Source organism: Streptomyces sp. CoH27, assembly GCF_020181035.1.
Taxonomy (GTDB): domain Bacteria; phylum Actinomycetota; class Actinomycetes; order Streptomycetales; family Streptomycetaceae; genus Streptomyces; species Streptomyces camelliae.
On sequence record NZ_JAIQYY010000010.1, the window covers coordinates 291,149 to 345,516 of the forward strand.

General features: G+C 71.0%; 65 protein-coding genes (1 of these 65 cut by a window edge). 31 read left to right on the forward strand and 34 right to left on the reverse strand.

Annotated features, from left to right (window positions below; all coding sequences use genetic code 11):
• Nucleotides 1–122: 122 nt before the first annotated feature.
• From LE548_RS18865 to LE548_RS18905, 9 genes are all read right to left on the reverse strand, one after another.
• On the reverse strand, nt 123–2,168 hold the full coding sequence (locus LE548_RS18865) for an AAA family ATPase (protein WP_225098040.1): 2,046 nt from the start codon (nt 2,166–2,168) through the stop codon (nt 123–125).
• Nucleotides 2,169–2,218: 50 nt separating this feature from the next.
• A complete protein-coding gene (locus LE548_RS18870; protein ID WP_225098041.1) occupies nt 2,219–2,833 on the reverse strand; it encodes a TetR family transcriptional regulator in 615 nt (204 codons plus the stop codon).
• Between the two features lie 20 nt (nt 2,834–2,853).
• Entirely contained in the window at nt 2,854–3,846 is a 993-nt protein-coding gene (locus LE548_RS18875) for an ATP/GTP-binding protein (protein WP_225098042.1), read from the reverse strand.
• A 91-nt stretch (nt 3,847–3,937) separates the two neighbouring features.
• Nucleotides 3,938–4,666, reverse strand: coding sequence for an HAD family hydrolase (locus tag LE548_RS18880; protein WP_225098043.1), 729 nt, complete (start codon nt 4,664–4,666; stop codon nt 3,938–3,940).
• A 78-nt stretch (nt 4,667–4,744) separates the two neighbouring features.
• The gene (locus tag LE548_RS18885) at nt 4,745–5,443 is read right to left on the reverse strand and encodes an HAD family hydrolase (RefSeq protein WP_225098044.1); all 699 of its coding nucleotides are present in this window, start codon (nt 5,441–5,443) and stop codon (nt 4,745–4,747) included.
• 35 nt (nt 5,444–5,478) lie between these two features.
• Nucleotides 5,479–6,354 (reverse strand): winged helix-turn-helix domain-containing protein, encoded by an 876-nt coding sequence (locus tag LE548_RS18890; RefSeq protein ID WP_225098045.1) that lies wholly within the window; start codon nt 6,352–6,354, stop codon nt 5,479–5,481.
• Nucleotides 6,351–7,118: a GntR family transcriptional regulator gene (locus LE548_RS18895; RefSeq protein WP_374116130.1), complete on the reverse strand. Its 768-nt coding sequence runs from the start codon at nt 7,116–7,118 to the stop codon at nt 6,351–6,353. The genes LE548_RS18890 and LE548_RS18895 overlap by 4 nt, the downstream gene beginning before the upstream one ends.
• Entirely contained in the window at nt 7,097–8,344 is a 1,248-nt protein-coding gene (locus LE548_RS18900; RefSeq protein WP_225098047.1) for a GNAT family N-acetyltransferase, read from the reverse strand. The genes LE548_RS18895 and LE548_RS18900 overlap by 22 nt, the downstream gene beginning before the upstream one ends.
• A 43-nt stretch (nt 8,345–8,387) precedes the next feature.
• Complete coding sequence (locus LE548_RS18905) at nt 8,388–9,014, reverse strand: aerial mycelium formation protein (RefSeq protein ID WP_225098048.1); 627 nt, start codon at nt 9,012–9,014, stop codon at nt 8,388–8,390.
• Nucleotides 9,015–9,174: 160 nt separating this feature from the next.
• Between LE548_RS18905 and dtd the strand changes: the two genes are divergently transcribed.
• Nucleotides 9,175–9,600, forward strand: coding sequence for a D-aminoacyl-tRNA deacylase (gene dtd / locus LE548_RS18910; RefSeq protein ID WP_225098049.1), 426 nt, complete (start codon nt 9,175–9,177; stop codon nt 9,598–9,600).
• Nucleotides 9,601–9,623: 23 nt separating this feature from the next.
• On the opposite strand, the gene LE548_RS18915 is transcribed toward dtd, so the two are convergent.
• From LE548_RS18915 to LE548_RS18935, 5 genes are all read right to left on the reverse strand, one after another.
• Nucleotides 9,624–10,589, reverse strand: a complete 966-nt coding sequence (locus LE548_RS18915; protein ID WP_225098050.1) for a folate-binding protein YgfZ — start codon at nt 10,587–10,589, stop codon at nt 9,624–9,626.
• Between the two features lie 9 nt (nt 10,590–10,598).
• Nucleotides 10,599–11,048 carry a Fur family transcriptional regulator gene (locus LE548_RS18920; RefSeq protein ID WP_225098051.1) on the reverse strand — a complete coding sequence of 150 codons (450 nt, stop codon included), beginning with the start codon at nt 11,046–11,048 and terminating at the stop codon, nt 10,599–10,601.
• Nucleotides 11,049–11,064: 16 nt separating this feature from the next.
• The gene (locus LE548_RS18925) at nt 11,065–11,640 is read right to left on the reverse strand and encodes an FABP family protein (RefSeq protein ID WP_225098052.1); all 576 of its coding nucleotides are present in this window, start codon (nt 11,638–11,640) and stop codon (nt 11,065–11,067) included.
• Between the two features lie 222 nt (nt 11,641–11,862).
• Nucleotides 11,863–12,141, reverse strand: coding sequence for a DUF397 domain-containing protein (locus LE548_RS18930; RefSeq protein ID WP_225098053.1), 279 nt, complete (start codon nt 12,139–12,141; stop codon nt 11,863–11,865).
• Nucleotides 12,123–12,962, reverse strand: a complete 840-nt coding sequence (locus tag LE548_RS18935) for a helix-turn-helix transcriptional regulator (RefSeq protein ID WP_225098054.1) — start codon at nt 12,960–12,962, stop codon at nt 12,123–12,125. The genes LE548_RS18930 and LE548_RS18935 overlap by 19 nt, the downstream gene beginning before the upstream one ends.
• Nucleotides 12,963–13,134: 172 nt before the next feature.
• Here LE548_RS18935 and LE548_RS18940 point away from each other — a divergent pair, with 172 nt between their 5' ends.
• The 3 genes from LE548_RS18940 to LE548_RS18950 are packed head-to-tail and all read left to right on the forward strand — an operon-like array spanning nt 13,135 to nt 14,008.
• Nucleotides 13,135–13,392 (forward strand): hypothetical protein, encoded by a 258-nt coding sequence (locus tag LE548_RS18940; RefSeq protein WP_225098055.1) that lies wholly within the window; start codon nt 13,135–13,137, stop codon nt 13,390–13,392.
• Nucleotides 13,389–13,649, forward strand: a complete 261-nt coding sequence (locus LE548_RS18945) for a hypothetical protein (RefSeq protein ID WP_225098056.1) — start codon at nt 13,389–13,391, stop codon at nt 13,647–13,649. The genes LE548_RS18940 and LE548_RS18945 overlap by 4 nt, the downstream gene beginning before the upstream one ends.
• Complete coding sequence (locus tag LE548_RS18950; RefSeq protein ID WP_225098057.1) at nt 13,646–14,008, forward strand: DsrE family protein; 363 nt, start codon at nt 13,646–13,648, stop codon at nt 14,006–14,008. Before LE548_RS18945 ends, LE548_RS18950 begins: the two co-directional genes overlap by 4 nt.
• Nucleotides 14,009–14,012: 4 nt before the next feature.
• Here the strand turns inward: LE548_RS18950 and LE548_RS18955 are convergent, their stop codons facing one another.
• Nucleotides 14,013–14,285: a DUF3099 domain-containing protein gene (locus LE548_RS18955; RefSeq protein WP_225098058.1), complete on the reverse strand. Its 273-nt coding sequence runs from the start codon at nt 14,283–14,285 to the stop codon at nt 14,013–14,015.
• A gap of 127 nt (nt 14,286–14,412) precedes the next feature.
• Here LE548_RS18955 and LE548_RS18960 point away from each other — a divergent pair, with 127 nt between their 5' ends.
• From LE548_RS18960 to LE548_RS18970, 4 genes are all read left to right on the forward strand, one after another.
• Nucleotides 14,413–15,156, forward strand: coding sequence for a DUF2993 domain-containing protein (locus tag LE548_RS18960; RefSeq protein ID WP_225098059.1), 744 nt, complete (start codon nt 14,413–14,415; stop codon nt 15,154–15,156).
• Nucleotides 15,157–15,376: 220 nt separating this feature from the next.
• A complete protein-coding gene (locus tag LE548_RS46525; RefSeq protein WP_351055874.1) occupies nt 15,377–15,457 on the forward strand; it encodes an Ms5788A family Cys-rich leader peptide in 81 nt (26 codons plus the stop codon).
• Nucleotides 15,458–15,589: 132 nt separating this feature from the next.
• Entirely contained in the window at nt 15,590–16,435 is an 846-nt protein-coding gene (locus tag LE548_RS18965; protein ID WP_225098060.1) for a sulfurtransferase, read from the forward strand.
• 27 nt (nt 16,436–16,462) lie between these two features.
• Nucleotides 16,463–16,753 (forward strand): DUF1416 domain-containing protein, encoded by a 291-nt coding sequence (locus LE548_RS18970; RefSeq protein ID WP_225098061.1) that lies wholly within the window; start codon nt 16,463–16,465, stop codon nt 16,751–16,753.
• Nucleotides 16,754–16,937: 184 nt separating this feature from the next.
• Here LE548_RS18970 and LE548_RS18975 read toward each other — a convergent pair whose 3' ends face one another.
• Genes LE548_RS18975 through LE548_RS18985 form a run of 3 tightly spaced genes read right to left on the reverse strand, consistent with a single transcriptional unit; the run spans nt 16,938 to nt 19,316 of the window.
• The gene (locus LE548_RS18975) at nt 16,938–18,149 is read right to left on the reverse strand and encodes a hypothetical protein (RefSeq protein ID WP_225098062.1); all 1,212 of its coding nucleotides are present in this window, start codon (nt 18,147–18,149) and stop codon (nt 16,938–16,940) included.
• A gap of 1 nt (nt 18,150) precedes the next feature.
• A complete protein-coding gene (locus LE548_RS18980) occupies nt 18,151–18,405 on the reverse strand; it encodes a MoaD/ThiS family protein (protein ID WP_225098063.1) in 255 nt (84 codons plus the stop codon).
• Nucleotides 18,406–18,464: 59 nt separating this feature from the next.
• Nucleotides 18,465–19,316 (reverse strand): S9 family peptidase, encoded by an 852-nt coding sequence (locus tag LE548_RS18985; RefSeq protein ID WP_225098064.1) that lies wholly within the window; start codon nt 19,314–19,316, stop codon nt 18,465–18,467.
• Nucleotides 19,317–19,500: 184 nt separating this feature from the next.
• Here LE548_RS18985 and LE548_RS18990 point away from each other — a divergent pair, with 184 nt between their 5' ends.
• From LE548_RS18990 to LE548_RS46535, 8 genes are all read left to right on the forward strand, one after another.
• A complete protein-coding gene (locus tag LE548_RS18990) occupies nt 19,501–20,304 on the forward strand; it encodes a response regulator transcription factor (RefSeq protein WP_225098065.1) in 804 nt (267 codons plus the stop codon).
• A 117-nt stretch (nt 20,305–20,421) separates the two neighbouring features.
• Nucleotides 20,422–21,444 carry a LacI family DNA-binding transcriptional regulator gene (locus tag LE548_RS18995; RefSeq protein WP_225098066.1) on the forward strand — a complete coding sequence of 341 codons (1,023 nt, stop codon included), beginning with the start codon at nt 20,422–20,424 and terminating at the stop codon, nt 21,442–21,444.
• A 172-nt stretch (nt 21,445–21,616) separates the two neighbouring features.
• Nucleotides 21,617–22,627, forward strand: a complete 1,011-nt coding sequence (locus LE548_RS19000) for a S1C family serine protease (RefSeq protein WP_225098067.1) — start codon at nt 21,617–21,619, stop codon at nt 22,625–22,627.
• A gap of 44 nt (nt 22,628–22,671) precedes the next feature.
• Nucleotides 22,672–22,902, forward strand: a complete 231-nt coding sequence (locus LE548_RS19005; RefSeq protein ID WP_225098068.1) for a hypothetical protein — start codon at nt 22,672–22,674, stop codon at nt 22,900–22,902.
• Between the two features lie 73 nt (nt 22,903–22,975).
• Nucleotides 22,976–23,710: a response regulator transcription factor gene (locus LE548_RS19010; protein WP_225098069.1), complete on the forward strand. Its 735-nt coding sequence runs from the start codon at nt 22,976–22,978 to the stop codon at nt 23,708–23,710.
• Complete coding sequence (locus LE548_RS19015; RefSeq protein WP_225098070.1) at nt 23,707–25,167, forward strand: cell wall metabolism sensor histidine kinase WalK; 1,461 nt, start codon at nt 23,707–23,709, stop codon at nt 25,165–25,167. The genes LE548_RS19010 and LE548_RS19015 overlap by 4 nt, the downstream gene beginning before the upstream one ends.
• On the forward strand, nt 25,164–25,571 hold the full coding sequence (locus LE548_RS46530; protein ID WP_374116131.1) for a pectinesterase family protein: 408 nt from the start codon (nt 25,164–25,166) through the stop codon (nt 25,569–25,571). Before LE548_RS19015 ends, LE548_RS46530 begins: the two co-directional genes overlap by 4 nt.
• A 32-nt stretch (nt 25,572–25,603) precedes the next feature.
• Nucleotides 25,604–25,765, forward strand: a complete 162-nt coding sequence (locus LE548_RS46535) for a hypothetical protein (protein WP_374116132.1) — start codon at nt 25,604–25,606, stop codon at nt 25,763–25,765.
• A gap of 21 nt (nt 25,766–25,786) precedes the next feature.
• Here the strand turns inward: LE548_RS46535 and LE548_RS19025 are convergent, their stop codons facing one another.
• The 3 genes from LE548_RS19025 to LE548_RS19035 all read right to left on the reverse strand — a co-directional run bounded on the left by LE548_RS19025 (nt 25,787) and on the right by LE548_RS19035 (nt 26,851).
• A complete protein-coding gene (locus LE548_RS19025) occupies nt 25,787–26,041 on the reverse strand; it encodes a hypothetical protein (protein WP_308030248.1) in 255 nt (84 codons plus the stop codon).
• Nucleotides 26,042–26,130: 89 nt separating this feature from the next.
• Entirely contained in the window at nt 26,131–26,481 is a 351-nt protein-coding gene (locus tag LE548_RS19030) for a DUF6247 family protein (RefSeq protein WP_225098072.1), read from the reverse strand.
• A gap of 148 nt (nt 26,482–26,629) precedes the next feature.
• A complete protein-coding gene (locus LE548_RS19035; protein ID WP_225098073.1) occupies nt 26,630–26,851 on the reverse strand; it encodes a DUF397 domain-containing protein in 222 nt (73 codons plus the stop codon).
• Nucleotides 26,852–27,014: 163 nt separating this feature from the next.
• Here LE548_RS19035 and LE548_RS19040 point away from each other — a divergent pair, with 163 nt between their 5' ends.
• Together LE548_RS19040 and LE548_RS19045 are read left to right on the forward strand one after the other, a co-directional pair.
• On the forward strand, nt 27,015–27,239 hold the full coding sequence (locus LE548_RS19040) for a hypothetical protein (RefSeq protein ID WP_225098074.1): 225 nt from the start codon (nt 27,015–27,017) through the stop codon (nt 27,237–27,239).
• A 136-nt stretch (nt 27,240–27,375) separates the two neighbouring features.
• Nucleotides 27,376–27,990, forward strand: coding sequence for a Uma2 family endonuclease (locus tag LE548_RS19045; RefSeq protein ID WP_225098075.1), 615 nt, complete (start codon nt 27,376–27,378; stop codon nt 27,988–27,990).
• 14 nt (nt 27,991–28,004) lie between these two features.
• Here LE548_RS19045 and LE548_RS19050 read toward each other — a convergent pair whose 3' ends face one another.
• On the reverse strand, nt 28,005–29,789 hold the full coding sequence (locus tag LE548_RS19050) for an ABC transporter ATP-binding protein (protein ID WP_225098076.1): 1,785 nt from the start codon (nt 29,787–29,789) through the stop codon (nt 28,005–28,007).
• 600 nt (nt 29,790–30,389) lie between these two features.
• Here LE548_RS19050 and mshD point away from each other — a divergent pair.
• Nucleotides 30,390–31,316: a mycothiol synthase gene (gene mshD / locus LE548_RS19055; RefSeq protein ID WP_225098077.1), complete on the forward strand. Its 927-nt coding sequence runs from the start codon at nt 30,390–30,392 to the stop codon at nt 31,314–31,316.
• On the opposite strand, the gene LE548_RS19060 is transcribed toward mshD, so the two are convergent.
• The 5 genes from LE548_RS19060 to LE548_RS19080 form a co-directional block, all read right to left on the reverse strand.
• Nucleotides 31,294–32,070, reverse strand: coding sequence for an ABC transporter (locus tag LE548_RS19060; RefSeq protein WP_225098078.1), 777 nt, complete (start codon nt 32,068–32,070; stop codon nt 31,294–31,296). The genes mshD and LE548_RS19060 overlap by 23 nt on opposite strands.
• Nucleotides 32,067–33,608, reverse strand: coding sequence for an ABC transporter permease (locus LE548_RS19065; protein ID WP_225098079.1), 1,542 nt, complete (start codon nt 33,606–33,608; stop codon nt 32,067–32,069). Before LE548_RS19065 ends, LE548_RS19060 begins: the two co-directional genes overlap by 4 nt.
• A complete protein-coding gene (locus LE548_RS19070) occupies nt 33,605–34,474 on the reverse strand; it encodes an ABC transporter ATP-binding protein (protein ID WP_225098080.1) in 870 nt (289 codons plus the stop codon). Before LE548_RS19070 ends, LE548_RS19065 begins: the two co-directional genes overlap by 4 nt.
• Before the next feature lie 62 nt (nt 34,475–34,536).
• Nucleotides 34,537–35,382: a zf-HC2 domain-containing protein gene (locus LE548_RS19075; protein ID WP_225098081.1), complete on the reverse strand. Its 846-nt coding sequence runs from the start codon at nt 35,380–35,382 to the stop codon at nt 34,537–34,539.
• A 52-nt stretch (nt 35,383–35,434) separates the two neighbouring features.
• On the reverse strand, nt 35,435–35,977 hold the full coding sequence (locus tag LE548_RS19080; RefSeq protein ID WP_225098082.1) for an RNA polymerase sigma factor: 543 nt from the start codon (nt 35,975–35,977) through the stop codon (nt 35,435–35,437).
• 109 nt (nt 35,978–36,086) lie between these two features.
• On the opposite strand from LE548_RS19080, the gene LE548_RS19085 reads away from it, so the two are divergent.
• From LE548_RS19085 to LE548_RS19125, 9 genes are all read left to right on the forward strand, one after another.
• Nucleotides 36,087–36,554, forward strand: coding sequence for a GntR family transcriptional regulator (locus tag LE548_RS19085; RefSeq protein ID WP_225098083.1), 468 nt, complete (start codon nt 36,087–36,089; stop codon nt 36,552–36,554).
• Entirely contained in the window at nt 36,551–37,450 is a 900-nt protein-coding gene (locus tag LE548_RS19090; RefSeq protein ID WP_225098084.1) for an ABC transporter ATP-binding protein, read from the forward strand. Before LE548_RS19085 ends, LE548_RS19090 begins: the two co-directional genes overlap by 4 nt.
• Entirely contained in the window at nt 37,447–38,460 is a 1,014-nt protein-coding gene (locus LE548_RS19095; protein ID WP_225098085.1) for an ABC transporter permease, read from the forward strand. Before LE548_RS19090 ends, LE548_RS19095 begins: the two co-directional genes overlap by 4 nt.
• Complete coding sequence (locus tag LE548_RS19100; protein ID WP_225098086.1) at nt 38,457–39,200, forward strand: hypothetical protein; 744 nt, start codon at nt 38,457–38,459, stop codon at nt 39,198–39,200. The genes LE548_RS19095 and LE548_RS19100 overlap by 4 nt, the downstream gene beginning before the upstream one ends.
• A 201-nt stretch (nt 39,201–39,401) precedes the next feature.
• Nucleotides 39,402–41,633 (forward strand): RNA degradosome polyphosphate kinase, encoded by a 2,232-nt coding sequence (locus LE548_RS19105; RefSeq protein WP_374116134.1) that lies wholly within the window; start codon nt 39,402–39,404, stop codon nt 41,631–41,633.
• On the forward strand, nt 41,614–42,792 hold the full coding sequence (locus tag LE548_RS19110; RefSeq protein ID WP_225098088.1) for a CHAD domain-containing protein: 1,179 nt from the start codon (nt 41,614–41,616) through the stop codon (nt 42,790–42,792). The genes LE548_RS19105 and LE548_RS19110 overlap by 20 nt, the downstream gene beginning before the upstream one ends.
• A 19-nt stretch (nt 42,793–42,811) precedes the next feature.
• Nucleotides 42,812–43,225: an NUDIX hydrolase gene (locus tag LE548_RS19115; RefSeq protein ID WP_225098089.1), complete on the forward strand. Its 414-nt coding sequence runs from the start codon at nt 42,812–42,814 to the stop codon at nt 43,223–43,225.
• Between the two features lie 330 nt (nt 43,226–43,555).
• A complete protein-coding gene (locus LE548_RS19120) occupies nt 43,556–44,425 on the forward strand; it encodes a hypothetical protein (protein WP_225098090.1) in 870 nt (289 codons plus the stop codon).
• A 110-nt stretch (nt 44,426–44,535) separates the two neighbouring features.
• A complete protein-coding gene (locus LE548_RS19125) occupies nt 44,536–44,694 on the forward strand; it encodes a hypothetical protein (RefSeq protein ID WP_225098140.1) in 159 nt (52 codons plus the stop codon).
• A gap of 31 nt (nt 44,695–44,725) precedes the next feature.
• Here the strand turns inward: LE548_RS19125 and LE548_RS19130 are convergent, their stop codons facing one another.
• Nucleotides 44,726–45,031 carry a metal-sensitive transcriptional regulator gene (locus LE548_RS19130; protein ID WP_225098091.1) on the reverse strand — a complete coding sequence of 102 codons (306 nt, stop codon included), beginning with the start codon at nt 45,029–45,031 and terminating at the stop codon, nt 44,726–44,728.
• Nucleotides 45,032–45,234: 203 nt separating this feature from the next.
• Here LE548_RS19130 and LE548_RS19135 point away from each other — a divergent pair, with 203 nt between their 5' ends.
• The gene (locus LE548_RS19135; protein ID WP_225098092.1) at nt 45,235–45,855 is read left to right on the forward strand and encodes a DUF47 domain-containing protein; all 621 of its coding nucleotides are present in this window, start codon (nt 45,235–45,237) and stop codon (nt 45,853–45,855) included.
• A 7-nt stretch (nt 45,856–45,862) separates the two neighbouring features.
• The gene (locus tag LE548_RS19140; protein WP_225098093.1) at nt 45,863–46,861 is read left to right on the forward strand and encodes an inorganic phosphate transporter; all 999 of its coding nucleotides are present in this window, start codon (nt 45,863–45,865) and stop codon (nt 46,859–46,861) included.
• A gap of 312 nt (nt 46,862–47,173) precedes the next feature.
• Here the strand turns inward: LE548_RS19140 and pstB are convergent, their stop codons facing one another.
• The 4 genes from pstB to pstS form a co-directional block, all read right to left on the reverse strand.
• A complete protein-coding gene (gene pstB / locus LE548_RS19145; protein WP_225098094.1) occupies nt 47,174–47,950 on the reverse strand; it encodes a phosphate ABC transporter ATP-binding protein PstB in 777 nt (258 codons plus the stop codon).
• 39 nt (nt 47,951–47,989) lie between these two features.
• Entirely contained in the window at nt 47,990–49,051 is a 1,062-nt protein-coding gene (pstA, locus tag LE548_RS19150; RefSeq protein WP_225098095.1) for a phosphate ABC transporter permease PstA, read from the reverse strand.
• Nucleotides 49,048–50,058, reverse strand: coding sequence for a phosphate ABC transporter permease subunit PstC (gene pstC / locus LE548_RS19155; RefSeq protein WP_225098096.1), 1,011 nt, complete (start codon nt 50,056–50,058; stop codon nt 49,048–49,050). The genes pstA and pstC overlap by 4 nt, the downstream gene beginning before the upstream one ends.
• A 115-nt stretch (nt 50,059–50,173) precedes the next feature.
• The gene (gene pstS, locus LE548_RS19160; RefSeq protein WP_225098097.1) at nt 50,174–51,310 is read right to left on the reverse strand and encodes a phosphate ABC transporter substrate-binding protein PstS; all 1,137 of its coding nucleotides are present in this window, start codon (nt 51,308–51,310) and stop codon (nt 50,174–50,176) included.
• A gap of 377 nt (nt 51,311–51,687) precedes the next feature.
• Here pstS and LE548_RS19165 point away from each other — a divergent pair, with 377 nt between their 5' ends.
• Entirely contained in the window at nt 51,688–53,244 is a 1,557-nt protein-coding gene (locus LE548_RS19165) for an FAD-binding oxidoreductase (protein WP_225098098.1), read from the forward strand.
• 53 nt (nt 53,245–53,297) lie between these two features.
• On the opposite strand, the gene LE548_RS19170 is transcribed toward LE548_RS19165, so the two are convergent.
• A complete protein-coding gene (locus LE548_RS19170; protein WP_225098099.1) occupies nt 53,298–54,002 on the reverse strand; it encodes a phosphatase PAP2 family protein in 705 nt (234 codons plus the stop codon).
• A 246-nt stretch (nt 54,003–54,248) separates the two neighbouring features.
• A protein-coding gene (locus LE548_RS19175) for a bifunctional lytic transglycosylase/C40 family peptidase (RefSeq protein WP_225098139.1) crosses the window boundary here: on the reverse strand, nt 54,249–54,368 show its 3' portion. It continues 837 nt past the right edge of the window; the window shows 120 of its 957 coding nt (coding positions 838–957); its start codon lies off the right edge, out of view; the stop codon is at nt 54,249–54,251.

Consider the following 54,368-nt stretch of genomic DNA (forward strand, 5'->3'; position numbering starts at 1 on the left):
GGGTCCCCACAGCGGCCGTGTCCCGATATGCGGCTCCGCCGCGTGTGGGCGCGACCAGCCACGACGGTGCCGCAGACGGCCGACAGCGCATCGCGGCACTTCGAGCGGAGCGCTGAGCGCCGTCAGAACGGCAGCGGGCGGGAGTGGATCACGTCCAGCCGGGACACCGCCCGGGTCAGGACGACGTACAGCCGGTGCGCGCCCCGCTCCTCCGCCTCCGCGACCGCCGCCGGTTCCACGGCCACCACATGGTCGTACTCCAGGCCCTTGACCATGCTCGCCGGTACGACGGTCACCCGGGCGCGCAGTGTGTCCGGGCCGGACACGGCGATCCCGGCCGCGGTCAGGGCCGCCGCCACGCCCGCCGTGTCCGCGTCCGCCGCCACGACGCCCACCGAGCCCTCGCGGGCCAGCGCCTCGCGGACCGCCGTCACCGTCGTGCCCGGCACGTCCGTCGTCGGCCGGAGCCTCAACTCCCCGTCACCGCGCAGGGACCGGGCCGCCGGGACCGACACGTCCAGGCCCGCCAGCAGCCGGTTGGCCAGGGCCACGACGGCCGCCGGTACCCGGAAGCCGGTCGTCAGCGGCACCACCGTCGCGTCCGGTTTGCCGAGGTGGCGCAGCTGGGCCGGCCAGTCGCGGGCGGCCCACGGGGTGGTGCCCTGGGCGAGGTCGCCGAGGACGGTCAGCGAGCCGAAGGCGGCCCGGCGGGCGATCGCCCGGCACTCCATGGGCGACAGGTCCTGCGCCTCGTCCACCACGATGTGCCCGTAGCCCTCGGGGTGCTCGATCAGTCCCGACAACTCGTCCAGGAGCACCAGATCCGCCGCCGACCAGCGGGCCGACTTGTCCGAGCGCGGCGGGCGGGGCCACACCAGTGCCGCCTGCTCGTCCGGGTCCAGGAGGCCGTCCGCCGCCCGCGCCAACGCCCGTGTGTCCGTGAGGAGTTCGGCGAGTATCTCCTCCGGGCGGGCCTTCGGCCACACCGCGTCCAGGTGTGCGGTCAGCGGCCGGGCCCGTTCGATGCGGCGCACCCAGGCGGCCGGCAGCACCCCGGAGCGCCGCTCGGCGCGCTCCCGCAGCCGCCGTACCACCCGGGTGCGCACCCGCTCACGCCCGACGGCGTACGGCGGCTCCTCGGCGCGCACCTCCGCGACGATCCCGGCCAGCTCGGCGGCGGAGACCCGCCAGCGGTAGGAGCCGTCCGGTACGGCGAGGTCGGCGATCCCCTCGGTGCTCACGCGCGCGTACAGCGCCCGGCGCAGCACCTCGGCCATGCGGGCGTCGTGCTTGATCCTGGCGGCTTCCGGGGAGTCGGTGCCCTTGACCGGGTGGCGGGCGATCTCCCCGGGCAGGGTCGTCTGGCGGACGCCGCTTTCCCCCAGGGACGGCAGCACCTCGGCGATGTAGTGCAGGAAGGTGCGGTTGGGGCCGAGGATCAGCAGGCCGGCGCGCTGGAGCCGTTTGGGGTGGGTGTAGAGGAGGTAGGCGGCGCGGTGCAGGCCCACGGCGGTCTTGCCGGTGCCGGGGGCGCCCTGGACGCACACCGAGTCGGTGAGGGCGGCGCGGACCAGGTCGTCCTGTTCGGGCTGGATGGTGGCGGCGATGTCCCGCATGGGGCCGACCCGGGGCCGCTCGATCTCGCGGGCGACGATGTCGCTGGTCCGGAACTCGCCCCGGCCCAGGTACTCGTCCTCCAGCCCGGTGAGGTCGGCGGAGTCGCCGCTGCCGCCGGGCGCCCAGCCGAACCGGCGCCGTATCTCCACACCCTGGGGATCGCGGGCGCTCGCCTGGTAGAAGGCGCGGGAGACGGGGGCCCGCCAGTCGATCACGAGGGGCGGGGCGGCCGGGTCCTCGGTGATGCGGAGGCGGCCCACGTGGTAGTCCATGCCGCCGTGCCCGGGGTCGTCGTCGGCGAAGTCCAGGCGGCCGAAGAACAGCGGGCCGGGCGGGAGTTCGCGCAGCTGCTTGGCCTGGCTGCGCAGCCGGCGTCCGAGCACCTCGGCGTCGGCCCCGGAGGCGGAGACGTCCTCGCCGATGACGACCTGCTCGGCGGCGCCCTCGATCATCGCGGTGAGGGCGGCACGACAGCGGTCGTGGTGGGCGCGCTCGGCGTGGAGGGTGTCGGTGAGGGCGGGGTCGGTGAGGGCGGGGTCGAGTGACGTCATGACGCCAGCGTACCGCCATAGCGTTACCGAGTTACATTTTTAACCAAGTCTCATTCGCTGGCATCCAGGCGCGGAAGACACTTCGCCAGCCGCGCGAACGCCCGCTCGGCGGCCCGTACGGCGTCCGGCGCCACCTCCTCGACCGGCTCCCCCGCCGCGATCCGCCGGAAGTTCTCCAGCGCGAGGATCCGCTGCACGGCGATGATCTGCCCGGCGGCGAGCCGGGCCTCCAGGTCCCCGCCGAGCACCTCGGCGAGGGCCGCCTCCGACCGCTCCTGGTGCCGGTACGCCCGTGCGACCAGGGACGGGGTGCCGTAGAGCAGGGTGTGGAAGGCGAGGACGGCCGGGTGGTCGTTCAGGCCGGTGACCGGGTCGCGGCGCTCCAGCCCGGCGAGGAAGTGCCGGCGCAGCGCGTCCACCGGGTCGGCCGCACCGTCGACCACCCGCGCGGCCTCCGTCTCGTGGTCGGCGATCCGGTGCAGGACCAGGTCCTCCTTGGCCGGGAAGTACCGGAAGAGCGTCGGCTTGGAGATCCCGGCCGCGGCGGCGACCTCCGCCACGGACACCGCGTCGAAGCCCCGCTCCAGGAACAGCCGTACGGCGATGTCCGACACGTCCTGGTACATCCGCTGCTTCTTGCGCTCACGCAGGCCCATCTCACCCATGAGGCCGAGCCTATGCCGGGTCAGTCACCGCTCTGGGGAGCCGGGACCGGGGTTGCCGGGGCAGCCGGGGGCGCCGGAGTCGCCGAGGCGGATGTGGTCAGGGCACGGGCCTGGTCCCAGAGGGTGTCGAAGTACTCCCGTTTGCGGCTGATGGTGTCCCGCGCCCGCTGCCCGTCCTCCCAGCGCCAGCCGGTCAGCATCACCTCGTTCCCGAGGAGGTCGAGCACCTGCCTGCCGTTCTCGTCGGGCCACAGCACGGCCTTGTCGTACGCGCCCTCGGCCATGAAGCTGTCGTCGATCAGATACAGCTTCTCGCCCGGCGTGAAGTGCAGCACCTGGAACTCGACCGACAGGTTCCCCTGTCCGCGGTCGCGCATCCGCACCTTGGCCTGCTTCAGGTCCCGCTCGTAGCGGCGGACCTGGTCGTCCAGGCGTGCGCGGAACTCGGGCGAGTCACACGCCTGGCCGTCGACCACCTGCCCCGGCACGTCCATCTCCCGCAGGAAGTCCGGGACGAGGAACCGCACGGTCACCTCGCGCCCCGCGTGGGCGGGCAGGGCCTGGAGGGACTCCTTGAGGCTGGTGACGACGGTCTCCCCGGTGAAGCACATGACGCGGAACTCGATCCGCTCCTTGTCCCGCAGCGCGTTGTGGAACTCCGCCAGCACCTGGTTCTGGGTGATCGGCGCCCCGGCCGCCGCCCGCTGGGCCTCGCCGAGCAGGGCCACCTGCCCGCTCAGGACCCGGATGGTGTCCCGCAGCTCCGCCGTGGTCTCCCGCTGGGTCTCGTGGGCCGAGTTCAGCCGCTGCACCTCGCTGTAGAGCAGGAAGCCCACCAGGCTGAGCAGCGCCCCGCCGATGTAGACATTGCCCTGCAGGGCGTCGCCCAGCGGCTTCACGAACTGGGCCACCAGGTTCAGGCCGAACACGGCCAGCAGCACGACCTTCGACACCGTGCCCTCGGCCCGCGCCCAGCCGGCCGCCACCCTGCTCCTCAACGTGCTCTCCGCCACCAAATCCCCCTACTGGCAGGCGCGTTGGAATCGTGCCGTTCATGGTGCCCGGTGCCGGGTCCGCTCAGGAAGAGGGTCGCACCGGTCCGGTTCAGCGCGGGATCCGGGCGAGCAGGGGCGCGTACGACGCCAGCACGATCTTGGCCCCGGCATCGCGCATCAGCTGCCGCTTCCCGGCGTTGCGTCCGATGCCGAGGAACCGGACGCCCGCCTGCTCGGCCGCCATGAAGTCCGTCGGGGTGTCACCGATCATCACCGCCTCGTCCGGCGACAGGAGCAGGTCCTTCAGGGCGCGGTCGAGCACGTCGGGGTGCGGCTTCATCAGGTCGGGGTCGGCTTTGCGGCCGTGCACGACCGCGAAACTCTCCCACAGCCCTTTCGCGCGCAGGTAGTCCTCCGCCGCGGCCGCCGCGTTGTTCGTGACGACGGCCAGCCGGGTGCCTCGCCCGGTCAGCCACTTGATGAGCTCGGCCGCGCCAGGAGTGGGCAGCGCGGTCCGGGCGGCTCTCCGCTCGCCGTCGGTGACCTGCAGCTCCAGTCGCGCCACCAGGTCGCCCACGTCCCGCTGCCGCCGCTCGCGGTGGACGGCGCGCAGCACCACGTGCGGGTCCTTGTCTCTGAGCTCGGCCGGGGAGAGCACGTCCAGCAGGCCCGCGCCGGCCACGGTCTCCCGCAGGGTGTCGGCGAGCGACTGCGAGCTGTTGTACGGCGGGAACAGCCGGCACAGCGGCCCGTCGAAGTCGAACAGCACGCAGGCCGGGCCGGTCCCGTCGGTCAGGAGCTGCCACGCCTCCTCGGCGTCCTCGTACGTACCAGCCATGCCGTTCCACCCGCTCCTCGAACCGGTCACCCGCCGTACCCTGCCAGCCTGCCCCAGAACCGGCCGCGAACACCCGGCCTATGTCCTGAGGAGCATCAGGACATGTTCCAGCGACTGTACGACCAGTCCGGCGCCCGCGGCCCGCAGGAGCCGCTCGTTGTGCGCGTTGCGCGCGTAGCCGAGAAACGGCACACCGGCGTCGTTCGCGGCGGCGAGATCGGCGGGTGAGCCGCCGATCGTCAGGGCCGCCTCGGGGGCTGAACCCATCGCGGACAGGGCCCGGTTCAGGCAGTGCGGGTCGGGCTTGAGGAGGTGCAGGTCGGTCGTGCGGCCGTAGATATGAGGGGCGAAGCAGGACGTCAGGCCACGGTCGTTCAGATAGGCGCGGACCACCTTGGGCGAGTTGTCGGTGGTGATGGCCAGCCGGGATCCGACCGCGGTCCAGGTGCGTATCAGGGGGTCGGCGTAGGCGGTGGGCATCGCGGAACCGGCGGCGCGCAGTTCCTCCTGGGTGAGGCGTTCCTCCAGCTCGGCCACGAGGTCACTGCCGGGGTACCGGCGGTCCACGGCACGCAGCACCCCATGCGGGTCCAGTGAGTCGCGCTCGACGTCGCTGAGCAGATCGTGCAGCCCGCGCCCGGCCAGCCAGTCCACCAGCTCGGCTGCCACGCGTTCCGCCGTGCGCCGCGCGAACAGCCGGCAGATCGGTCCGTCGAAGGCCCACAACACACAGCGGGCCGGTGTGATCAGTTCCCGAAGCTTTTCGATCTCGCTCACATCAGAGGTCACATCAGAATGCGCATCAGAAGTCACTAGGAGAGTGTCAGGTCCGTCGTGATGGTTTCCCAGAGGGCGTCGAACCACTTCTGCGACTGCTCCACGAACGCCGCGTCCCGCTGTCCGGCCCGCTGCTCGAAGGAGAACAGCAGGGACTCCAAGCCGAGGGTGTCGTACATCTCCAGCGTGCCGCTGTCGGTGGGCTCCTCGCGCCGCGTGATCATGTAGTGCGCGAACAGCGCCTCCACCCCGTTGAGCAGGTACAGCTTGACCGGCGGGGTGAACGGCAGCTCCCGGAAGGTGACCTGGACGTCGATGTCGTGGGTGCCGCGCAGCGACTGGAGGTTGTACCGGAGCACCTGGCCCACGGCGTTGCGCATGGCCAGCCACCGCTGGTGCACGGTGTCGTCCTCCGCGCTCCCGGCGTCGACCGAGACCGGGAAGGCGAGGTTGATGTCCCGGCTGGGCAGCATGATCCGGGCGTCGATCCGGTCCGGCCGCAGCCGTCCCTCGTGGATCAGCCGCAGCGGCTCGCCGAGCGCCGGGATCAGGCTCTGAGCGGTCAGGCAGACGGCCTCGATGCGCACGTGCGGCGCCGCGAACGCCTCGATCAGCCGGGGCGCGAGCGCCACCATGGTCGGCTGCGGGACCTCACTGGCCGGCCGCAGGACCTCACTGGCCGGCCGCGGCTCGGCGGCCCGTGGCGGGCTCCCCTTGCCGACGTTGCTGAGCAGGCCCTCCTGCTGGAGGATGCGCAGCGCCTGGCGCACGGCACCCCGCACGACCCCGAACTCCTCGGCCAGCTCGGTCTGCGTCGGCAGCCGCTCGCCGGGGCGCAGGGCACCCGTGCGGATACGTTCGCGCAGAGTGTCGGCGACCCCCTGGGCCGTGTGTCTTCCGCTACCGGTCACGGCCGTCCGCCTCCCAGGGGCAGGTCCGAACTGATCGTCTCCCACAGCGCGTCGAACCACTTCTGCGACCGCTCCACGAACACCGCGTCCCGGACCCCGGCCCGCGCCTCGAAGGCGAACAGCATCGAGCGGGTGCCGTCGGCGTCGTACAGCTCCAGAAGCTCGTGCTCGATCTCCCGCTCGCGCCGCAGGAGCGTGTAGTACGCGAACAGCGCCTCGGAGCCGTTCAGCAGATACAGCTTGACCGGCGGGGTGAACGGCAGGGCGCGGAAGGAGACGTGCACGTCGATGCCGTGCGTGCTCCGCAGGGCCCACAGGTTCTGCGCCAGCACCATGCCCTGGGCGTTGCGCTGGGCCAGCCAGCGCCGGTGCAGCAGCCCGCCGTCCTCGGTGACCGGCGCCGGGAAGGCGAGGTCGATGTCATGGCTGGGCAGCAGCACCCTGACGTCGATCCTGGCCGGTTTGAGCCCTCCGGCGTGGATCAGGCGGAGCGGCTCGCCGATCGCGAGGATCAGCGAGACCGAGGTCAGACACAGGGCGTCGAGCGTCACGTGCGGTGCCTGGAACGCCTCCGTCAGGCGGGGGGCCAAACCGACGAGCGTGGGCTGCGGCAGGGCGGCCGGCCCCGGCACGAACGAACCTTCCGACGTCACACTCGAACGGTACAACTTGGCGCAACTCGGCACCATCTTCGAGCAGTTGGCCGGGTTGGTCGGCAGCAGCCACAACGGCACAGCCGGCCTCAGAAGAGGTCCGGGCACCACGGGAGTCTGGGCGAGCGGAACAGGGCGTCGGCCTTGCGGGCGGCGCCCTCTCGTTCTTCCTGCACCCGGCCCAGCGCCACGAGCCGCGTCAGCGACTCCCCGCCGAGCCATGCGGACCCCAACTCCCCGACACCGAGGGTGAGATCGGCGCTCGCGGACGTGCCCGTACAGGACGCGCCCTCCGCCGAGGCCTCCAGCCGGAACCGCCCCCCGCCGTATCCGTCCTTGTCGACGACCTCAAGAACCACCGCACCGGCCGTCTCGTACGTCCGCGCCTCCAGGGCCCGTACGACGTCCAGGATCCGCACCCACAGCCAGTCCGTGTGCTCGGTGACGCGGGCCGCGCGGGGGTCGGGCAGGAGGTGGGGCAGCAGGTCGTCCGGGGCGCGCCGGCCGCTGGTCACCCTGGCCACCCAGTCGATCGAGCACAGGTAGTGCCACAGGGCGCGCTCGGCCGCCGGGGTGGTGGCGAGCAGCCAGTTCACGGTGAGGGCGTCCTCCGGCTGGTTGCCCTGCCAGACGTGCTCGGCCTTGTACGACACCAGGCCCTCGACCTCGCCGGAGGCCGCGCGGTAGACGGCGTGGAAGGGCTCCTTCCAGTCCGGGCCGGGGCTCAGGACGCCGGTGGCCGTATCCCACCACACCGGAAGACGGCTGACCGCGCCGGGCTGCCCGGCCCGGAACCGCTCATGCAGCTCGGGGCCGAGCTTGCGTACCTCGGCGCCGTCGACCAGATCGATCCGGCCTCCGTCCGCAGGACCGGCCCAGCGCGCGTCGAGACCGGCCCGGGGCACCTCGACGGCCCACTGGACGGCCCAGCTCGCCGGGCCGAAGCCGTAGCGGCCGTAGATCGGGTACTCGGCGGCGATCAGCGTGGCGACGACGTCACCACGCTCCTTCGCCGCCGCGAGGTCCCGGCCCAGCATGCGGGTGAGCAGGCCCCGGCGCCGGTGGGTGGGGCTGACGGTGACGCCGGAGACGGCGTCAGCGGGGACGAACGCACCGCCGACCGCGGTGAGTTGCTGCGGGAAGGAGCGCAGCGTCCCCACACACCGGTCGCCGTCGAAGGCGCCGAGCCGCCGGGACGAGCCCTCGGCGTCCGTCCGGCGGCTGAGCTCCAGCTGGTCCTCGCCCGGGGTGGGCGGGCTCAGGAAGCCGGTGTTCACGGCCCGCAGCCAGTTCTCGCGCTCGTCCTCGCCCATGGTGCGTACGTCCAGGTCGCTCATCGCCTCACGATAAGCACACAGCCTTCCGGCCGTCGCCCCCTTTTCAGCTCAGCAGATCGTCCACCTGGGCCTCGCCGACCCGGTACCGGCGGGCGATCTCCGCGCTGCACTCGTCGGTGGTCCCCTGGAGCCGCTGCCGGCGCCGGGAGACCTCCTGCTCGTACCGCACCAACCGGCCCATCGCGCTGGCCAGTTCGAGATCGGTCCGGGCCACGAGATCGCTCAGCTCGACCTCGCCGAGCATCTCGGCGGCCAGCTGCCGGAACTCCTCGTTGTGCGGGGTGCCGAGCGTGACATGGCGGGCGGAGGAGCGGTACTGGGCCGGGGCGTCCTGCAGGATCTCCGGCAGCCGGTCCACCACGGAGCCGTCCGCCGGCGCCGGCACGGCGGCCCGGCCGCGCCGGGTGAGCTCCGCGCGCAGGATGTCGATCCGGCCCTGGAGCAGCCGCCGCACATAGCTGAGGTCGGCCTCGTCGCGCTGGGCGTCCCGGCGCAGGGTGCGCAGCTCGGGCAGACTGAGCCGGGCCAGATCGTGCTCACAGGGCTCCCCGGGCAGCGCGGGGCCCTGGGGGCCGTCGGCACGCTGGGCGGGCGGCCGGTACGCCGTCTCCGGCGGCTGTGCCTGGACCCCTTGGGTCCCCAGCCGCCCGCTGGTACTCGGTGTGCTCATGGTGCTCCTGACCGTCCCCTCGACCGGCGCCTGGAAGCATCGTGCCACCCCGAGCGACCGCTATGTGACCGAGTGCCCCCGAACGGCCGCACATGGGCGGTAAGGGATTGATAATGGGCCCGCTGTGAGCGGGCGCCGGGCACCCGGCATGATGGTCCGCATGCGAGCGGTGGTACAGCGGGTGGACGGCGCCAGTGTCGTCGTGGACGGCGAGACGGTGGGCGCGATCGAGGGCGAGGGGCTGTGCGTCCTCGTCGGGGTGACCCATGAGGACACCAAGGAGAAGGCGGCCCAGCTCGCCCGCAAGCTGTGGTCGATCCGGATGCTCCAGGACGAGAGGTCCTGCAGCGACATCGACGCCCCGCTGCTGGTCATCAGCCAGTTCACGCTCTACGGCGACGCCCGCAAGGGCCGCCGCCCCACCTGGAACGCGGCGGCCCCCGGCGATGTCGCCGAGCCCCTGGTGGACGAGGTGGTCTCCCAGCTGCGCGCCCTCGGCGCGACGGTGGCGACGGGCCGGTTCGGCGCACAGATGAGCGTGTCCCTGACGAACGACGGCCCGTTCACGGTGCTGCTGGAGATGTGATTCCTCCCCTTCCCGACGGCGTCCTAAGGCTCGACCACGACCTCCTGCGCGGCGGCGGTGTCCCCGGCGACCAGCCGCGCGTCGAGGGGCACATTCCGCTTGACCAGCGCCAGCGCCACCGGCCCCAGCTCATGGTGCCGGACGGACGTGGTCACGAACCCGATCCTGCGTCCGTCGGGCCCCTCGTCCGCGAGCCGGATCTCGGTCCCCGGCACCGGCAGATGGACCTCACTCCCGTCCAGGTGGAGGAACACCAGCCGACGCGGCGGCTTGCCCAGGTTCTGCACCCGGGCCACGGTCTCCTGCCCCCGGTAGCAGCCCTTCTGCAGATGCACGGCCGTACCGATCCAGCCCAGCTCGTGCGGAATGGTCCGGTGGTCGGTCTCGAAGCCGAGCCGGGGCCGGTGGTGCTCGACGCGCAGCGCCTCGTAGGCGAGGATCCCGGCGGCAGGCCCGTGCGACTCGGCGAAGGACTCCAGGTCGGCGCGGGGCAGGAACAGATCACGCCCGTACGGGGTCTCCCGTACGACGACCCCGTCCGGCACCTCCCCGATGGACCCGGCGGGAAGGTGGACGACGGCGAAGTCGTCCGTCCGGTCGGCGACCTCGACCCGGTAGAAGAACTTCATCGACTCCAGGTAGGCGACGAGCGCCTCCCGCGTCCCCGGCTCCACGTGCGCCCACACGGTCGTACCGTCATCGACCAGGTACAACGCGTGCTCGATGTGCCCGTGTGCGGAGAGGATCAGCGCCTCGGTGGCCTCGCCGACCGGCAGCTCGCTGACGTGCTGGGTGAGGAGCAGATGCAGCCAGCTCAGCCGGTCGTCGCCGGTGACGGTGATGACACCGCGATGGGACAGGTCGACGAATCCGGTGCCGTCGGCGAGGGCGCGCTGCTCCCGGAACAGATCGCCGTAGTGCGCGGCGACACCTTCGTCCACACCCTCGGCGGGAACGGCGCCGGGCAGGGACAGCAGAGGGCTCTTCATACGGCCACCCTACGACGCGGTGGTCGAACTCTCCGATGATCCTTTCAGCGAACAGTCCTTGCACCGGCCGAAGATCGCGAAGTGCTTCATGTCGGTGTCGAACCCGAACTGCGCCCGCAGCTTGGCGGTGAACTCCGCGGCCACGTCCACATCGGCCTCGATCACCCTCTCGCAGTCCCGGCACACCAGGTGCAGATGATGATGCCGGTCGGCGAGGTGGTAGGTGGGCGCACCGTGCCCCAGATGGGCGTGGCTGACCAGGCCCAGCTCCTCCAGGAGCTCCAGCGTCCGGTAGACCGTGGAAATGTTGACCCCCGACGCCGTCTTCTTCACTTCCGTGAGGATGGCGTCGGGGGTCGCGTGCACAAGGTTGTCCACGGCTTCGAGCACAAGCTGCCGCTGCGGCGTCAGCCGGTAGCCGCGCTGCCTGAGGTCACTCTTCCAGTCGGTGCTCACCACACCGACGAGTCTAGGACTACTTAAAGAACGCGATGCCGTCGTCGGGCATGTCCTGCGGGAGGGCCTTGGCCCAGCGCTCGACTTCCTCCGGGGTGACGACCTTCTTCAGGTGGGCCGACATGTAGGGGCGCAGCTCGACCTCGGGGGTCTGCTTCTCGCCGACCCACATCAGGTCGCTCTTGACGTAGCCGTAGAGCCGCTTGCCACCGCTGTACGGCCGGGCGGCGGCCGTGCGGGCGACGGCGTCCGTGACGAGATCGATCTGCGGCTTCTTGTCCGCCAGCTCGCCATACCAGATCTCGATGACACCGTCGTCGCGGGTCATCGTCACCTCGACCTTGCGGTCGGCGTCGATCCGCCAGAAGCCGTGCTCCGACTCCAGGGGGCGGACCTTGTTGCCGTCGTTGTCCAGCACCCAGGTGTGGGAGCGGTACTCCAGGAAGTCCCGGCCGTCGTGGCTGAAGGTGACCTCCTGCCCGAAGTTGCACTTCTCCGAGCCGGGGAAGTCGTGCACGCCCGCGCCGGCCCAGTTGCCGAGCAGGAAGGCGAGCGGGACGAGGCCCTTGTGCAGGTCGGACGGGATCTCGATCATGATCGGCAAGCTTTCCTAGACGAGGTTCAGCGCTGGCCCTGGTACAGCTTCTTCACGGCCAGACCGGCGAAGGCGAGCACGCCGACGCAGACCAGGACCAGCAGGGTTTCGAAGAAGATCTCCACGGGTGCTCCTTGAGCGAGGGTGGGCATACGACAGAGCCGGGCCCCAGCTTACGCGGCCGGGACCTGGCTCTCCGTATGAGGTGCGCTGTCCGGGCGCTCAGCCCTTGACGCCGTCGACGAAGGCCTTCCAGGCGGGGGCGCCGAAGAGGAGGGGGGTGCGGGTGGTGTCCTTGCTGTCGCGGACGGGGACGAGGCCCTTGGCGGGGAGGTTGTGGGCGACCTCCAGGCAGGCGCCGCCGTCCGAGTTGCTGTACGAGCTCTTGCGCCAGTCGGCTGCGGTCAGGAGATCGTCGGAGACCTCGACGCAGTTGCCGCCGTCCTGGTTGCTGTAGCTGCTCTTGCGCCACGTCACGTTGCTCAGGTCGATGGCTCGCATGGCGCTTCCTCCAGCATCCGCTTGATGAACTCCCGCGATTCGTCCGGAGTTAGGGACAAATCGCGTACTCGATCGTATCGAAGCTGGAGCCACTGGACAGCCGTACTTTCTTGGACCAGTTCGCCTGAGTAGCCCGTTTCCACCCAGGCAACGGTCCCAGCGGGGCCTTGCAGGAACATGGTGTCGGTGTCTGTCAGCCCATGCAGCCCCTTCGTCGAAGGCAGCACCTGGACGATGACATTGGGGCGCTCCCCCATCTCCAGAAGATGGCGCAATTGCGCCCGCCACGCCTCCGGATCACGGAGCGGGGTGCGCAATACCGCCTCGGAGAGGATCGCACGGAACTGCGGCCCGCCCTCCGCCAGCAGCAGTTCCCGGCGCCCCATACGGGCTGCCACCTGCTTCTCCAGCTCAGCACCCGTCAGCCCGCCCTGCTGGAGCAACTCGGTGGCGTACTCGGGAGTTTGCAGCAGGCCAGGCATGATGCCCGGCGAGTACTGCCACATGCTCACCGCCTCAGCCTCCAGCAGCATGTACCGCCGGTACCGCTCCCTGAACTGCGTCTGGTCGGCCATCGCCAACTCCCACAGCGTGAGCAACTTGTCGCCCGTGCCGTAGTACAGATCCAGCGCCTCTACGACCTCCGGCCCGCCCAGCGTCTGCCCCTTCTCCATCTTCCCGAAGAGCGACGCGTCCCAGCCCACCGCGTCGGCCAGCGCCCGCAAGCTCACGCCCTTCATCGCGCGCAGTAACCGCACCTCCTCGGCGAAACGAGCCCTCGGCTCCTGACTGCGACCCGTGATGGCCCTGCGCTGCGGCACCGCACCCTCCCCGACTGTCGAACTTGTGGAATTTAGACGGCCGATCCGGCACTAACGGCCATTCCGCTCGATTCCGCCTCCGTACTGGGCCATCCTCAATACCAGCCCAGGTGCACGCAGAGTAGTGCAACTGTCGCATTCCGTATAGATGTTGAGGAAAGGAGCAAAGCCCATGGGAACGGATCCGGCCACCCCGCTGTACGACCCCGTACGCCTGCGTGCCGACGTCCGGGCCGCCAACGAGCGCGCGCAGGCGCTGCCGCCGGACCCCGAGGACCTGAGCCGGCCGCCCCGCCCCGTCCCGGGATGCGCGGCGTGCCTGACGCTCGCCGAGCGGCGGGAGTCGGCGCGGGCGGCGTACGACCGGAGCGCGGAGACGGATGCCAACGTGTTGCTGCGGCAGCACCAGCGACAGGAGCACAGGGCATGAGCGGACTGCCGTACGAGGAATGCAAGCGGTGGCGGGACGAGGGGCGGACCTTACGGACAGCCGAGGCGACCGAGTACGACACCCCGCCCGCCTACGCCCTGCCGCCCTTCCACCCCGACCACCCGCCCCACCGCAAGCAGAACCGGCACCGGCGTACCCGCTCCGTCGACGGAGCTCTCGTCAGCGGCGCGCTCTCCCTCCTCTGCGTGGTCACCCTGGTCGTCACCGTCGTCGTCGCGGCTACGCTTCCCTCATGACCAAGAAGCTCGTGATCAAGGTGACGGCCGGGGCCGACGCGCCCGAGCGCTGTTCGCAGGCGTTCACCGTGGCGGCGGTGGCCGTGGCCAGCGGCGTCGAGGTCTCGCTGTGGCTGACCGGGGAGTCGTCCTGGTTCGCGCTGCCGGGGCGGGCGGCGGAGTTCGAGCTGCCGCACGCCGCTCCGCTGCCGGATCTGATCGAGTCGATCCTGGCCGCCGGGCGCATCACGCTGTGCACGCAGTGCGCGGCCCGCCGGGAGATCACCGAGAAGGACGTCATCGAGGGCGTACGGATCGCGGGCGCGCAGGTCTTCGTCCAGGAGGCGCTGGCGGACGGCGCGCAGGCCCTCGTCTACTGACGTCTCACTGTCTGTCGCTGCCCGGACGCTTCTTGCCGTCCAGCTCGTCCCACCACTCGTCCGACTGCGGGTCGCCGGACGGATCGTCCCACCAGCGGTCCTCCGGCCCCCGCCGGTTGGCGATCATCGCCGCGACCGGCGGGATCAGCATGGCCACGATGCACAGGGCGACGGCCGCGGGGATCGACCAGATGCGCACGACCGCCCAGGCCAGGACGAAGAGCCCGATGCAGGTCCCCATCATGGCGAAGTAGATGTGGCGCCGCCGCGCGTACATACGTCCAGGGTAGGCCGGGAGGGGCCGGGAGGCCCCTGTCACAACTGATCGACAATCGCCGCTCGGCCGTCCCCCGCAGGGTTACCGTGACGTAGCCGTACACCGCCGACCCCGGGGGAACCACCACATGCGCGCCCTGCGAATAATCCTGATCCTCGTCGTCATCCTGGGCGGGCTGTTCGTGATCGCGGACCGGGTCGCCGTGCACTTCGCCGAGGGGCAGGCCGCCGACAAGCTGAAGTCGAGGGAGAACCTGGCCTCGACGCCCGACGTCAGCATCAAGGGGTTCCCGTTCCTCACGCAGGTCGCGGGCGGGTCGCTGGACGATGTCGAGGTGGGGATCAAGGACTACGACGCCGCGACCGGGACCGCCGGCAAGACGATCCGGATCGACGATCTGAAGGCCGACATGAAGGGCGTCTCCTTCTCCGGCGACTACAGCTCCGCCACCGCCGACAGCGCCACCGGCACCGCGACCATCTCCTACGCCGAGCTGCTGAAGACCGCCAAGTCCGAGCCGACCGAGGTCGCCCCGGGGCTCCAGGCCCGGGTCGTGGGCCTGTCCGACGGCGGCAACGGCAAGATCAAGGTCGCGGTCCATGTGACGGGCTCGTTCCTGTCCATTCCGGTCGACCAGACGACGTCCGTGCTGAGCTCCGTGACCGTCGTGGACAACAAGGTCGAGGTCCACGCCGACTCCCTGCCCGACCTGGCCGCCATCTCCGTCGCCGAGAACCGCGTCCGCCAGATCACCGACTTCCAGCAGGCCATCAACCAGCTGCCCGGCGGCATCAAGCTGGACAAGGTGCAGGCCGCGCCGAACGGTGTGGAGATCCTGGTGAAGGGTTCGGACGTCAAGCTGGCGGGGTAGGGACACTCGCGGTGGATGCCCCCTCGTCCGCCCCCTCGTCCGCCCCGTCCGACTGGCGAGACGGTGACGTCCGTACCGTAGATGCCATCACCCACACGGGCGCCCGGAGGCCGCGCGAGCCTGCCCCGGGCGGGATACACGTCCCACCATTCGGACGATCGCGTCTCGTCATATGACACACCGGTGACACGCCCGGCCGTACGTCCCTACGATCGGGGCCATGAGGCGACAGGCGGATCTCACCAAGCGGCGGGCAGTGGACCTGTGCCGCGTTGCCGCCATGCTCTGTCGCCCCTTCTGAGTGGAAGCCGAGCGCTTCCGCATCCCTCAGCCGCCCTGCTGGTAAGGGCACCCGTGCGCCGCCCGCACCGTCGAGCGCGCACCCCCGCCACTTCTGCACGCCCCGCCGCGACTGCCCCGGAGGAGAAAGAGCATGAGCCGCAGCGACGTCCTCGTAGACGCCGACTGGGTCCAGGCGAACCTGGACAACCCGAACATCGCCCTCGTGGAGGTGGACGAGGACACGTCCGCCTACGAGAAGAACCACATCAAGAACGCGATCCGCATCGACTGGACCAAGGACCTCCAGGACCCGGTCCGCCGCGACTTCGTCGACCAGGCCGGCTTCGAGAAGCTGCTGTCGGAGAAGGGCATCGCCAACGACACGCTGGTGATCCTCTACGGCGGCAACAACAACTGGTTCGCGTCGTACGCCTACTGGTACTTCAAGCTGTACGGCCACGAGAACGTCAAGCTGCTCGACGGCGGCCGCAAGAAGTGGGAGCTGGACGCCCGCGAGCTGGTCCCCGGCGACGAGGTCCCCGAGCGCGCCAAGACGGAGTACAAGGCCAAGCCGCAGGACGCCTCGATCCGCGCCTTCCGTGACGACGTCGTCGCCGCGATCGGCAGCCACAACCTGGTCGACGTGCGCTCCCCCGACGAGTTCAGCGGCAAGCTGCTCGCCCCGGCCCACCTGCCGCAGGAGCAGTCGCAGCGCCCCGGCCACGTGCCCAGCGCCAAGAACATCCCGTGGTCCAAGAACGCCAACGACGACGGCACCTTCAAGTCGGACGAGGAGCTCAAGGAGCTCTACGCCGAGGAGAACGTCGACCTCGCCAAGGACACGATCGCCTACTGCCGCATCGGTGAGCGCTCGGCCCTGACCTGGTTCGTGCTGCACGAGCTGCTCGGCGTCCAGAACGTCAAGAACTACGACGGCTCCTGGACCGAGTACGGCTCCCTCGTCGGCGTGCCGATCGAGCTCGGCTCCGGCAAGTAAGACATCCCACTTCTCAGGAGAAACAGCATGTGCGGAGCGAAGGCCGGCGGCCCGGACGCCTCGACGATCAAGCCCGGTGAGACCACGATCCAGGGTCAGGTGACCCGCGACGGCGAGCCGGTGACGGGCTACGTCCGTCTGCTGGACTCGACCGGCGAGTTCACGGCCGAGGTCCCGACCTCGGCGACCGGCCAGTTCCGGTTCTACGCGGCCGAGGGCACGTGGACCGTGCGCGCGCTGGTGCCGGGCGGCTCCGCCGACCGCACGGTTGTCGTGGCGGAGAAGGGCGGGCTGGCTGAGGTCGCCATCGCGGTCTGAGCGAGCCGAGGGCTCAGTGACGGCTGAGTGACGAGCCGAAGGGCCGCACCCCCGGGGTTGGACGCCATGGGGGGTGCGGCCCTTCGGCTATGCGCCGTGGGCGGCTTGCGGCCCTTCGGCTATGCGCCGTGGGCGGCTTGTCGCCGTTGCCGCGTGCGGGTCGTTCGTGGCTTGTCCATGGCGCCTAGCCCAGCGCCCGCCCCAGTACCCACACCACCGGTGCCGCCGCCGACAGCGGCAGCGCCACGCCCGCTGTGAAGTGGACGAAGCGGGACGGGTAGTCGTAGCTCGCGACCCGGTGGCCGATCAGGGCGCAGGCTCCCGCTGCCGCGCCCAGCAACGCGCCCTTGCTGCCGAAGCCCGTCATGCCGCCCATCGCGATGCCCGCGCCGGCCGCGGCCAGCAGGGCGACGACGACCGAGGCCGGGGTCGGCAGGGGCAGGGCGCGGGCCAGGACGGCCACCGCGACCGCTGCCGCGCCGACCGTCACCGCGTGTCCGCTCGCGCCCAGATACCCCGTGGCCAGGACCGACAGGGACGCCGAGACGACCGTGGCCATCAGGCCGTACATCCGCTCGTCCGGCGAGGCGTGCGAGCGGAGCAGGAGGACCAGGGAGAGAAGGACCCAGACGCCGAGCGGGCCGAGGATCGCGGCGGGGGCGTTGTCGCGGCCCGCGGCCAGGACCGCGACGTCTGCCGTCAGGCCGCCCGCGAAGGCCAGCGCGATGCCCTGCCGGGCCGGCCACATGCCGTTCAGCCGGAACCAGCCCGCCGCCGTCACCGCCTGGAGCAGCACCAGCGGGACGACCAGCGCGTACGAGCCGATCGGCGCCGTCGCGGCCAGCAGCAGACCGAGCACCGCGGTCAGCAGCGCCGGCTGCATCCCGGGCTCGATGACCGGTGAACGGCCCTCCAGCCGCGCCCGCTGGGCATCGGTGATCCGGGCGTTCCCGGCGAGCGTCGCGGGGCCGTACTCCGGCGCGGCTTCGGCCACCGCCTCCGGTCCCGGCGCCGGTGTCGGCTCCGGCGCGGCTTCCGGTGCCTGCGCGGGCTGCGGGTACGGCTCGGCGGCGTACGGCTGGGCGGCGTACGGCTCAGCGGCGTACGGCTGGGCGTAGGGCTCCGCGTACTGCTGCTGATACGGCTGCTGCTGATAGGTCTGCTGCTGGTACTGCTGATGGGGCTGCTGCTGATGGGGCTGCTGCTGATAGGCCTGCTGCTGCGCCTCATACGTCTGCGGCGGCGTCTGCACCGGCGCGTGCGTCTGGGTTTCCCAGGTCTGGCCCTGCCACTGCTGGGTCAGCTGGGGGTCGTAGCCGGGCCACTGCTGTTGCTGTTGTTGCTGCTGGTACGGGTCCTGGCCGTCGTGGGGACCCTGATACGGCTGGTTGCTCATCTCACCCTCCTGCGAACGGCGGGAGCACCTCGACCGTGCCGCCCTCGGCCAGCCGTACCGTCTCATGTGCGCGGGTCCCGACGGGGTCACCGTCGATGAGGAAGGAGCATCGCTGGAGCACGCGCGTGAGCTCACCGGGGTGTCGCGCGCGCACGGCGGCCAGCGCGTCGGCCAGCGTGTCCGCGTCGTACGGCTCCTCGGCGACGCCGGACGCGGCCTTGGCGGCGGCCCAGTAGCGCACCGTGACCTTGGGCATCTCGTTCCTCAATCGACGGCAAGGGAAATACAAAGACGACAGATACAGATGGTGTCAGGCTAGCCCGCAGCGCCGACAGCCCAGTCCGCGATCCGGGTCAGCAGGGCGTCGTCCGCCGCGTGTTCGGCGTGGCCCATGCCGGGCTCGATCCAGAGTTCCGCGTGGTCACCGGCCGCCTCGGCGAGCATCCGGGGGTGGTCGAGGGGGAAATAGCCGTCCCGGTCGCCGTGCACGATGAGGAGGGGGGTCGGGGTGATCCTCGGGACCGATTCCACCGGGGACAAGGGCACCGGGTCCCAGTCGCGGTGGTGGATGCGGGTGCGCAGGCCGTAGCGGCCGACCAGGCGGCCCTCGGGGCGGGTGACCAGCCAGTGCAGTCGGCGCATGGGGGCCGTGCCCCGGTAGTACCAGCGGGCGGGGGCGCTGACCGCGACCACCGCGTCGGCCGTGCCCGGGTGCAGGGCCGCGTGCCGCAGGACGACCGAGCCACCCATGGAGAAGCCGACGGTCACCACGCGCGCGTGCCCGAGGCGGCGGGCCCAGTCGACGGCGGCGGCGAGGTCCAGCACCTCCTTGTCGCCGACCGTGGAGCGGCCGCCGGAGCGTCCGTGGCCCCGGAAGGAGAAGGTGACGACCGCGCCGTAACCACGCAGAACACCCGCCACCCTTCGTACGTGCGGCCGGTCCACGTCCCCGGTGAAGCCGTGGGCGATCACGAACACCGGGGAACGGGAGGCCGAACGGTGGATGTCCGGCAGGGTTTCGTATACGGCGGGGCCCGGATCGTATACGGAATCGACCGGAATTCCGTCGGCGGTGTGCAGAAACGTCCGGATAGGGCCCTGTCTGCCTGTCTCGGGATTCGGACGAACGGTGGAATGCGCCACTTGACCTGCCGAACGATTCCTCATGTGGGCTATTCTGCTGGGCAGAGGACTCGGGCAGCGTAGCCCCCGGGTCCTTTTGTGCTTTCGGAAGCGTTGTATACGAAACGGGAAACCCCAGGTGACCGTGGCTGTATGCGGGGCCTTCGGGATCGCAGAGCAGTGCCCGTCCGCACGACGTCCTCGCAGGGACCGAGGAGGAACCAGACGTATGAGTTCTCTGCTGCTGCTGACCAACGCCCTCCAGCCGTCGACGGAGGTGCTGCCCGCCCTCGGCCTGCTTCTGCACAACGTGCGGGTGGCCCCCGCCGAGGGGCCCGCCCTGGTCGACACCCCGGGCGCCGACGTCATCCTCGTCGACGGCCGCCGCGACCTTCCTCAGGTGCGCAGCCTGTGCCAGCTGCTGCGGTCCACCGGACCCGGCTGTCCGCTGCTCCTCGTCGTCACCGAGGGGGGTCTCGCCGCCGTCACCGCCGACTGGGGGATCGACGACGTGCTCCTCGACACCGCCGGCCCCGCGGAGGTGGAGGCACGGCTGCGGCTCGCCATGGGGCGCCAGCAGATCGTCAACGACGACTCCCCGATGGAGATCCGCAACGGCGATCTGTCGGTGGACGAGGCGACCTACTCCGCCAAGCTCAAGGGGCGGGTGCTCGACCTCACCTTCAAGGAGTTCGAGCTGCTGAAGTACCTCGCCCAGCACCCGGGCCGCGTCTTCACCCGCGCCCAGCTGCTTCAGGAGGTGTGGGGCTACGACTACTTCGGCGGCACCCGCACGGTCGACGTGCACGTACGACGGCTGCGCGCCAAGCTCGGCCCGGAGCACGAGTCGCTGATCGGCACCGTGCGGAACGTCGGTTATCGATTCGTTACGCCCGAGAAGGTGGACCGGGCCGCGGAGAAGGCCGCCGAGGAGGCCAAGGCCAAGGCGGGCCGGGCAAAGGCGGAGGATGCGGACACATCCACCGCCGTATCCGCCGTCCGGGACGACGCCGAGGTCCACGCGGACGCGTAGCTCGTGCCGGGCAGGTGTGACCAGCGCGCGGACGGGGCATTGCTTCCGCACATCGCTTCACCGTCCACGCGCTGATACGCCCTGCCCAGAGCGGGTCCATCCGCGTAGACTCCGCGCGTGGCCAAGGTGACTCGTGATGATGTGGCGCGGCTGGCGGGAACGTCCACCGCCGTGGTCAGCTATGTCATCAACAACGGACCCCGGCCGGTCGCCCCGGCCACGCGCGAGCGTGTCCTCGCGGCGATCAAGGAACTGGGGTACCGGCCCGACCGGGTCGCCCAGGCCATGGCCTCGCGCCGCACCGACCTCATAGGCCTGATCATCCCGGACGCCCGTCAGCCGTTCTTCGGCGAGATGGCGCACGCGGTCGAGCAGGCCGCCTCCGAGCGCGGCAAGATGGTCCTGGTCGGCAACACCGATTACATCGGCGAACGCGAGGTCCACTATCTGCGCGCCTTCCTGGGCATGCGCGTGTCCGGACTGATTCTGGTGAGTCACGCCCTGAACGACCTCGCCGCCGCCGAGATCGACGCCTGGGACGCCCGGGTGGTGCTGCTGCACGAGCGGCCCGAGGCCATCGACGACGTCGCCGTCGTCACCGACGACCTCGGCGGCGCCCAGCTCGCCGTACGCCACCTGCTGGAGCACGGCTACGAGTACGTCGCCTGTATGGGCGGTACGGCGCAGACACCGGCCGTCGGCGACCCTGTCTCCGACCACGTCGAGGGCTGGAAGCGGGCCATGGCCGAGGCGGGCCTGAGCACCGAGGGCCGGCTGTTCGAGGCGCCGTACAACCGCTACGACGCCTACCGGGTCGCCCTGGAGGTGCTGTCCGGGCCGGACCGGCCGCCCGCGATCTTCTGCTCCACCGACGACCAGGCGATCGGCCTGCTGCGGGCCGCGCGCGAGCTGCGCATCGACGTGCCCGGCGAGCTGGCGGTGGCGGGCTTCGACGACATCAAGGAGGCCGCGCTCGCCGACCCGGCGCTGACCACGGTCGCCTCCGACCGCTCGGCGATGGCCCGGGCGGCGGTCGATCTGGTCCTGGACGACGGGCTGAGGGTGGCAGGGTCCCGGCGGGAGCGGCTGAAGACGTTCCCGTCCCGGCTGGTGGTGCGGAAGTCCTGCGGCTGCGACTGACCCCGGCACCCGTCTTCGCCTCCGGCGCCCGTCTTCGCCTCCAGCGCCGTCTTCGCCTCCAGCGCCCGCCTTTGCCTCCGACGCCCGCCTTTATATGGGGCAAACGAGGTTCTGCCGGGCTTCTCAGCAAGCACTCAGGAAGCTCTCACGTTCGCGGGGGACTCTGTTTCACATGACCGAGAGCCTGGGCAACGACCCGCAGCAGGACCACTACTCCGCTCCTGTGAACCCCGAGTGGCCGCCCCCGCCGTCGTACCAGCCCCCGATGGGCACGGCGGCCGGCATGGCTCCGGAGCTCGCGCCGCGCAGGAAGCGCAACCGTGGGCCGGTCACCCTGCTCGCGGCGGTCGCGATCGTCGCGGCGGCCGTCGGCGGCGGCACGGCGTACGCCTTCCAGGAGCTGACCGGCAAGACCACGGTCGCCTCCAGCGGCACGACCACCAATGTGGTGCCGTCGAGCAAGCGGGGCGATGTCGCCGCGATCGCGGCCGCCGTCAGCCCGAGCGTCGTCGAGATCAACGCGACCCTGAGCAGCGGTTCCTCCACCGGCTCCGGCGTGATCATCACGTCGAGCGGCGAGATCGTCACCAACAACCACGTCATCTCCGGCGCGCAGTCGATCAAGGTGCGCACCAGCAACGGCAAGAGCTACACCGCCCAGGTCGTCGGCACCGACAGCTCCAAGGACCTGGCGCTGATCAAGCTCCAGGGAGCCTCGGGCCTGAAGACGGCCTCGCTCGGCAACTCGTCGGGCGTCCAGGTCGGTGACACGGTCGTCGCGATCGGCTCCCCCGAGGGCCTGACCGGCACCGTCACCAGCGGCATCGTCTCCGCCCTCAACCGGGACGTGACCGTCTCCACGGACGAGAACCAGGGCCAGAACCAGAACGGCGACGGCAACTGGCCGTTCCAGTTCGGCGGCCGGCAGTTCAACGGCGACACCGGTTCGTCCACGACGACGTACAAGGCCATCCAGACCGACGCGTCCCTCAACCCCGGCAACTCCGGCGGCGCGCTGATCGACGCGAGCGGCAACATCATCGGCATCAACTCCGCGATGTACTCGTCGAGTCAGCAGTCCTCGTCGTCCTCCGACGCGGGCAGCATCGGCCTCGGCTTCGCGATCCCGATCAACACCGTCAAGTCGGACCTGGCCAAGCTGCGGTCCGGCGCCACCGGCTAACCCCTCTCCAGTAAGGCGCTTCACCCGTCAGCAGGGAGTACGTCATGATCACGCACATCTCGCACCAGATCACGATGACCGGCCACGACCCCGCCGACATCACCATCGCGCTCTCGGTCGCCCGCGATCTGCACCTGCCGATCCCGAAGCCCCGCGCCCCCGAGGTCGCCACCCGGCCGGTCCCCCAGCCCCAGCTGATGGGCCTGCGCACCCCCGCGGTCCGCACCCACCGCCGCAAGGTCCCGCTGAACCGCCTGACCGCGGTGCGGGCCTGAGCGTGGCAGGCTGAGAGACAGCCGGGAAAGTCCCGGACACCCACACACCGCACCCCCCGAGGAATCGCGAGCGATGAGCCCCGCCGAAGGCGACCGTGACCCCCAGCGCATCCTGATCGTCGACGACGAGCCGGCGGTACGCGAGGCGCTCCAGCGCAGCCTCGCGTTCGACGGGTACGACACGGAGGTGGCCGTCGACGGCGCGGACGCGCTGGAGAAGGCCACCGCCTACAAGCCCGACCTGGTCGTCCTCGACATCCAGATGCCGCGCATGGACGGCCTGACCGCGGCCCGCCGCATCCGGGGCGCCGGCGACACGACACCGATCCTCATGCTCACCGCCCGGGACACGGTCGGCGACCGGGTGACCGGACTGGACGCGGGTGCCGACGACTACCTGGTCAAGCCCTTCGAACTGGACGAGCTCTTCGCCCGCATCCGCGCCCTGCTGCGCCGCAGCTCCTACGCGGCCGCCGCGCTGCCCGACGTCCAGGAGGACGAGGCGCTCACCTTCGCCGACCTGCGCATGGACCTCGCGACCCGTGAGGTCACCCGGGGCGGCCGGCAGGTGGAGCTGACCCGCACCGAGTTCACTCTCCTGGAGATGTTCATGGCGCACCCGCGCCAGGTCCTCACCCGGGAGCAGATCCTGAAGGCGGTGTGGGGCTTCGACTTCGAGCCCTCGTCCAACTCCCTCGACGTCTACGTCATGTACCTGCGCCGCAAGACCGAGGCGGGCGGCGAGCCGCGCCTGGTGCACACGGTCCGGGGCGTGGGGTACGTGCTGCGCCAGGGCGGCGCCGAGTGAGGAAGCTGCTCCGCCGGTACCGCTCCCTGCCCATCCGCGCCCGGCTGGCCATGCTGGTCGCGGCGGCGGTGGCGTTCGCGGTGGCTGCGGTGTCGGTGACGTGCTGGTTCATCGTGCAGGGGAAGCTGTACGACCAGCTGGACGGCGATCTGCAGAAGTCGCTGCGCGGCACCTCGCAGTTCGGCCAGCTGCAGTACACGCTCGACAACTGCAGCAACGCGCCGGCGACCAACACGCTCCTTCAGGACCGGTACTCCCAGGTGGTCACCGAGGACGGCAAGGTCTGTCTCATCGCGGGCGCCTCGGGCACGATCAAGGTCACCCAGGCCGACAAGTCCGAGATCAAGAACCTGGACACCCGCAAGATCTACTTCCGCAACGGGGTGGACGCACAGGGCAACGAGCTGCGCGTGCTCACCCGCCCGCTGCTGCCCACCTCGACGTCGAGCGGGGGACCCGGACCCAACGTCGGCGTCATGGTCGCCATCCCGCTCAGGAACACCGAGAAGACCCTCAACGACCTGGCCCTCATCCTCCTCCTCGTCTCCGGCATAGGAGTACTCGGCGCGGGCGCCGCCGGCCTGGCCGTGGCCCGTGCGGGCCTGCGCCCGGTGGACAAGCTGACCGAGGCCGTGGAGCACGTGGCCCGGACCGAGGACCTGACCATCCGGATCCCGGTGGAGGACGACAGCGAGGACGAGATCGCCCGCCTCTCCCGGTCCTTCAACTCGATGACGGCGTCCCTGGCCAGCTCCCGCGACCTCCAGCAGCAGCTGATCGCCGACGCCGGCCATGAGCTCCGTACGCCCCTGACGTCGTTGCGGACGAACATCGAGCTGCTCACCCGCAGCGAGGAGACCGGCCGCCCGCTCCCGCCGGCGGACCGCAAGGCGCTGCTGGCCTCGGTGAAGGCCCAGATGACCGAACTGGCCTCGCTGATCGGCGACTTGCAGGAACTGTCCCGCTCGGAGGGCCAGCGCGGGGAACGGCTCCAGGTGGTACCGATGCTGGACACCGTGGAGGCCGCCCTGCGCCGCGCCCGCCTGCGCGGGCCGGAGCTGACGATCACGGCGGACCTGGAGCCCTGGTACGTCCGCGCCGAGCCCTCCGCCCTGGAGCGGGCGGTGGTCAACATCCTCGACAACGCGGTGAAGTTCAGCCCCGGGGCCGGCACGGTCGAGGTGCGGCTGACCGGCGGGGTGCTGACCGTCCGTGATCACGGCCCCGGCATCCCCGAGGACGAACTCCCGCACGTCTTCGACCGCTTCTGGCGCTCACCGAGTGCGCGCGCGTTGCCGGGCTCGGGCCTGGGTCTGTCCATCGTGGCCCGTACGGTGAAGCAGGCGGGCGGCGAGGTCACCCTGACGCCCGCGGAGGGCGGCGGCACGGTGGCGACGGTACGGCTGCCGGGGGCGCCGACGCCACCGCCGGAGACGCCGCAGGCCGAGACTCCTTGAGGCCGTTCACTCCGGCGCTCCGGCACGGGGGTGACCGGCACCCGGCGGCGGGTCTTGCCGGTCACCAGAACATCGCGCAGCAGGCGGTGGCCCTGCGCTCCAGCTCCGACAAGGTGTTCCTCGACTCGGTCATCGTCACCGGCGACCAGGACACCCTGCTGGTGGACACGGCGTCGAAGGCCGCGCCGGACCGGGTCTACATGACCAACTCGTACGTCATCGGCAACGTCGACTTCATCTTCGGCCGGGCCACGGCAGTCATCGACCACTCCGTCATCACCCTGAAGAAGCGCTGGGACGGCAGCTCGGCCGGCTTCGTCACCGCGCCCAGCACGGCCGCCCCTGGCACGCGGGCGGCGACACCACCCTCGACCCGCGGACCACGGTCCGCAACAAGTCCCTGAGCAGCGCCATCAAGACCACCCCCTGGACCGACATGAGCGGCTTCTCCTGGAAGGACGACCGCTTCGCCGAGTACAAGAACACCGGCCCGGGGTCGGGGGCGGCAAGCTCCGACCGGCCTCAGCTGACCGAGGCCCAGGCGGCAGAGCAGGAGGTGAGCGACTGGCTGGGGGGCTGGGTGCCGGGCGCGTCCTGAAGGAGGCGCCCGGCGGGGTGGTTAGTCTTCCCCATCTGGTTCGGTTCCCAGCCAGATGAGCTCTTCTACGGTGATCTGGGGGTCTTCGGTGCGGTGTACGAAGGTGTACTTCAGCCAGCCATAGCCGTCATCGAAGAAGAGGACGTGGACGCCCTTCGGCTCAGTGGATCGGACGGGCAGCACCCACATTCCATCGGGAAGGTAGTCATCCGTCACGACGCCTCGAAAGTACGGATCCTTCGCCGTGACCAGTTCGGCACGTGCGGCGTAGACCATGTCCCGAGCATGCGCGGGCAGTGCTTCGAGGGCAGCGAGAGCATTGAGTCGCCAGTCCATCTGCCAAGGCGGCCCCATAAACCCGTCAGTCACTCGCCGGGCTCCAGTTTCTGCACCCGGTGGCGAATCTTCGACGCCTCTTCGAGGAGGGCCTTGGCCTCGTTGCTGTCGGTGCACTCGTACGCGGCCCGGTGCTCAAGATCGTGCACGTGTGCGTCCAGCTCGGGGTCCCGAGCCAGGGCGTACTCGCCCCACCAGAAGGCCACGAACGCGGGGACGGGGCCTACGTCGTACGCATCAGCGACCGCCCGCTTCCAGTGCTTGTCGAAGTCAGGGAGGAGCTTGGGCGTGTGCTGGGCGATGGCCCTGCGCAGCGCCTTCGGCGTCCGCTCGGGCATGGGGGGGACGACAGAACCGGGCTCCGCAGCGTGGGCACTCATGCTCGCTGTCCTCCTTCGACGCGTCGTGTCTACGACCATAACCGCCTGGCACCTTCCCCATGAGTCGTTCGCGCCCCGGCCGTCCGTCCGGCCGGGAGATCAACCTTGGGGGAGGCACGGCCCTCGCAGTCAGGCCTTCCGACCTGCATCACCCGAACGTGTGCACGCCCGTCCCACCCTTGATCCCTTCCACGAAGACAGCCCATGGGGCGGCCGAGAGGAGCAGCGGGCGCGAGGCGGGGGTCTTGCTGTCGCGGACGGGGACTATGCCCGCGTAGCCGTCGGCGACCTCGACGCAGTTGTTGTCTCCCCCGTCGCTGTAGCTCGACTTGCGCCAAGTGGCGTTGCTGAGGTCGGGGGTGTGGTTCATGATCTGTGCTCCTCCAGAGCGTCCCGGATGAACGCGAGCGAGTCCGACGGGGACAACGCCATGCCCCGGAGCCGATCGTAGGAACCTCTTCCCCAGCGTACGCGCGGTCAGTAACGATCGGGGCACGAACCGTAATCACCGCTCGTCGCGAGAGAGTCCCCGCATGACCGAACGCATCGTCGCGCTCGTCGAGTTGCCGCTTCTCGTCGCCGAAGTGGAGGCGGCCCAGCTGCGGTCAGGGGAACAGGTGCCGGCCGGGGCGAGGGCCGGCCTCGCGGACCGGGCGGCGGGGGAACATGCGGTGCGCTTCGCGCTGACGCGGGCCGTCGAGTCGCTGGAGGAGGTGCTTCGCGTCGCGGTCAGTCGCAGGGGTCGCCCGAACGGGTGAGTGAAGGTCATTTTCCCCGGTCATATGCACCGCCACGCCTACCGTGATCGCGTTGCTTGTGCCCAGAGCACACCCAGCCCACACTTGAAGAGGAGGTGCCACCTTGACCGCTCTCGCACAGGAGAGGCCGCAGGCCATGTCCCAGGCGCAGTCCGAAACATCGAACGCAATCGACCTGGATGAGGTCCTGTGGCAGGCATGGAAGGCCATGGATCTCCCCGAGGGCTACCACGCGGAGATCATCGAGGGAGCCATCGAGGTGTCGCCCACCGGTCGCTATGCCCACAGCCAAATCGTCTTTCTCCTCAAGGAGGCGCTGGGCGACTTCCTGAAGGGCGGTGACTTCGCCGCCCGAAGCGACACGAACATCATCCATGAGCGAAGCGCGTGGGTGCCGGACTTGTTTGTCGTCGCCAGAGACCCTGAGCGCTACGTGACCGACGATGGTCTAGGTCTGACGGCCGCGAGCGTACGGGTGGTCTTCGAAGTCACCTCGCCCGGCCACCGGAACCTGAAGCGCGACCGCGACCGCAAATGCCGCGAGTACGCCTGTGCCGGCATCCCCGTCTACGTACTCATCGACGACTACGACGAGCAGGGCACCGTCACCCTCTTCACCGGCCCCCGTCCCGACAAGGCCGACTGGGAGGACATCCACCGCGTCCCCTACGGCACCGAGGTCACCATCCCGGAAGGCCCCGCCAAGGGGTTCGTCATCGGTGAGGCCATCACCGGGCCCAAGCGGAGCTGACGACCAGGTGGTGGTCACCACCTGAGGATCATCGTGTCCTCCGGTGATGACGCCCCGGTCGCCGTCTCCGGCAGCGGGGCCGCCAGGCGGGCGTACGTGCCGTCGCGGGCGATGAGTTCCGTGTGCGTTCCCGTCTCCACCAGCCGCCCCCGTTCGACAACCAGGATGCGGTCGGCGTCGGGGGCGAGGGACAGGTCGTGGGTGATCATGATCGTCGTACGGCCGGACATCAGGCGGCGCAGGGGCTGCACCACCTGGCGGGCCGCCACCGCGTCCAGGCCGGCCGTCGGCTCGTCCAGGACCAGGACCGGGGAGGTGCGCAGCATCGCGCGGGCGATGGCAATGCGCTGGAGCTGGCCGCCGGAGAGGGCGGCGGTGCCGGGGGCGATGTGGGTGTCGTAGCCGTCGGGGAGCGCGGTGATGAAGTCGTGCGCGGCCGCGTTCCGGGCCGCCCGCTCGATCTCGTCCGCGCTCGCGCCGGGTCGGCCGCAGGCGATGTTCTCGCGGACCGTGCCGTTCAGGATCAGCGTCCGCTGGGGCAGCAGGGTGATCTGGTCGCGCAGGAAGCGCAGGGGTACGTCGGTGAGGGGCACGCCGTCCAGGGTGATCGCGCCGGCCGAGGGGTCGTAGAAGCGGGTGAGGAGAGCGGCGAGGGTGGACTTGCCGGCGCCGCTCGGGCCGGTGATCACGATCAACTCGCCTGACTGCGCGGTGAGTTCGATGTTCCGCAGGGAGGCTCGGCGGGCGCCCGGGTAGCGGAAGGAGACCCGGTGGAAGGCGAGCCTGCCGTGGACCGGCCAGGCCGGGACCGGGGTGGTGGGGTCGGTGACGGCCGGTTCCGCGTCGAGGATCTCGCCGATGCGGCGGGCGCCGGCGGTGGCCGCGGTGACCGTGAGGCCGAGCCGGCCGAGGTTGCGGACCGGCGGGTAGAGGTAACCCAGGAACGCGGCGAACGCGAGGAGTTGACCGAGGGTCATCCGGCCGGCGGAGATCTCCCACACGCCGAAGCCGATGACCGTGAGCACGCACAGCGTCTCGACGACCTCGACGCACTGCTCGTACATCTCGCTCAGCCGCGCCCCGCGCACGCTCGCGCGCAGCCAGGCGCGGGCCTCGCGGTCGAGCCGCCGCTCCTCGTCGCGCTGCCGGTTGTACGCCTGCGTCAGGACGACGTTGCCGAGCGACTCCTCCACCACCGACGTGATCGCGCCGTCCGCGACCCGGCCGTCCCGGGACGCCTCGGCGATACGGCCGGAGAAGCGGCGGGCGGCGAGCAGGAACAGGGGCGCGAGGACAAAGGTGGCCAGCGCCAGGTCCCAGCGCAGCCAGAAGGCGGCGGTGGCGTAGAAGACGGCCGAGAATCCGGCTGACACGGTTCCTACGACGCCGGAGACCACGAGCTGCTCGATGGACTCGACGTCTCCGGTGAGCCGTTCGACCAGGTCACCCTGCCGGTGCCGCTGGAAGAAGTGCGGGGGCAGGTCCTGGACGTGCCGGAAGACGGCCGCGCGCAGCCGCAGGACGAATCTCTCCGCCGTCCAGGTGGCCAGCGAGTTGCCCAGGTAGCCGACGAGCGCGGCGAGCACGGCCACGCCGAGCCAGGCACCGGCCGGCCCCCAGAAGGCGGCGAGCGAACCGGCCTTCAGGGCATGGTCGGTGAGCTGGGCGAACAGCAGGATCGCGGCGGTCTCGGCGAGCGCGGCCACGACCACGCACGCCACGATCGCCCCGAGCCACTTACGGTCGCCGCGAGTCAGCGGCCAGAACCGGCGGAAGGCCTCGCGGGACTCCCTCAGCATCGACTGCCCTTCCTTCCTTCTCCACAGCTGTGGACACAGGCCGAGGCGGGGCCACCGGTACGACCACGCAGTAACCGGTGACCCCGCCTCACGACAACCTGGCTCAGTGCTTGTCGCCGATCGGGCGACGCCTCGGCGCGGGCTTCTTCGGCGCCGGCTTCTTGTGCTCCGGGGCGGGCTTGCGATGCTTCTTGACCGGGGCGAGCCCGCGGAAAGACATGGAATTCCCCTTCCTGGTTCCTGTGATTCCTGTGGTTCCTATGATTTCCAGGGATTACTTGTGGCCGACCGGGCGCTTGGGCTCGGGCTTCTTCGGCGCCGGCTTGCGTCCCTGACCAGGCTTGCCCGGCTTGCAGTGCTGCTTCTTGACGGGGGCGATCTTCCGGAAGCTCATCTGCGTTTCCTTTCGCGTCGTTCGCTTTCGACATGGAAAACATTACGGGATTCACGAGCCGGAAAAAGCCGATTCCGATGAGACCTCAATGAAATACCCCTGTGAGCAATTCACAGGGATATTGTGGAACCGCGGCGGCATTCACACAGGTTTTATCGGGGGCCGGCGCACCGCTCCGGCGCCGCCCGACCCGTACCCTCGTACGCATGAGCAGCGACGACACCGTACGGGCCTTCCCCGCCCGATCCATCGAGACCTACTCCGCGCTCAGCCCCGAGCAGGCCGAGGCCGTGGGCGAACTGCTGGGCGAGGCGGCCCGGACCGACGGGCAGCAGCCGGTGTCCGAGCAGGGGCGGCTGCAGTTGCGCGGGGGTGCCCGGGAGGGCGTCTCGCATCTGCTGCTGACCGTCGACGGCGAACTCGTGGGCTACGCCCAGCTGGAGGACACCGACCCGGTGGAGGCGCCGGCCGCCGAGCTGGTCGTCCACCCCGCGCACCGTGGACACGGGCACGGCCGGGCGCTCGGCTCCGCCCTGCTCGGCGCCTCCGGCAAGCGGCTGCGGGTGTGGGCGCACGGCGGACATCCCGCCGCCCGGCATCTCGCCCAGGTGCTCGGCCTGACCCTGTTCCGCGAACTGCGCCAGATGCGGCGAGCGTTGAGCGACCTGGAGCTGCCCGACCCGAAGCTGCCGGAGGGCGTGACCGTGCGCGCCTTCGTGCCCGGCAAGGACGACTCGGCCTGGCTCGCGGTCAACGCAGCCGCCTTCGCCCACCACCCCGAGCAGGGTTCGCTGGCCCAGCGGGACCTCGACGACCGCAAGGCCGAGCCGTGGTTCGACCCGGCCGGGTTCTTCCTCGCCGAGCGGGACGGGGAGCTGGTCGGCTTCCACTGGACGAAGGTGCACGCCGAGGAGGGGCTGGGCGAGGTGTACGTCCTCGGGGTGCGCCCCGGCGAGCAGGGCGGCGGCCTCGGCAAGGCCCTCACCACGATCGGCCTGCGCCACCTCGCCGCCCAGGGTCTGCCGACGGCGATGCTCTACGTCGACGCCGACAACCTGGCGGCGGTGTCGGTGTACGAGCGGCTGGGGTTCACCACGTACGAGACGGACCTCATGTACCGCACGGAGACCTGAGCGCCGGCCGTCCCGCCCGCCGGGGCGCCGGCTCGCCCAGCGACCCCGCCCATACGACCGCCGCGCCCGCCAGCACCCACGCCCACCGCTCGTGTCCGCCGGCCCACCTCGGATCGGCGGACGTCACGAAGAACGCCCAGCGGGCGGGCAGCGACAGCGGCGCGAGTACGGCGACACCGAGCAGGGCGCCGGCGACGCCCCACCCGGGCTCCGGGTCGTCGCTGCGCCGTACGGCGACCGCGGCCCCGGCGAGCGCGAGCACACAAGCGGTACCGGCCTCCAGCGTGACGCCCCCGACCGGGGGCCGGACCGCCCCGGGCACGAGCAACAGCACGACCGCCCACCACACGCCCACGACGGGCCCCACGAGCCCGGACCGCAGCAGGCTGCGCACCGCCCGCCGAGCCGGGACCAGGGCGGTGGTGTGCCGCGCGGGATCGTCCAGGAGAAAGCCGAACCCCAGGGCAAGCGCAAGCCCGGCGGCCCGCACCATCCAGAGCGCCTCCACCGGCCCGGGACCGGATCCGAGCACCCGGACGAGCGCGAGCGGCAACACCCCCACCGCACCGGCGGCCCCGAGCGTCCACCAGGGCAGGGTGCGCCAGACGGGGACGACCAGCGCCACGACGACCCGCACCCGACGACGATGGTCGTACGGGTCGTACGGGTCGTACGGGTCGTACGGGTGGTGCGGGTGGTGCGGGTGGTGCGGGTCAGAACCCTGATCCGGCCGGAGGCCGGATGCCCGGCTCACTCCCCACACCGGTCCGCCCCCACGGAACCAGGCACACCCAGCAGCTCAGCCACCCGAGCCGTCGTGACTCCCGGAGTCGTCAGCTCGGCCCAGTGGGCCTTCACCCGTGCGACGACGCCGTAGAACGGCCGGTGCAGGAGCGCGCGCACGACCTTGGTCTGGCCGGCCGTCATGGTCAGGGGCTCGGTGCGGGAGAGGACGACCGCGGAACCGGTGAGGCTGTCGTCGAGGCGGACGTGTCGCAGCGCGCCCTCGGGGTCCGGCCGGCGGCCGAGGGACAGCCACATCACCGTGACCATCCGGCCGTCGCACAGTTCACCCGCCGCCTTCTCATCACCGGCGACCAGCACCCCGGCCACGGCGGTGGAGAACTCCGGCACCCGGTTGCCACCCCAGGACGTGCCGACGGTCACCTGACCGGGCCGTGTGGAGGGAGCGAGCGCCGCGTCGTCGTCGAGGCCGTACCGCACCTCCACCCGCTGCCGTACGAGCAGTTCCCGGCCCTGCGCCCCGCCGCCCGCGAGGGCCCGCACCTGGTCCACGACCCGCGCCCAGTCCCCGACGCGGGGCATCCACTCGGGGAAGGCGCAGTACTGGGTCGGCCCGCGCCGGACGCACGTCTGGTCCTTCTCCGGGGTGAGCGAAGCGCGGGCACGGGCCGCCGTCGTCGCCGCCGTCACCCCGCCGGTCTGTACGACCCCGCCCAGCACGGCCAGCGTCAGCGCACCGGCGAACGCGACCTGTACGGTCCGGCTCCGGCCGCCCGCGACCAGCACCGCGAGCAGAACCACCGTCAGGGCCAGCCCGGCGAGGTAGAGCGCGTGCCAGGCGGCGGGGCGGCCCAGCAGGCCGGAGGGGACCGGGTGGACACCGGACGTGGTGACCACGGGCATCAGCCACGCCGCCCCGGTCTCCCGCCCGGCGAACGGGAACGCGCCCGCGACGAACAGCAGCAGGAACACCACGACCAGCAGCGGCGCCGCGACGGCCGAGGACGCCAGCCGGGCGAGCAGCACCCCGACCGCCCCGAACAGCAGCACCGTCAACGGCCCGGTCAGCAGCTCGGCCGGCGAACCCCGGCCCACCGCACCGGACTTGACCGCCTCCCAGGTGAACTGGACCGTCACGGCCACGGCGGTGAACAGCGCGAGCGGCATCACGGACAGCGCGTGCGCGACCGTACGGCGCCAGGGGCTCAGCGCCAGCACGGCGAAGTGACGTTCGGTGTCCCGGCGCCGGGAGCGCAGCGCGGCCTGGTTGACGCACAGCAGCACCGCGAGACCGACGAGCAGCGGGCCGCTCTGGGTGGCGCGGTCGGCGTCCTGAAGGACGGGGTAGTCGTCGGAGGGCCGGAGCGTTCGCCACCCGATCCAGGTGGCGTAGAGGGAGAGGGCGAGGAGCATCGGGACGCGCAGCAGCAGCCGGCGAGCCTCGAAGCCGGCGAGCGTGAACACGGCCGCCCAGGATCTCCCGGCCCCGGTGCCGGCGGGTGCGGCAGCAGGGGCCGGCTGCTCGGTGTGCGTGAGGGCCGCGGTCACGCCGTCACCTCCGTACGGTCTTCGCGATCGGCGTCCAGGATGAGCAGATAGCCGTCCTCCAGGGTGGGTTCGAGCAGCTCGGCACCCTCGGGCGGATCGCCCACGTTGCGGAAGCCGCCGGTGCCGGTGCGCCAGCCGGCCTTCGCTCCGGGGTCGCGCGCGGTACTGCTCCACACCCGGCCGGCGGCCCGCGCGGCCAGCTCGGCGGGGGTGCCGTCGAAGCGGATACGGCCGCCGGACATGACCAGCACGCGGTGACAGAGCATCGCCACGTCCTCGGTCTGGTGGGTGGACAGCAGCACCGTGCGGCCCTCCCCGGCCTGGGCGATCAACTCCCGGAAACGCATGCGCTGTTCGGGATCGAGGCCGACGGTCGGCTCGTCCAGCACCACGAAGCCGGGGTCGCCGACGAGGGCTGCGGCGAGCGCGACCCGCTGCCGCATACCGCCGGACAGCTTCTTGATCCGCTTGCCGCGCACCTCGGCCAGGCCGACCTCGTCCAGTACCCGCCGTACCTCCCGGTGCCGGGCGGCGCGGTCGGTCAGCTCCTTGAGGATCGCCACGTAGTCCACGAACTCGAAGGGGGTGAAGTCGGGATGGAAACCGGGCGTCTGCGGCAGATAGCCCAGCGCCCGCCGCACCTCCTGGCGGCCGCGCGCGGTGCCCGGGTCGTGGCCGAGCACGGTGAACGCGCCGGCGTCGGCGGGCACGGCGGTGGCGAGCACCCGCAACAGGGTCGTCTTCCCGGCGCCGTTGGGCCCGAGCAGCCCGGTCACGCCCCGGCTCAGCCGCACCGACACGTCGTCGAGGGCACGGGTGGCCCCGTAGCGCAGGGCGAGCCCGGAGGCGGAGACGGTGACGGTCATACGGCACTCCTGTGAGTCGGCCTGTGAGTCGGCTTGCGAGTCGGTCTGTGGGGCGGAGGAGGTCATACGGCACCTCCGTGGGACCGGTGGGAGCGGTGGGACCGGTCGAAGCGGTCGCGCACGGCGAAGAGCAGCCCTGCGGCGAGCGCCGCGACCCCCGCCGCCACGCCCTGCCCGGCCGCGGTGAACGGGACGAGCACCCGGTCGCCGCCGCCCTGCTGCGCGCGGGCCAGCAGCAGCAGTACGACCCAGGCCCCGCCGACCACGGAGGGCGCCAGGACCGGTCCGAACCGGGGCGTCAGCGCGAGCCCGGTCGCGGTGAGCGCGAGAGCGGGCAGCAGCCAGCCGAGCGCGCCGAGGCCGTACCCGGGCAGCGCGAGCGTGGCGAGGCCGGACAGCCCGAGCGCTGCGGCGAGCACGGCGACCGTACGGATCATCAGCAGCCGGAAGCCGTGCACGGGTGCGACGACCGCCATCTCGTACGTCGGGTCGAGCGCGGGCCCGTACGACAGGGCGACGCCGGCGAGCGGCAGCAGCGGGGCCAGGGCCAGGAAGACCATGTCCGAGTGGGCGCCGTGGGCCGTCAGCACCGACATCACCAGCAGCAGCGTCACCGCCGTCAGCCAGGAGCGGCGCAGTACGGGCGTGGCCGCCAGCAGCCGCGCGGTGTGGTCCGCCACCCCGAGCCGCACCAGCAGCCGTTCGAAGGGGCCCGGCCGCGGCGCGTCCAGCTCGGCGTCCAGCCGCTCCCAGGCCGCGTCCAGCGCACCGGCGTCCCAGACCTCCGCGAGCCGCGCCCGGCATTCGGCGCACCCGGTCAGATGGGCATCGGCGGACCACACCAACGGCGGCACCAACTCCCCCCGCGCATAGGCCCGCAACTCGTCCTCACCGACATGCCAGCTCATACCGCCGCCTCCCGCCTGCCAGAGCCCCGCAGGACACCCCTCAAGACCCCGCTCACGCCAGTGCCTCCCGCAGTTGCTTTCGGGCTCGCAGGGCCCGGGTCTTGACCGTGCCCGGCGGGATGCCGAGCAGGACGGCCGCCTCGCGGGTGGTCAGGCCGTCGATGACCGTCGCCTGGAGCACTGCCCGCAGTTCCGGCGAGAGGCGGACCAGCGCGCCGGCGAGGTCCCCGTGTTCCACGCCCGCGAGGACGCGTTCCTCGGCGGACGCCTCGTCCCGGTGCCGCAGCCGGGCCAGTGCCTGCCGCAGCCGCCCGCGCGCCCCGTCGCCGCGCAGCGCGTCGACCAGCCGGCGCGCGCCGATCCGCCACAGCCACCCGGCGACATCGCCGTCCTCGCGGTAGCGGGCCTTGCCCCGCCAGATCGCGAGGAACGTCTCCTGCACGACGTCGTCGACGACCCCGGCGTCGGCACACCGGCCGCGCAGGCGCGCGGTCAGCCACGGCGCGTACCGCCGGTACAGCTCCTCGAAGGCGCGCCGGTCCCCGTCCGCCGCGATGGCCCGCAGCAGCTCCCCGTCGCTTCTCTTCTCGCTCACGTCTCCTCATCGGACCGGACCCCCCGATCGGTTCACGGAACCCCGCTTGACTTCCGGACCGGGCTTACACCACCCTTTCACTACTCAATTAGTGAAAGGGTGGTGGGGCGTGGTCGAGTACCGCATCGACCGGCACAGCGGGGTCGCCACCTACGTCCAGATCGTCCAGCAGACCAAACAGGCCCTGCGCATGGGCCTGCTGGAACCGGGCGACCGGCTGCCCACGGCCCGCGAGGTCGTGGAGGCCACCGCGATCAACCCGAACACCGTCCTGAAGGCGTACCGGGAGCTGGAACGCGAGGGACTGGTGGAGGCCCGGCGCGGACTCGGCACCTTCGTACGGCGTTCACTCGGCACCGCGACGGCCGACACCGCGCTCCGCGCCGAGCTGGAGGCCTGGGCCGGCAAGGCCCGCGAGGCGGGGCTGGACCGCGACGACGTGGCCGCGCTCTTCACCGCCGTACTCGACCAGCACTTCACCGCAGGCGCAGACACAGACGCAGACGCATCCGCAGACACAGACGACACGCACATCGACACGCACCTCGACACGCACTTGCAGGGAGACCCGTCATGACCGACACGGCGCTGAGGGCCGACGCACTGGGGAAACGGTTCGGCCTGCGGGGCGGCCGGGGCTGGGCGCTGCGGGAGTGCGGCTTCCGGCTGCCCACCGGGCGGGTGTGCGCCGTCGTCGGCCCCAACGGCGCCGGCAAGTCGACGCTGCTCGCGCTCGCCGCCGGACTGCTCCCGCCCACCGAGGGCCGGCTCACCGTGCTCGGCACCACCCCGGCCGAGGCCCGCCCCCGGGTCGGCTTCGTCGCCCAGGACAAGCCGCTCTACCCGCAGCTCACGGTCGCCGAGACCCTCGTCATGGGCGCCGACCTCAACCCCGGACGCTGGGACGCGGCCGTCGCCGACAACGTCGTGAAGGGCGGCGACCTCGACCCGAAGGCCCGGATCCGTTCCCTCTCCGGCGGGCAGCGCACTCGGGTCGCGCTCGCCCTCGCCCTCGGCAAGCGGCCCGAACTGCTGCTCCTGGACGAGCCGATGGCCGACCTCGACCCGCTGGCCCGGCACGAGCTGATGGGCACGCTGATGGCGGACGCGGCCCAGTACGGCACCACGATCGTGATGTCCTCGCACGTGGTCGCCGAGCTGGAGGACTCCTGCGACCATCTGCTGCTGGTCGGCGACGGCCGGATCCGGCTGGCCGGGGACATCGACGACCTGCGCGCCGCCCACCGCCGGGTCACGGGAGCGGCCGACGCCGGTCTCGGCGCGCACACCGTGGTCGAATCCCGCACCACCGGCCGTCAGCTCACCGCGCTGATCCGCCCGGCCGGCCCGCTCACCGGCGACTGGCGCGCCTCGGTGCCCTCCCTGGAGGAGCTGGTCCTCGCCCACCTGCGCAATCCAAAGGCCCCCGCCCTCACCACCGCCGAAGCCGTCGCCGAGGAGCGTGCCGCGTGACCGCCACCACCGCACCGGTCGCCCAGGCACAGGCCGCCGGAAAGCCGCGCCTGATCCGCTGGGTGCTGCGCCTGCACCGGCCCGCGCTGTACGGCTGGGCGGGCCTGGCCGTCGTCCTCGCCGCCGTGCTGATCGCGCTGGCCGGACCGCTCGCCGACGCGGCCGCCGAGGGGTGGCGGCAGTACGACGCCTGCGACTTCCGCGGCCCGTGCCACTACGACCAGGACGCGATCCTGCGCTACAAGGACTGGTACGACTACGCCACCACCGCCCTGGACGCGCTGCCCTTCCTGGTGGCCGCCTGGGCCGGTGCCGCGCTCACCGGCCGCGAGCTGGAGACCGGCACCGCCCGGCTGGCCTGGACCCAGAGCACCTCCCCGGCCCGCTGGCTCGCGGTCCGCCTCGCCGTCCCGGCGCTCGTCGTCGCCGCCGCCACGAGCCCGCTGTTCTGGCTGCACCACCGCGCCTGGGCCGCGGGCCAGGGCCGTATCGACACGGTCAAGACCTGGTACGACGTCTTCACCTTCCACGCCAACGGCCCCACCACCACCGCGCTGGCCCTCGCCGGGCTCGCGGCCGGTGCGCTGGCGGGCCTGCTGTTCCAGCGCGCTCTGCCGGCGCTGGTCCTGGGCGTGGTGTTCCTCTCGGGCGTCTGGGGCCTGGCCCAGCAGCTGATGCCGCACCTGTGGCCGACGGTCACCTCGACCGCCTCCCTCAAGCAGGGCTACCCCGGCTCGGGCATCACCGTCGAGCAGGGCCTGGTGACCCGGACCGGCGCCCATCTGCCGGACCCCTACTGCTCCTCCGACGCGAGCTGCCACGCGGTCCTCGCGAAAGCCACCGGCTACTACAGCACCTACCACCCCGCCTCCCACTACTGGCCGCTCCAGCTCACCACCAGCGCGCTGATCCTGGCCGTCACCGGGCTGCTCGTCCTCGCCTGCTTCCTGGTGCTGCGCCGGCTGACGGGACCCGCCACGACCGCCCTGACCGGGAAGGCCGCCGTATGAGCACCGCCACCGTTCCCAGACTGCACCCCGGCGTACTGCGGCTGCACCGCCCCGCGCTGCTCGTCTGGACCGCGTTCGTCGTCCTCTGCGTGGGCGCGCTGCTCCGGGTCCACTTCTCGGCGGTGCCGCGGGACCGGGTGTGTGAGCGCGCAGGCCGGTGCACGTACGCCGCCTTCGCCGACGCCAACAACGTCGTGAACTTCCTCGGCGAGGTCCTCTCCTACGCCCCCTGTGCCGTGGCCGCCTGGGCGGGAGCGGCGCTGATCGGGCGCGAGCTGGAGTCCGGTACGGCGAAACTGGCCTGGACGCAGTCCGCGTCCCCGGCACGCTGGCTGACGGCGACGCTGCTGACGGCCGCCGTACCGCTGCTCGCCGGTGCCGCCGCCCTCGCCGTGGCCTTCGGCCGGGTCTGGAGCGCCGGCCAGGACGTCCTCGTCACCGACTGGACCTGGGACCGCGTGTTCATCCCGCGCGGCCCACTGCTGCCGGCGCTGACGCTGTTCGCGCTGGCCGTGGGGGCGTTCGGCGCGCTGGCCGTGCGCCGTGTGCTGCCCGCGCTGGCCGTGGCGCTGGGGGTGACGCTGGTGGTACGGGTGTATCTGCGCGAGGTGTGGAAACCGCTGCGGAATGCCTTGCCGGGGTTCTGGGAGCTGCATCTGGCGGCGACCGGGATGGTGCTGGTGCTGAGCGCCCTTGCCGTTGCCGGTGCCTATGCGGTCCTGGGGCGGCATGTGCCGTAGCACTTGAGCCGCCCCCCGCTATCCCGCACGTCATGTCTCCGTAACCATTGATTCAGCCGGGCTTGCGACGCTCGGCCAATGAAGCCCGCCGTGCCAGAGCCTTCGCCGCCCCCCGAGGGGACCGCGCCGAACGGGGCCGTGTCGCTCCCGCCCGCACGTTCCGACGCGCCCGTGTCGCCCGTGACGCGGAAGAATGGGTTTATGAGCCAGTCAGACACCCAGGCAGAGGTACAGCACAAGCAGCCCCCCGTGGGCTCCATCGCCGCGCACCGGCCGCGTACGGTCGCCGCGGTCACGTCCGACCTGGCGCCCGACCTCGACGCGGACCTGGACGCGTACGAGGAGACACCGGGTGACGGCACCCCCCTGCCCGCGGGCCGCTTCCTCGACCGGGAGCGCAGCTGGCTGGCCTTCAACGAGCGCGTCCTGGAGCTGGCCGAGGACCCGAACACGCCGCTGCTGGAGCGCGCGAACTTCCTCGCGATCTTCGCCAGCAACCTGGACGAGTTCTTCATGGTCCGGGTGGCCGGTCTGAAGCGCCGTATCGCCACCGGTGTGGCGACCCGGTCCGCCTCCGGGCTGCAACCGCGCGAGGTGCTGGAGATGATCTGGGCCCGCTCGCGCGAGCTCATGGCCCGGCACGCCGCCTGCTACCACGAGGACGTCGCCCCCGCGCTGGCGGAGGAGGGCATACATCTCGTCCGCTGGAACGAGCTGACCGAGAAGGAACAGGCCAGCCTGTTCACCCTCTTCCGGCACCGGATCTTCCCGGTACTGACCCCGCTCGCCGTCGACCCCGCGCACCCGTTCCCGTACATCTCGGGTCTCTCGCTCAACCTCGCGGTCGTCGTACGCAACCCGGTCAGCGGCCACAAGCACTTCGCGCGCGTGAAGGTGCCGCCGCTGCTGTCCCGCTTCCTGGAGAGCAGCCCCGGCCGGTACGTCCCGGTCGAGGACGTCATCGGCGCGCACCTCGAAGAGCTGTTCCCGGGCATGGAGGTGCTGGAGCACCACGCCTTCCGGCTCACCCGCAACGAGGACCTGGAAGTCGAGGAGGACGACGCCGAGAACCTGCTCCAGGCCCTGGAGAAGGAGCTCATGCGGCGCCGCTTCGGGCCGCCGGTGCGCCTGGAGGTCGAGGAGTCCATCGACCGTGAGGTGCTCGACCTGCTGGTGCGCGAGCTGAAGATCTCCGAGGCGGAGGTCTATCCGCTCCCCGGCCCCCTGGACCTCACCGGCCTGTTCCGCATCCACGGCCTGGACCGGCCGGAGCTGAAGTACCCGAAGTACGTCGCGGGCACCCACCGTGACCTCGCCGAGGTCGAGTCCGCGTCGGCGCCGGACATCTTCGCCGCCCTGCGCCAGCGGGACGTGCTCCTGCACCACCCGTACGACTCCTTCTCCACGTCCGTGCAGGCCTTCATCGAGCAGGCCGCCGACGACCCGGACGTCCTCGCGATCAAGCAGACCCTGTACCGGACCTCCGGCGACTCCCCGATCGTCAACGCGCTCATCGACGCCGCCGAGGCCGGCAAGCAGGTCCTCGTCCTGGTCGAGATCAAGGCCCGCTTCGACGAGCACGCCAACATCAAGTGGGCGAAGAAGCTGGAGGAGGCCGGCTGCCACGTCGTCTACGGCCTGGTCGGCCTGAAGACGCACTGCAAGCTGTCCCTGGTGGTCCGCCAGGAGGGCGACACCCTGCGCCGCTACAGCCACGTCGGCACCGGCAACTACCACCCGAAGACCGCCCGCCTGTACGAGGACCTGGGCCTGCTCACGGCCGACCCGCAGGTCGGCGCGGACCTGTCCGACCTGTTCAACCGGCTGTCCGGCTACTCCCGCCGTGAGACCTACCGGCGCCTGCTGGTCGCCCCCAAGTCGCTGCGGGACGGCCTGGTCGCGCGGATCGACAAGGAGGCCCAGCACCACCGCGCGGGCCGCCAGGCGTTCATCCGCATCAAGGTCAACTCGATGGTCGACGAGGCCGTCATCGACGCCCTCTACCGGGCCTCGCAGGCGGGCGTGCCGGTCGACATCTGGGTGCGCGGCATCTGCGCGATCCGCCCCGGCGTCCCGGGTCTGTCGGAGAACATCCGGGTCCGTTCCATACTCGGCCGGTTCCTCGAACACTCGCGGGTGTTCGCCTTCGGCAACGGCGGTGAGCCCGAGGTGTGGATCGGCAGCGCCGACATGATGCACCGCAACCTCGACCGGCGGATAGAGGCCCTGGTCCGCGTCGTCGACCCGGCCCACCGGGCGGCCCTGAACCGGCTGCTCGACACCGGCATGTCCGACACGACGGCCTCCTGGCACCTCGGCCCCGACGGCGAGTGGACCCGGCACGCGACCGACGGGGACGGACAGCCCCTGCGCAACGTCCAGGAGATGCTCATAGACGCCCGGAGGCGCCGGCGTGGCACAGCAACACCTTGACCCGACGGACCCCACGGCCGACGGCGTGGCGACGGGGGACGCCCTCGCGGGGTATCTCCGCGCCCAGGCCACGGAGTTCCTCCGCGCCCTGCGCCTGCACCGGGAGACCGGGAGCAGTAGTGGGGGTCCCCCCGCGCGAGCGCATTCGAGCGTGGGGGAGAACGGCGCGGAGGAGTCCGTCGACGCCGCACGGCTGCTGCGCCGCTCGGCCCGCCGCATCAGCGGCAGCCTGCACACCTTCCGTCCCCTCCTCGACGCCGACTGGTCCGAGGAGATGCGGCCCGAACTGGCCTGGCTGTCCGGCACGCTGGGCCTGGAACACGCCTGCGAGGCCCGCCTGGAACGGCTGCTGCTGGCACTGCACCGCCTGTCGGGGGCGGCGGTGCTCCCGGCCCAGACGGTGGACGTCATGGCTGCGGGCGCTGCGGCAGCCGCCGTAGCTGCGGGCAGTCGTGCCACTGGGGCGGCACGGGTGGGCGATGGGGGTCCTGGCAACGCCCGTGGCCCTGCCGGCGTGACGCCCACCCCAGAGCGCGGCAACCTCACAGTAGGCGCAGCCAAAGCAGGCGCCCTGCTCGACCGTCAGCTCACCCTGGCCCGGACCCGAGCGCACTCCACGGCGCTCCAAGCCCTGGGCTCCTCCCGCTTCCACGCGGTCGCCGACAAGGTCGCCCTGCTGGCCAGCGACGTCCCCCTCACCCGCACCGCCCCGAGCACCGACCTGCGCCCCCTGGCAGCCGCCGCGGAGGAGCGGCTGACAGCCGCCGTCGGCGCGCTCCCCCTGGTCACCGCGGGCCACCCGTACAACGCGGAGGCCCTGGTCCACGGCCTGTCCCCGGACCCGGCCCCGCACCCCCAGGACGGCCCCTGGCACCAGGTCCGGCTGCTGCTGCGCCTGCACCGGTACGCCCAGGAGGTGCTGAACGGCGGCAACGCCCCGGTGGACGTACGGCTGCTGGCGGCGGGGCAGGCGCTGAACCGGCACCGGGACGCCTCGGAGGCGGCGGCCGCGGCGGCGCAGGCGGCCCGCACCCCGCGCATCGCCCCGGCGACGGCGTACGCGCTCGGCGTGCTCCACGCCGACCAGCGGCACGAGGTGGAGGCGGCCAGGTTCGCGTTCCAGCAGGCCTGGCAGAAGCAGACCGTCAGCGCACCCTGAGTTCTCCCAAGGAGGCGGTGTGAGCGACACGTTGGTGGTGCGGGCGGCCGGCTGTGTGCTGTGGCGGCACTCGCCGGTCGTCGGCGACCTGGAGATCTGCCTGGTCCACCGGCCGAAGTACGACGACTGGTCCCACCCCAAGGGCAAGCTCAAACGGGGTGAGGACCCGCTCGCCGGGGCGCTGCGCGAGGTCGCGGAGGAGACGGGGTACACGGCCGAGCCCGGCGCCGAGCTGCCGACCGTGCGTTATCTGGCCAACGGCCGCCCGAAGCAGGTGCGTTACTGGGCGGCACAGGCGGTTTCCGGCCACTTCACACCGAGCAACGAGGTGGACCGGATCCTGTGGCTCTCCCCCGACGCCGCCCGCGGCCGCCTCACCCAGCCCCGCGACCGTGACCTGGTGGCAGACGCCCTTCACGGACTGGCCGTGTGAGCCTCCGCGTCCGTACGGGCCTGACTGCGCGCGCGGCGGGCCGGGCCTCTCCAGCCGCAACTGCACCGGGCCACACAGAACCGGCCCTGCTCCGCCGTCGTCGTGAAGTGGTCCTGCCCCTGCCGGAATCGCTCCGGCCCCTCCTGCTGCGCCACGCTGACAACGTTACCCACCTCGCGCCCGAACCGATCCCGCAGTGCGCGGCCGGTCTCCCGCGCGCCGGCCGGTGACGACCGCGCGGCCGCCGTGACGCGTGACGGCGCCCCCTACCCGTCGTTAACCGGAACGACAGGGGGCCCGTGACGGACGTACCGGCTGGGGGTACAGGCGATGGATCGGCGGGAACGGCGGGACCGGCGGCAGCACGGGCACGCGGGCAGAACGGCCGTCGCGGTCGGCATCCTGCTCGGCCTCGGAGCGGCGGGTGCCACGGGCTGTTCGAACAGCCGGGCCGCCGCCGACGACGTCAAGGGGGCGGGCGATCCGGTCGCCGTGCTGCGGCGGGCCGCCGACACCCTGGACGGCGCGGGCAGTTCCAAGGCCACCACGTCCATGGAGATGGCCACCGGCGGCACCCGGGTCACCATCCGCGGCAAGGGCGTCTACGACTACCGGCACCGGCTCGGCCGGCTCACCGTCGTCCTGCCCGAGGACCCCGCCGGCACCGCCGAGCACCAGCCGATCACCGAACTCCTCGCCCCCGGCGCCCTGTTCATGAAGAACCGGGGCGCGGGCGTGCCCGCCGACAAGTGGGTGCGGGTGGACACCGCGACGGTGTCCGACGGCAACCTGGTCACCGGCGGCGCGACCGATCCGTACACGGCGGCCGAGGTGCTGCGCGGGACCCGTACGGCCGCCTACGTCGGCCGGACCGAGGTCGGCGGCACCCCCGTACGGCACTACCGGGGCACGGCGGACCTGGCCGACGCGGCCCGCGGTGCCTCCGCCGCGAACCGGGCGCCTCTGGAGGCGGCGGCGAAAGGGTTCGCCACGACCGAGGTCCCGTTCGATGTCTATCTCGACGACCAGGGCCGGATCCGCAAGCTCAGACAGCGCTTCAGCTTCGTCAACGGCCGGCAGAAGACCCCGGTCGCGGTCGCCTCGACCACCCTTCTGTACGGCTTCGGCGCCCCGACCGACGTGCGGCTGCCGCGTCCGCAGGACATTTACGCGGGCCGGATCGCGGAGGACGAGCACTAGGCCGTGGCTCATGCCGGGCCACCCCGTAAGTAGCCCGTCCGTGCCATGCGCGGTGTGTAGAGCGCTGCCTACTCTAGGAAGTCGGTGACGGCAGGAAAGAGGTGAGGCGGGTGGCTCCGGTCGGCGGCACGGCGGTTCAGGACCACGAGGCCCTCGCCGAGATCGAGCTGTGCGGAGAGCTGATCATCGCGGCCTCGGCCGCCGAGGACCGGCTCAGCCTGGAGAGCATCGACGAGGTGCTGCGGGTCGCCGAGGAACGCGAGGGCTAGTGCCGCGGCAGGCACTAGGTCCCGTCGGCGCCTAGGAGCGCAGGAGGCGGCCGATCGCCTTCGTCGCCTCGTCCACCTTGGTGTCGATTTCGTCACCGCCCTTGAGGGCCGCGTCGGCCACACAGTGCCGCAGATGCTCCTCCAGCAGCTGGAGCGCGAAGGACTGCAGCGCCTTGGTGGAGGCGGAGACCTGGGTGAGTATGTCGATGCAGTACGTGTCCTCGTCGACCATCCGCTGCAGCCCGCGGATCTGCCCCTCGATGCGGCGCAGCCGCTTGAGGTGCTCGTCCTTCTGCTGGTGATAGCCGTGCGTGGCGCCGGCCTCGGTCGTCGTCATCACAGGCCTCCATCCAGGGACGAGCCGGAACATACCCCTACTGGGTATATGGTAACGAATTTTGCTGGGTATGGGGCCCTTGGTACGCCCCCGTGCTGATCACTCTGCCTGATGGGCGACACTGGGATACGGCCCGATAGCCGTGGCCGGATGATGCGCCTAGCATCAGCCTGACCGAAACCGATGCACCCTGAGGACCCCTTGTGCGCTTTCGTCTGACCCCCCGGGAGACGAGCTTCTACGACATGTTCGCCGCATCCGCGGACAACATCGTCACCGGCTCGAAACTCCTGATGGAACTGCTCGGGGCGGACGCACCTGCCCGGGCCGAGATCGCAGAGCGTATGCGGGCCGCGGAACACGCGGGTGACGACGCCACGCACGCGATCTTCCACCAGCTGAACTCCTCGTTCATCACGCCGTTCGACCGCGAGGACATCTACGCCCTCGCCGGGTCCCTCGACGACATCATGGACTTCATGGAGGAAGCCGTCGACCTGGTGGTCCTCTACAACATCGAGGAACTGCCGAAGGGCGTCGAGCAGCAGATCGAGGTACTGGCGCGGGCGGCGGAGCTCACGGCGGAGGCCATGCCGAACCTCCGCACGATGGACAACCTGACCGAGTACTGGATCGAGGTGAACCGTCTGGAGAACCAGGCGGACCAGATCCACCGCAAGCTGCTGGCCCAGCTCTTCAACGGCAAGTACGACGCGATCGAGGTGCTCAAGCTCAAGCAGATCGTGGACGTCCTGGAAGAGGCGGCGGACGCGTTCGAGCACGTGGCGAACACGGTGGAGACCATCGCCGTCAAGGAGTCCTGAGGCGTCGATGGCCACCTTCGCCCTCATCGTGACCATCCTGGTCGCGCTCTTCTTCACGTACACGAACGGCTTCCACGACTCGGCGAACGCGATCGCCACGTCGGTGTCGACCCGCGCGCTGACGCCGCGGGCGGCGCTGGCGATGGCCGCGGTGATGAACCTGGCGGGCGCCTTCCTGGGCTCGGGCGTCGCCAAGACGGTCAGCGAAGGCCTGATCGAGACCCCGTCCGGCGCGACGGGGATGGGCATCCTCTTCGCGGCCCTCCTCGGCGCCATCACCTGGAACCTGATCACCTGGTACTACGGCCTGCCGTCCTCGTCCTCCCACGCCCTGTTCGGCGGCCTGGTGGGCGCGGCCCTGGCGGGCGGCACCGGCGTCCACTGGAACGGCGTGGTGGACAAGGTCATCATCCCGATGTTCCTGTCCCCAGTGGTCGGCCTGATCGTCGGCTACCTGGTCATGCTGGCCATCATGTGGCTGTTCCGCCGCGCCAACCCGCACAAGGCCAAGCGGGGCTTCCGCATGGCGCAGACGGTCTCGGCGGCAGGCATGGCGCTGGGCCACGGCCTCCAGGACGCCCAGAAGACCATGGGTGTGGTCGTGATGGCCCTGGTGATTTCCGGCCACGAGACGTTCGGCGATCCGATCCCGGTGTGGGTGAAGATCATCTCTGCGGTGATGCTGTCGCTGGGCACGTACGCGGGCGGCTGGCGCATCATGCGCACCCTGGGCCGCAAGATCATCGAACTGGACCCCCCGCAGGGCTTCGCCGCGGAGGCGACCGGCGCCTCGATCATGTTCGGCACCGCGTTCCTCTTCAAGGCGCCGATCTCCACGACCCACGTCATCACCTCGGCGATCATGGGCGTGGGCGCGACGAAGCGCGTGAACGCCGTGCGCTGGGGCGTGGCCAAGAACATCGTGCTGGGCTGGTTCATCACGATGCCGGCGGCGGCGCTGGTCGCTGCGCTGGCTTTCGGCGTGGTGAAGCTGGTGGCGCTGTAGTCCTTTCTTTCCCACCCGCCCACCCGTCTCGGCCCGCTGAAAGAGCGAGGCAGGAGGCGGGTGGGTTGTCTTATCGGCCGGCAGCGGGCAGGAAGCACCCAGGCCGGATCAAGGCCCGCTCTGGCCGACGCGTGCTGCTGTTGGGCCTGGGCAGGCCGTCAGTCCGCGTACTACAGCACCTCCCAGGAGCCCCCGGACACGGACGACTCCGGAACCGAACGCAATGGGCCCGCCCCCGGGAGCCAGGGGCGGGCCCTCTTGCGTCCTCGCGGTGGCACCGCCATGCAGCACCGCGAGGGGTCCGGTACCGGCCTAGCCGAAGCGGCCGGAGATGTAGTCCTCCGTCGCCTGGACCGACGGGTTGGAGAAGATCCGCTCGGTGTCGTCGATCTCGATCAGGCGGCCCGGCTGGCCCACGGCCGCCAGGTTGAAGAACGCCGTACGGTCCGAGACACGCGCGGCCTGCTGCATGTTGTGCGTCACGATGACGATCGTGAAGCGCTCCTTCAGCTCGCCGATCAGGTCCTCGATGGCGAGGGTGGAGATCGGGTCCAGGGCGGAGCAGGGCTCGTCCATGAGCAGGACCTTCGGCTCGACCGCGATCGCCCGCGCGATGCACAGACGCTGCTGCTGGCCACCCGACAGGCCCGAGCCGGGCTTGTTCAGGCGGTCCTTGACCTCGTTCCAGAGGTTCGCGCCCTTCAGGGACTTCTCGACGATGTCGCTGAGTTCCGACTTCTTGAAGTTGCCGTTCAGACGCAGACCCGCCGCCACGTTGTCGAAGATCGACATCGTGGGGAAGGGGTTCGGGCGCTGGAAGACCATGCCGACCTCACGGCGGACGGACACGGGGTCGACGCCCGTGCCGTACAGGTCCTCGTCGTCCAGCAGCACCTTGCCCTCGACGCGGCCACCGGGGGTGACCTCGTGCATGCGGTTCAGCGTGCGCAGGAACGTCGACTTGCCGCAGCCGGAGGGGCCGATGAACGCCGTCACCGAACGCGGCTCGACGGTCATCGAGATGTCCTCGATCGCCTTGTGGGAGCCGTAGTAGGCGGTCAGTCCGCTTACGTCGATTCGCTTGGCCATTAGTACTTCACTTCCAGTCAGTCGCTGAGGGGGCCGCCGTCAGCGACCGGTCTTCGGGGCCTTCCAGCGGGCGATGCCGCGGGCCACCAGGTTGAGGATCATCACGAAGGCGATCAGCGTGAGCGAAGCCGCCCAGGCGCGGTCGTAGGCCGCCGGTGAACCCGAGCTGTTCGCGTACTGCTGGTAGATGTACAGCGGCAGAGCCTGCTGCGCGCCCGAGAACGGGTTGTTGTTGATGAAGGAGTTGCCCCACACCAGCAGCAGGATCGGCGCGGTCTCGCCCGCGATACGGGCGATCGCCAGCATGATGCCCGTGGTGATGCCGCCGATCGAGGTCGGCAGGACCACCTTCAGGATGGTGCGCCACTTGGGCACGCCGAGCGCCAGGGACGCCTCGCGCAGCTCGTTCGGTACGAGCTTGAGCATCTCCTCCGTGGAGCGGACGACGACCGGCATCATCAGGATGGCCAGGGCCAGCGAGCCGGCGAAGCCGAAGGGCTGCATGTCGAACATCAGCATCAGGCTGAGGATGAACAGACCCGCGACGATGGAGGGGATGCCCGTCATCACGTCGACGAAGAAGGTGACCGCGCGGGCGAGGCTGCCACGGCCGTACTCCACCAGGTAGACGGCGGTGAGCACGCCGATCGGGGCGCCGATCAGGGTGGCCAGGCCGACCTGCTCCAGGCTGCCGATGATGGCGTGGTAGATGCCGCCGCCCGGGTCGGTGTCGGCGACGATGCCCATGGAGTGCGTCAGGAAGTAGGGGTCGAGGACCTTCACACCGCGCTTGACGGTGGTCCAGATCAGCGACACCAGCGGGACGAGCGCGATCAGGAAGGCCACCCAGACCAGGGAGGTGGCGATGCGGTCCTTGGCCTGCCGCTTGCCCTCGACCACCGTCGAGATGACGAAGGTGGCGAGGAGGAACAGGATCGCCGCGATCAGACCCCACTGGATCGTGCTGCTCAGTCCGGCGCCCAGGCCGATGCCCACGGCGACCGCGACGGAGCCGGCGGCGATCGCCCAGGGCGACCACTTCGGCAGACGTGCGCTGCGCAGGCTGTTGGGCAGCTTGTCGGTGACAAGTGCGGTGCTCATGCGTTGGCCCCCGAGTACTCCTTGCGGCGGGCGATGATCGCGCGGGCCGCGCCGTTGACCAGCAGGGTGATGACGAACAGGATCAGACCGGAGGCGATGAGCGCGTCACGGCCGTCCTGCGTCGCCTCGCCGAACTTGCTGGCGATGTTCTGGGCGAAGGTGCCGCCGCCCGGGTCGAGCAGGCTGGTCTGGATGTCGAAGGTCGGCGAGAGCACGGTGGCGACGGCCATCGTCTCGCCGAGGGCGCGGCCGAGGCCCAGCATGGAGGCCGAGATCACGCCGGAGCGGCCGAAGGGGAGGACCGCCATGCGGATCACTTCCCAGCGCGTGGCACCGAGGGCCAGCGCGGCCTCCTCGTGCATCTGCGGGACCTGGCGGAAGACCTCACGGCTCACGTTGGTGATGATCGGCAGGATCATGATCGCGAGCAGGATGCCCACGGTGAGCAGGGAGCGGGGGGCACCGCCCTGCCAGGAGAAGATCCCGGTCCAGCCGAGGTAGTCGTTCAGCCAGCCGAACAGGCCGTTCAGGTGCGGTACGAGGATCAGGGCGCCCCACAGGCCGTAGACGATGGACGGCACGGCGGCGAGCAGGTCGACCACATAGGCGACGGGACCGCTCAGCTTGCGCGGGGCGTAGTGGGTGAGGAACAGCGCGATCGCGACCGCGACCGGCACGGCCAGCGCCATGGCGATGATCGAGGAGACCACCGTGCCGAAGGCGAGGACCGCGATGCCGAACGACGGCGGCGTGACGTTGGTGTTCCACTCGAAGGTCGTGAGGAAGTTCCCGTGGTCCTTGCTGATCGCGAGAGACGCGCGGTAGGTGAGGAAGACCGCGATCGCGGCCATGATCACCAGCAGCAGGATGCCCGAGCCACGGGACAGGCCGAGGAAGACGCGGTCACCGGGGCGGGTCGCGCCGCGCGGGGCGCGCCTGTGCCCGGTCTCGGCGGGCCGGGGGGTGGGGGGAGATGCGTCAGTTGTCTTCTTGGTCGATATGTCCATCAGGTTCTCCGGTCTGCGGAGCCGTTCACCGGGTGGGTGACGCGGCTCATGGCGGCGGTGCACCGGACGGTGCGGCCCGGCCCGTACAGGCACCGGACCGCACTCACGGATCAGGTCAGCTCAGGCCGGCGATGGTGGTGCGGACCTTGCTGATGATCTCGTCGGGCATCGGCGCGTAGCTGATGCCGCTGAGGATCTTCTGGCCGTCCTCGGACGCGATGTAGTTGAGGAAGGACTTGACGGTGGGCAGGGTGTCGGGCTTGTTGCCCTTGTCGCAGACGATCTCGTACGTCACCAGGGTGATCGGGTAGGCGCCGTCGGCCTTGGTGTTGTAGTTCAGCTTCAGGGACAGGTCCTGGCCGGTGCCGACGACCTTGGCGTCCGCGATCGCCTTGGTGGCGCTGTCGCTGCTCGGGGCGACCGGCGCGGAGGCACCGGTGTTGACGCTGGCCGCCTTGATGCCGTCACCGACGTAGGACAGCTCGAAGTAGCCGATGGCGCCGTTGGTCTGCTTGACCTGCTGGGCCACACCGGAGGACTGGGCGGCGGACTGACCGCCCTGGGCCTGCCAGGTCTTGCCACCCGAGTACTTCCAGTTCTCCGGGGTGGCGGCCTTCAGGTACTTGGTGAAGTTGTCCGTGGTGCCGGAGTCGTCCGAGCGGTGGAAGGCCTGGATCTTCAGGTCGGGGAGCTTGGCGCCCTTGTTCAGCGCGGCGATCGCCGGGTCGTTCCAGTTGGTGATCTTGCCGTCGAAGATCTTGGCGATGGTCGGGGCGTCCAGGACCAGGTTGTCCACGCCGTTCAGGTTGTAACCGACGGCGATCGGGCCGCCGAGCATCGGCAGGTCGATGCCCTGGCCGCCGCTGGAGCAGACCTTCTTGGAGGCGGCGACGGCGTCGGGCTTCAGCGCGGAGTCGGAACCGGCCCACGGGATCTGGCCCTGCGTGAACGCGGTGACACCGGCGCCGGAACCGCCGGCCTTGTAGTTGATCTGCACGCCACAGGCCTGCGAGAAGTTCTTGACCCAGGCCTGGATCGCGTTCTTCTGCGCGGAGGAGCCGTCGGACAGCAGCTGGCCCTTGGCGCCGTCACACTTGATGGCGGAGGCGTTGGTGGACGTCGAGGGACCACCGGACGCCGTGCTCCCCGTGCTGGTGTTGTCGGAGCCGCACGCCGTCAGGGCCAGGGCGCTGGAGACGGCGATCGCACCGAGAGAGACGGCGCGCAGCCGGTTCGTGCGCTGAAGCTTCACTTTCGGGAGTTCCTTCCGGGAGCCGCCGCGGTCGGCGGCGTGCGAAGTCAGTCGACAGATGCGGGAGCGGCACCCTTATGGCCGCACTCCGCACCGGGTACGGCCGAAATTAGGCAGAACAGGTGAAGCCGCCGATGGCCGGAAGTGAACGGGGGGTGAACCCCTGCCGTCGGCGTGGTGAGGTCACGGAATGCTCACGGGGAGGGCACACGAAGGTTCCGGCCGCCGGTGACGGCGGGGTTACACCCACACGTCTTCGGCGTTCGTCTCCCTGCGTGCGAACCGTCGCGAACTTTTGCGCCCGAGGAGCCGTCTCACCCCAGGAAGGCCCGAGGAGGCCTGGGGGATCCGGGGAAAGGCGACCAAGGACCATGGTCATGGAACGACGTACGTTCATCGCGGGCGGAACGGCCGCGCTCGCCACTGCCGCACTGTCGGGGTGCAGCAGCGGCGCGGGCACATCGGCCACGACGGCACACACGCGCACATCGTCCCTTATGTCCATAAAATCCGCCAGTGCCGGTGCCGCCGCCACCTGGACGGACCTCGCCCATGACCTGGACGGCACCCTGGTCCGCCCCGGCGACGTAGCCTGGCGGACGGCGCACCAGCTCTACAACACCCGCTTCGACGGTCTGAAGCCCGCAGCGGTGGCCTACGTCGCCCACGCCGACGACATACGCACCACCCTCGCCTACGCCCAGGCGCACCACCTGAAGGTGTCCATACGCAACGGCGGCCACTCCTACGCCGGCTACTCCTCCGGCGACAACCGCCTCATCCTCGACGTCTCCAGGCTGAACCGCATCCGGGTCAGCGGCGGCCAGGCGGTCGTCGGCGCCGGCTCCAAGCTGATCGACGTCTACCGGGCACTGGCGGCCAAGGGCGTGACCATACCCGCCGGCTCCTGCCCGTCCGTCGGCGTCTCCGGCCTGGTCCTCGGCGGCGGCCACGGCGTCGCCTCCCGTGCCTACGGCCTGACCTGCGACAACCTCACCCAGGCGACGCTGATCACGGCGGACGGCACCCAGGTGACGGCGAACGCGAAGGATCACTCCGAGCTCTTCTGGGCCCTGCGCGGCGCGGGCAACGGCAACTTCGGCGTCGTCACCGAGCTCCAGTTCCGGACGCATGCGGCGCCGCAGGCGGTGACGGCGTACCTGACCTGGCCCTGGTCGAAGGCGGCGGCGGTGCTGAAGGCCTGGCAGGAGTGGGGCCCGGCCCAGCCCGACGAGATCTGGTCCGCCCTCCACCTGGACTGTTCCCCCGGCCGCACCCCGTCGATCTCGGTCGCCTGCTTCTCGATGGGAACGTACGGCGAACTCCAGAACGCGGTGGACCGCCTCGCCCACCAGGCCGGCGCGAACGCCACCTCGGTCACCCTGCGTCGCAAGGGCTACGAGGAGGCGATGGAGGCCTACGCGGGCTGCACCTCCTTCTCCGCCGACGCCCAGTGCCACCTGCCCGGCTCCACCCCCGGCCGCTCCCCGCAGGGCAGGCTCGGCCGGGACACGTACGCGGCCCGCTCCGACTTCTTCGACCGCTCGCTGTCGCCGGCGGGCATCCAGACGGTCCTTCGCCAGATCGCCGCGGTACGGGGCGGCGCGGGCAGCATCGCCTTCACGGCCCTCGGCGGCGCGGTGAACCGTGTGTCGCCGACGGCCACGGCCTTCGTCCACCGCCGCTCGCGCATGCTGGCCCAGTACTTCACCTCCTGGGGCGCGGGCGCCTCCGGCGCCACGGCCCAGTCGTGGCTGTCGTCGGCCCACGCGGCGATGCGGCCGTACGCCTCGGGCGCGGCGTACCAGAACTACACGGACCCGACGCTGAGCGACTGGCGCACGGCGTACTACGGGGACGCGGTGACGAGGCTGGGCAAGGTGAAGAAGCAGTACGACCCGCAGCGCTTCTTCTCGTACGCGCAGGGGTTGTAGGCCGATTTCTCGTACGCGCAGGGGTTGTAGGTCGATCGAGCGGGACTTGGCTGCTACGCCGCCAGGTCCCGCTCCTCGTTCTCCACGGCCGTACGGGCGCCGGGCAGCAAGGCGTCCTGCTGCCCGCCCACCGCGGACCGGCGCCGCACGATCCACCCGGCCCGGCGGGACCGCTCCACCGCGCGCATCAGCGGGGTGAGCAGGGCCATGGCCGCCGGGGAGAGCAGCAGGGCGACCGCTGTGCCGAGGGCGAAGCCGCCGATGACGTCGGTCGGGTAGTGCACGCCCATGTAGACCCGGCAGAACCCCTCGAACAACGCGAGCCCGATCCCGGCGATGCCGAAGCGGCGATGGGCGACGAACAAACCCACCCCGAGGGCCATGGTGATGGTGGCGTGGTCGCTGACGAAGGAGAAGTCGGTCTTGCCGGAGACGAGGACGTCGAGCCCCTGGTGATCGACGAAGGGCCGAGGCCGCTGTACGAACCCCCGGATGGGGATGTTGACGAGTACGGCGATCGCAGCGGCCAGCGGGGCCCAGACCAGCGCGGCGACGGAGGACGCGGCGTTCTCGCCGCCGCGCCGCCGCACGGACCACCAGCACCACACCACCAGCAGCACCATCGCGACGAGCAGCCCGTACTCACCGACGGACTCCATGATCCGGTCGAACCAGTGCGGAGCGTCCTTGGCGAGGCCGTTGATGTCGTAGAGCAGGCCGACGTCGGGGTTCGATCCGGATTCGGCGAGTACAGCCATGGTGCTGTGGCCCCTTCGTCGTCTACCGGACGCACCTCATGTGCGCCGCTTCCACCCCCGTGGTCGTAGATCCGCTTCCGCTCCACTGCCGTACTGCCCGCATCGACGTCCGCTCGGCTACGTCAAAAGGAACGCACACCCCTCATCAATACGTTCCACTCTCCACTGAATGATCACTCAGACGTTATCGAAGAGAGACTCATCACCGCAGCTCAGGGGGGTGGTTCACGCTCAGTTGACACCGTCTCACACCGCCGTGGGGAGCGCTTTTGCGCCATCTTCGGTGACGCGGGTGGCGCCGAAGTAATCAGGGCTGTCGATGGGATCGAACCGGATCACGGCCCCGGTCCTCGGCGCGTCGATCAT

Coding starts and splice junctions, on each gene's coding strand:
- LE548_RS18865 (WP_225098040.1), bottom strand. CDS start 2,168: ATGACGTCACTCGACCCCGCCCTCACCGACCCCGCCCTCACCGACACC.
- LE548_RS18870 (WP_225098041.1), bottom strand. CDS start 2,833: ATGGGTGAGATGGGCCTGCGTGAGCGCAAGAAGCAGCGGATGTACCAG.
- LE548_RS18880 (WP_225098043.1), bottom strand. CDS start 4,666: ATGGCTGGTACGTACGAGGACGCCGAGGAGGCGTGGCAGCTCCTGACC.
- LE548_RS18900 (WP_225098047.1), bottom strand. CDS start 8,344: ATGAGCGACCTGGACGTACGCACCATGGGCGAGGACGAGCGCGAGAAC.
- LE548_RS18905 (WP_225098048.1), bottom strand. CDS start 9,014: ATGAGCACACCGAGTACCAGCGGGCGGCTGGGGACCCAAGGGGTCCAG.
- dtd (WP_225098049.1), top strand. CDS start 9,175: ATGCGAGCGGTGGTACAGCGGGTGGACGGCGCCAGTGTCGTCGTGGAC.
- LE548_RS18915 (WP_225098050.1), bottom strand. CDS start 10,589: ATGAAGAGCCCTCTGCTGTCCCTGCCCGGCGCCGTTCCCGCCGAGGGT.
- LE548_RS18925 (WP_225098052.1), bottom strand. CDS start 11,640: ATGATCGAGATCCCGTCCGACCTGCACAAGGGCCTCGTCCCGCTCGCC.
- LE548_RS18930 (WP_225098053.1), bottom strand. CDS start 12,141: ATGCGAGCCATCGACCTGAGCAACGTGACGTGGCGCAAGAGCAGCTAC.
- LE548_RS18940 (WP_225098055.1), top strand. CDS start 13,135: ATGGGAACGGATCCGGCCACCCCGCTGTACGACCCCGTACGCCTGCGT.
- LE548_RS18945 (WP_225098056.1), top strand. CDS start 13,389: ATGAGCGGACTGCCGTACGAGGAATGCAAGCGGTGGCGGGACGAGGGG.
- LE548_RS18950 (WP_225098057.1), top strand. CDS start 13,646: ATGACCAAGAAGCTCGTGATCAAGGTGACGGCCGGGGCCGACGCGCCC.
- LE548_RS18955 (WP_225098058.1), bottom strand. CDS start 14,285: ATGTACGCGCGGCGGCGCCACATCTACTTCGCCATGATGGGGACCTGC.
- LE548_RS18960 (WP_225098059.1), top strand. CDS start 14,413: ATGCGCGCCCTGCGAATAATCCTGATCCTCGTCGTCATCCTGGGCGGG.
- LE548_RS46525 (WP_351055874.1), top strand. CDS start 15,377: ATGAGGCGACAGGCGGATCTCACCAAGCGGCGGGCAGTGGACCTGTGC.
- LE548_RS18965 (WP_225098060.1), top strand. CDS start 15,590: ATGAGCCGCAGCGACGTCCTCGTAGACGCCGACTGGGTCCAGGCGAAC.
- LE548_RS18970 (WP_225098061.1), top strand. CDS start 16,463: ATGTGCGGAGCGAAGGCCGGCGGCCCGGACGCCTCGACGATCAAGCCC.
- LE548_RS18975 (WP_225098062.1), bottom strand. CDS start 18,149: ATGAGCAACCAGCCGTATCAGGGTCCCCACGACGGCCAGGACCCGTAC.
- LE548_RS18980 (WP_225098063.1), bottom strand. CDS start 18,405: ATGCCCAAGGTCACGGTGCGCTACTGGGCCGCCGCCAAGGCCGCGTCC.
- LE548_RS18985 (WP_225098064.1), bottom strand. CDS start 19,316: ATGAGGAATCGTTCGGCAGGTCAAGTGGCGCATTCCACCGTTCGTCCG.
- LE548_RS18990 (WP_225098065.1), top strand. CDS start 19,501: ATGAGTTCTCTGCTGCTGCTGACCAACGCCCTCCAGCCGTCGACGGAG.
- LE548_RS19000 (WP_225098067.1), top strand. CDS start 21,617: ATGACCGAGAGCCTGGGCAACGACCCGCAGCAGGACCACTACTCCGCT.
- LE548_RS19005 (WP_225098068.1), top strand. CDS start 22,672: ATGATCACGCACATCTCGCACCAGATCACGATGACCGGCCACGACCCC.
- LE548_RS19010 (WP_225098069.1), top strand. CDS start 22,976: ATGAGCCCCGCCGAAGGCGACCGTGACCCCCAGCGCATCCTGATCGTC.
- LE548_RS46535 (WP_374116132.1), top strand. CDS start 25,604: ATGAGCGGCTTCTCCTGGAAGGACGACCGCTTCGCCGAGTACAAGAAC.
- LE548_RS19025 (WP_308030248.1), bottom strand. CDS start 26,041: ATGGTCTACGCCGCACGTGCCGAACTGGTCACGGCGAAGGATCCGTAC.
- LE548_RS19030 (WP_225098072.1), bottom strand. CDS start 26,481: ATGAGTGCCCACGCTGCGGAGCCCGGTTCTGTCGTCCCCCCCATGCCC.
- LE548_RS19035 (WP_225098073.1), bottom strand. CDS start 26,851: ATGAACCACACCCCCGACCTCAGCAACGCCACTTGGCGCAAGTCGAGC.
- LE548_RS19040 (WP_225098074.1), top strand. CDS start 27,015: ATGACCGAACGCATCGTCGCGCTCGTCGAGTTGCCGCTTCTCGTCGCC.
- LE548_RS19045 (WP_225098075.1), top strand. CDS start 27,376: ATGTCCCAGGCGCAGTCCGAAACATCGAACGCAATCGACCTGGATGAG.
- LE548_RS19050 (WP_225098076.1), bottom strand. CDS start 29,789: ATGCTGAGGGAGTCCCGCGAGGCCTTCCGCCGGTTCTGGCCGCTGACT.
- mshD (WP_225098077.1), top strand. CDS start 30,390: ATGAGCAGCGACGACACCGTACGGGCCTTCCCCGCCCGATCCATCGAG.
- LE548_RS19070 (WP_225098080.1), bottom strand. CDS start 34,474: ATGACCGTCACCGTCTCCGCCTCCGGGCTCGCCCTGCGCTACGGGGCC.
- LE548_RS19075 (WP_225098081.1), bottom strand. CDS start 35,382: ATGAGCTGGCATGTCGGTGAGGACGAGTTGCGGGCCTATGCGCGGGGG.
- LE548_RS19090 (WP_225098084.1), top strand. CDS start 36,551: ATGACCGACACGGCGCTGAGGGCCGACGCACTGGGGAAACGGTTCGGC.
- LE548_RS19100 (WP_225098086.1), top strand. CDS start 38,457: ATGAGCACCGCCACCGTTCCCAGACTGCACCCCGGCGTACTGCGGCTG.
- LE548_RS19105 (WP_374116134.1), top strand. CDS start 39,402: ATGAGCCAGTCAGACACCCAGGCAGAGGTACAGCACAAGCAGCCCCCC.
- LE548_RS19120 (WP_225098090.1), top strand. CDS start 43,556: ATGGATCGGCGGGAACGGCGGGACCGGCGGCAGCACGGGCACGCGGGC.
- LE548_RS19130 (WP_225098091.1), bottom strand. CDS start 45,031: ATGACGACGACCGAGGCCGGCGCCACGCACGGCTATCACCAGCAGAAG.
- LE548_RS19140 (WP_225098093.1), top strand. CDS start 45,863: ATGGCCACCTTCGCCCTCATCGTGACCATCCTGGTCGCGCTCTTCTTC.
- pstB (WP_225098094.1), bottom strand. CDS start 47,950: ATGGCCAAGCGAATCGACGTAAGCGGACTGACCGCCTACTACGGCTCC.
- pstA (WP_225098095.1), bottom strand. CDS start 49,051: ATGAGCACCGCACTTGTCACCGACAAGCTGCCCAACAGCCTGCGCAGC.
- pstC (WP_225098096.1), bottom strand. CDS start 50,058: ATGGACATATCGACCAAGAAGACAACTGACGCATCTCCCCCCACCCCC.
- LE548_RS19165 (WP_225098098.1), top strand. CDS start 51,688: ATGGAACGACGTACGTTCATCGCGGGCGGAACGGCCGCGCTCGCCACT.
- LE548_RS19170 (WP_225098099.1), bottom strand. CDS start 54,002: ATGGCTGTACTCGCCGAATCCGGATCGAACCCCGACGTCGGCCTGCTC.